Genomic DNA, 54,799 nt, shown 5'->3' with positions numbered 1-54,799 from the left:
CCGCTTCGTGAAGCGAGGCGGATTGAACCCCGACCGCAAAAAGGCCATGCTTTACGCCTTCAAGGTCTCGTCAGTCCGGTTTGCCTGATGCGCCGGACCGAAGGAAGGGAAGCAATGCGGCTGAAGAATCGACGCTGGATCGTGGCTGCCGGGGTGGCCACCTGCATCGCGCTTGGACATGGGCCTGCATTGGCCAGCCAGCCTAATACGACAACCCAGCCCGACACGGTACGCGTCAATTCGCTTTCGGGCGCCTATCTGGCGGCGCGTATAGCCGAGACCGACAACGATCTCGACGCGGCCATCGCCTATTATCGCCGCGCCACCGCCTTCGATCCCGACAACCAGACGCTCCAGCAGAGCCTGCTTCTGGGACTGGTCTCGAAGGGCGATTTCGACGCGGCGCTGCCCTACGCCGAGAAGCTCAAGGACGCCCCGGAGGTCGAGCGGTTCTCGCGCGTGGCGCTGGCGATCGATTCGATCCGCAACGGTCGCTTCGAGGAAGCCGAAGAGTGGCTCAAGCTGTCGCTCGAATCCGACCTCGACCGGCTCATCACCGGGCTGATGATCGCATGGACCAAGCTCGGCGCGGGCGACGGCGAGGGTGCGCTCGCCTTTATCGACAATCTCTCCGGGCCTGACTGGTACGACCTGTTCGTCGGTTATCACCGCGCACTCATCGCTGAGCAGGCCGGCAACGAGCAAGCGGCGCGCGAGGCCTACGAGGCAACCGCTACCAACGTGTCGGGCGGCGGTGCCGCTCCCGAGGCCTATCTGCGCGCTCTGGAGGCCTATGCCGGCTTCCTGTCGCGACAGGGCGAAGACGAAGCCGCGCTTGAGGTGCTGGATCAGGCCGACGAGTTCGCCTCCGGCCGCGTGACGCTGGAAGCGCTGCGCGAACAGATGGACGCGGGCGCCGACGTGGCGCCGCTGGTGCCCGATGCGGCCGCCGGCGCTGCCGAAGCGCTGCTCAACCTCGCCACGGCCCTGAACCGCAGCGGCGGCGAATCCTTCGTGCGGCTTTACCTGCAATACGCAGTGACGCTGCGCCCCGACAGCGATGCCATACTGGTCCAGCTCGCCGGTGTCGCCGAGCAGCAGGGACAGGCGGAGATCGCCATTTCCCACTACGCCAAGGTTCCCGATGCTTCCCCCATGAAGCACATCGCCGAATTGCAGCTCGGCCTGAACCTCGCCGACCTCGAACGCTATGGCGAGGCGATCGAGCATTTGCAGATCGCCCTGGCCGAAGACGAAGACGACATGCGCGCCTATCTAGCGCTTGGCGGCGTCTATGCGCGGCAGGAGAATTTCCGCGCCGCGGCCGACCTCTACGAGAGAGCTGTGGCCCGCATGGGCGAGCCGACGCGGGCCGAGTGGAACATCTTCTACCAGCGCGGCATCGCCTATGAGCGGCTGAAGGAGTGGGACAAGGCCGAACCCAACTTCCACAAGGCGCTCGAACTCTTCCCCGACCAGCCGCAGGTGCTCAACTATCTCGGCTACTCCTGGGTCGACATGAACCGGAACCTCGAAGAAGGTCTGGACATGATCCAGCGCGCGGTGAACCTGCGCCCCAGCGACGGCTATATCGTCGATTCGCTTGGCTGGGCGTTCTACCGGCTGGGACGCTTCGAGGACGCGGTGCGCGAGCTTGAACGCGCCGTCGGCCTGATGCCGGCCGACCCGATCCTCAACGACCATCTGGGCGACGCCTACTGGCGCGTCGGCCGCAAGCTGGAAGCGACCTTCCAGTGGCGTCACGCGCTGGCGCTGGAGCCCGACGACGACGTCAAGGAAGATGCCGAGCGCAAGCTGGCCGAAGGCATGCCGCCCGTCGAGCAGCGGGCCGAGGCCGAGGAGCCGGAAGCCGAGCAGGAGACGCTGCAGGCGGGCATGGTGCCCATGCCGGACGATCCGGCCGGCCGCGCATCGCCGGCGCCCGAGGTGGAGACGGTATCTGCCGGGCAGCCAGCGCAGCCGGCGACGCATCTGGTGCAGCCCGGCCAGTCGCTCTGGTCGATCGCTACCGAGGTGTTGGGCGACGGCAACCGCTATCCCGAATTGCTCGACCTCAACCCCGACCTGCGCGGCGACCCCGGCCGCATCGTTCCGGGCTACCGTCTCAACCTGCCGCCTGCGAATTAGCGCCCGTCCGGGCGCTCTTCCTTGACGCTACCGTGCCGCCGCACTAGGACGTGCCACGTCCCGCCACAGGCCGCGAGTGCACCAAGTGACCGCCCAGCTACCCGACCATATGAACCCCCGCCGCTCGTTTCAGGGGCTGATCCTCACGCTCCATAACTATTGGGCGGAGTACGGTTGCGTCGTTCTGCAACCCTACGACATGGAAGTGGGAGCGGGTACGTTCCATCCGGCCACAACGCTGCGCGCGCTCGGGCCCCGGCCGTGGAACGCCGCCTACGTCCAGCCGTCGCGCCGGCCCAAGGATGGTCGCTACGGCGAGAACCCCAACCGGCTCCAGCACTACTACCAGTATCAGGTGATCCTGAAGCCGAACCCGTCGAACCTGCAGGAGCTTTATCTGGGCTCGCTGGACGCGATCGGCATCGACCCGCTACTGCACGACATCCGCTTCGTCGAGGATGACTGGGAAAGCCCGACGCTGGGTGCCTGGGGCCTGGGCTGGGAGTGCTGGTGTGACGGCATGGAGGTGTCGCAGTTCACCTATTTCCAGCAGGTCTGCGGCATCGAATGCGCGCCGGTCGCCGGCGAGCTGACCTATGGTCTTGAGCGCCTCGCCATGTATGTGCAGGGCGTCGACAACGTCTACGACCTCAATTTCAACGGCCGCGAGGGGGCCGGGAAGGTCACCTATGGCGACGTCTTCCTTCAGGCCGAGCAGGAATATTCGCGGCACAATTTCGAGCACGCCGACACGTCGATCCTGTTCCGGCATTTCGAGGATGCCGAGCGCGAGTGCAAGGCGCTGTTGGCCGCCGGTGCGCCGCAGGACGGTGACAACGCTGCGATGCACAGGATGGTCTTTCCCGCCTATGACCAGTGCATCAAGGCCTCTCACGCGTTCAACCTGCTCGACGCGCGCGGCGTGATCTCGGTCACGGAGCGCCAGAGCTACATCCTGCGCGTTCGCAACCTCGCCAAGGCGTGCGGCGAGGCGTTCCTGCTTACGGAAGCCGGCGGCTTCGCATTCGACACGAAGGCTGCCTGAGATGCCTGATCTTCTGCTTGAACTTCGCAGCGAAGAGATTCCCGCCCGCCCGCGTGCCCGCAGCGGCTATGCCGCGAGGACGCGCAAACTAAAGAAGGCATGCGGGATGGAGCACACCAATGCCTGATCTTCTGCTTGAACTTCGCAGCGAAGAGATTCCGGCCCGCATGCAGCGCAAGGCTGCGGGCGACCTGAAGAAGATGGTCACCGACGGGCTGGTTGATGCCGGGCTGACCTACGAGGCCGCGACCGAATACTGGACGCCGCGCCGGCTGACGCTGGACATTCGCGGCCTCACCGCACGCTCCAAGGACGTGCACGAGGAGATAAAGGGGCCGTCCACCAGCGCGCCGGAACAGGCGGTACAGGGCTTCCTGCGCAAGGCCGGGCTGTCGTCGGTTTCGGAAGCTCATGTCCACACCGACCCGAAGAAGGGCGATTTCTACGTCGCGCATATCTCGCGGCCGGGGCGTGCGGCCGACGAGATCATCGCCGGGCTGATCGCCGCCGTCATTCGCAGTTTTGCGTGGCCGAAATCGATGCGCTGGGGCGCTGCCTCCGCAGAACCCGGCTCGCTGCGCTGGGTGCGCCCGCTGCAATCCATCCTGTGCACCTTCGGTCCGGAGACCGAGGAGCCGGTTGTGGTCGATTTCGAGGTCGACGGCATCCGGTCCGGCAACGTCACCTATGGCCATCGCTTCCACGCGCCGGGCGAGATCGTCGTTCGCCGCTTCGACGACTACGTCTCCAGGCTGGAGGCCGCGAAGGTCGTGCTCGACGCCGAGCGCCGCAAGCGCATCATTCTGGACGACGCCAAGAACCTCGCTTTCGCCGCAGGCCTCGAGCTGGTCGAGGACGAGGGCCTGCTGGACGAGGTGTCCGGCTTGGTCGAATGGCCGGTTGTGCTGATGGGCGAGTTCGAGGAAGCCTTCCTCGACATCCCGCCCGAGGTCATCCGGCTCACCATCCGCGCCAACCAGAAGTGCTTCGTCACCCGACCGCGCGGTGAGGACGAGAAGCTCTCCAACCGCTTCATTCTCACCTCCAACATCGAGGCTAAGGACGGCGGCAGGGAAATCGCCTACGGCAACGGCAAGGTCGTGCGCGCGCGCCTGTCGGACGCGGTGCATTTCTGGAAGACCGACCAGGCCAACCTGCCGGATCTTGCCGCGTTGTCCGACTCGGCTGAAAAATTCGGGCTCGACCTGAACAAGCCGCTCGACCAGCGCATGGCGCGGCTCGACCATTTGGGCGTCACTTTCCATGCAAAGCTGGGCACGCAGGGCGAGCGCGTCCAGCGCATCCGCGCTCTGGCGCGCGAGATCGCACCGCTGGTCGGCGCCGAGCCCGATCTTGCGGACCGCGCCGCCGTGCTGGCCAAGGCCGACCTTCAGACCGAGGTGGTCGGCGAGTTCCCCGAACTGCAGGGTGCGATGGGCCGCAAATACGCGCTGCTGCAAGGCGAGCAGCCATCGGTCGCCGCTGCGCTGGAAGAACACTACCGCCCGCAGGGTCCGTCGGATGTCGTACCGACCGATCCGGTTTCGATAGCCGTGGCGCTCGCCGACAAGCTCGACACGCTGGTCGGCTTCTGGGCCATCGACGAAAAGCCCACCGGCTCGAAAGACCCGTATGCGCTCAGAAGGGCGGCGCTGGGTGTGATCCGCATCGTGGTGGAGAATGGTGTGCGATTAGGCCTGTTAAAGCTCTGCGAGGCGCTGGGGCAAATTCTCCTGTTTGATGGGATGGGGAAGTCTCTCGAAAGGCAGCGCGAGCTCGCCAGCGAACTGGCGCAATTGGGTACCGTGGGCGCTGACACTGTTGCTACTGCAGCTCAAACCGGCAGCTATAAAATAGTCTGGATCGGAGAGAGCATGTATCGAGACTACGTGCTCGACCTCCTCTCGTTCTTTCACGACCGCCTGAAAGTCTACCTCCGCGACAAGGGCGCGCGGCACGATCTCATCGACGCCGTCATCTCGCCGGAGGCCGACGACCTGCTTCTCGTCACCTCGCGCGTGGCGGCGCTCGGCATCTTCCTCGACACCGAGGACGGCAGGAACCTGCTGGCCGGCACCAAGCGTGCGGCCAACATTCTTGCAGCCGAAGAGAAGAAGGGCACGGCCATCGCGGATGCGGTCGATCCCGCGCTCTTCCGTGAGAGCAGCGAGGAAAAGCTGTTCGAAGCGGTGAATCTGGCTGAGAAGAACGCAGCCGAAGCGATTCAGAAACAAGACTTTTCCGCCGCTATGCTTGCACTTAGCGCGTTGCGTGAACCAGTTGATTCATTCTTTGAACAGGTTCTCGTGAACGATGAGGATGCGGCCGTGCGGGCAAACCGTCTGGCGCTGCTTTCGCGCATCCGCAGCGCCACCGGACAGGTCGCCGACTTCTCGAAGATCGCGGGCTAGATAAACACCCACACGCCCAGCGCCATCGCGATCAGCGTCAGGATGGGCGTCGTCATGCCGAGGCTGGGCAGCCATGCGGGCGGCGGCGTGCCGGCTTTCGCGGCGCGCCCGGCGACACGGCCGATGGCGAGGATGACGCCCAGCAACACCAGCGCCACGATCAGCTTGGCGGTGTACGCCGCGCCCAGGTCGGCGAGGTCGTAGCGGAAAAGCCAGAGGCCGATGCCGCTCAGCCAGATGAGCAGGATGCCCGCCAGCCCCATCTTCGAGAAGACCGGCCGCAGCGCCGCGAGGTCCGGCGACGGCGCGCCCGCAATCCCCGCGCGGCGCGAGACGGCCATCACGCCGAAGCCGGCGGCCGCACCCAGCATCAGGCCGAATATGTGCAGGAATTTCAGGACGAAGTTGACGGTCAGCTCTATCACGGCACGCTCCCCAGGCTTGCCGATCGTTAGCCGCAAGGCCCTGCCGAGGCAAGCGCGTAGGATTAGATGCCGGCCGGCTCTTGTCGTCGGTCGTCTGGAAGGCTACGCAATCGGCTCGTTATATGAAAACCGTGTGGAAGACGTCTTGGCCCGCATTCTGCCGTTGGAAGAAGCTTTCGGTCCCGCCCTCGACCTTCTCGAGGCGGGCGATGTCGTGGCGCTCCCGACCGAGACCGTCTACGGCCTCGCCGCCGATGCGACCAATGGCGAGGCGGTGGCGCGCATCTTCGAGGTGAAGGGCAGGCCGCGCTTCAATCCACTCATCGTGCACGTGTCCGATATGGACATGGCGCAGAAGATCGCCGTCTTCGACGCCGCGTCGCTGGCGCTCGCCCATGGCTTCTGGCCGGGGCCGCTGACGCTGGTGCTGCCGCTGCGCGAGGGGCACGGCATCCATCCGCTGGTCACGGCTGGTCTCGACACCGTCGCCATCCGCATGCCGCGCGATTTCGCCCGCGAGCTGATAGACGAACTCGGGAAACCGCTCGCCGCGCCCTCGGCCAATTCGTCCGGCCGGATAACCGCCACCACGGCACAGGCCGTGGAAGACGATCTCGGTGACAGGATCGAGCTGATCGCCGATGGCGGCAGAACCCATGTCGGCGTCGAATCCACCATCATCAAGATCGCCGGCGGCGCTGCGCACATGCTGCGGCCGGGCGGGGTGACGGCGGGCGAGATCAGGAACGCGCTGGGCGTTGAGGTGGTGCGCGGTAGCACTGCCGGCATCGAGGCGCCGGGCATGCTGGCCTCCCACTACGCGCCTGACGCGGGCGTGCGTCTCGACGCGACGGAGGTGCGCGAAGGCGAGGCGCTGCTGGCCTACGGGCCGAAGCGTATCGAGGGCGCCGAAAGGGCCGTCGCAGTTCTCAACCTCTCGGAGAGGGGGCACATGCGCGAGGCGGCAGCTAATCTTTACAGCCACCTCAAGGCGCTCGACGGGTCCGGCGCGGCGACGATCGCGGTGGAGCCGATACCCCATGACGGGCTTTGCGAGGCGATCAACGACCGGCTTCGCCGCGCCGCTGCCCCCCGCGAGCAGGCGACAGCCTAGTCCCGCGCGATGACCCTCCCAGCCTTTCCCGACGCCGCGCTGCTTGACCGTTTCGCCCGGATCGTCGGCGACGCGCACGCCCTGCGCGCGGCCGACGAAATCGCCCCCTATGTCAGCGAGCGGCGCGGGCTTTGGCCCGGCGCGAGCGCACTGGTGCTGCGGCCGGGCAGCGTGGACGAGGTGAGCGCGATCTTGCGGCTGGCCACCTCCACCGGCACGCCGGTCGTGCCACAGGGCGGAAACACCGGTCTCGTAGGCGGCCAGATGCCCGACGCCAGCGGCCGCGAGATCGTGCTCTCCCTGTCGCGGCTCAACCGCATCCGCGAGATCGACCTCGCCTCGAACACCGTCACGGCGGAGGCCGGCGTCGTGCTTCAGACGCTGCGCGACGCGGCCGACGACGGCGACCGGCTGTTTCCGCTCTCGCTCGGCTCGCAGGGCACCGCCCAGATCGGCGGCAACCTGTCGTCCAACGCGGGTGGCACAGGCGTGCTGGCCTACGGCAACGCGCGCGAGCTCTGCCTTGGCGTCGAGGTCGTGCTGCCGACAGGCGAAATTTTCGACGATCTGCGCAAGCTCAAGAAGGACAACACCGGCTACGACCTCAAGAACCTTTTCGTCGGGGCGGAAGGCACTCTGGGGGTGATTACCGCGGCTGTCCTGAAGCTGTTTCCTCGGCCCAAGGGCCGCGAGGTCGCATGGGTGGGCGTCGACACGCCGGCCGATGCGCTTGGCCTGTTCGGCCTCGCCTCGGAGAGGGCGGGCGCCAGCCTCACCGCGTTCGAGCTGATGATCGACTCCTCCCTCGCCTTCGTTCTGAGGCACATTCCCGGCGCAGTCGCCCCGCTCGGCGGCGGGCATCCGTGGTATGTTCTGGTCGAGATTTCCTCGGGCCGCTCGGCGGAAGACGCCCGCGGCCTGATGGAGGAAATCCTCACCGCCGGCTTCGAAGCCGGCCTCGTGACGGATGCCGCGATCGCGGCCAGTCTCGCGCAGGCTGATGCGTTCTGGAAGCTGCGCGAATCGATGTCCGATGCGCAGCGGCCCGAAGGCGCGTCGATCAAGCACGACGTGTCCGTGCCGGTAGCGGCTATCCCGGAGTTCATAGATCGCGCGTGGCAGGCGGTGCTGAAGCGCGAGCCGGCGGCGCGGCTGGTGTGCTTCGGGCACATGGGCGACGGCAATTTGCACTACAACATCTCGCAGCCGCAGGGCGGGGACCCGGCGGCGTTCCTCGCCCTCTACCGCGAGATCAACGATGCCGTGCACGAGGTGGTGCGCGCCTTCGGCGGCTCGATCTCGGCCGAGCACGGCATCGGCCGCATGAAGCGCGACGAGCTGATCGCAACCGCGCCGCCCGTCGCGATAGACCTGATGCGACGGGTCAAGCATGCGTTCGACCCCGCCGGCATCATGAACCCGGGCAAGGTCATTTAGCTTTTCTTGACGCCGGTTTACGAGCCGTTGCACCCGGTTGCAAAGCGATAACCATCACCGCAGGCCACAAAGCCTTAACCCTGCTTATTAAGCCGCCCGGAAGGGACCGGCGCCTACTCTCACACCCATAACGAGACGGGATAACCCGTCCGCGGGAGACCGGAACACCGGCTCTCAGGAGAGACAGGAAGGCGCAACCAATGAACACCCAGCTCAAACCCGTTTGGGCCGGCTGCGATATGCGGCTCGACCCGTTCCGGCTGCCGCAGGCGGTAAGCTACGCGGCCCGTGACGATCTCGGCGACGTGACGTTCACCATCGACCATCGCGGCGTCAGCCTGCGCAGGGTTCTCGAGCACAGCCGCCTGCCTGTGTCCATCGTGCTGCCGGCGCGCGCGTTCCGCGGCGTTGCCGCGCGTGCGATGGAGGACGGCGAAGGCAACGTCACCGTGACGCTGGAACTGCTCCATGCCGACCCGATGCTGTCGGTGCCGCTGCTGGTCGCCCACAATCTGGACGACGTGGCCGCCGACTGGCGCGCCTGGTCGGATGCCTACAATCTTCCCATGTTGCTGATCGAGGCCGACGGCGTTGCCCGCACGCTTGAAGAGTCGCTCGGGCTGGTCAAGAAAGGGCCGACGGTTGAGCGTCGCAAGGGCCGCGTTTCCAACCAGCGCCGCCCGCGGTTCCTCGCCCGCCGCCGCACCGGCAATCTCGGCCTGCGGCTGGTGGTCGACGGCGAGGAGATCATCGCCCGTCGCTGAGCGTCAGAAATTCGGGCTCACCACTGCCCAGACACCGCCGCCGAGCAGGCCGAGAAAGATCAGCCAGCCGACGACGCTGTTGGATTTGAACAGTTGAAGACACTGGTCCGGGTCGTCGATATCGAGGACCCGGATCTGCCGCGCCATATGCGCGCCCGCCGCAACCAGCCCCGCCAGCGCCGGCATCGGCACGGCGGCATTGGCGAAGGCGACGACGAAAAACAGCAGCGCGCCTCCATAGATTGCGATCAACCACTGCTTCGTCCTGTCGCCGAACAGCCGCGCCGTCGAACGCACACCCACCAGAGCATCGTCCTCCTTGTCCTGATGCGCGTAGAGCGTGTCATAGCCGATCACCCACAGGATCGAGCCGAAATAGAGCAGCAGCGGCGCGAGTTCGAGCGAGCCGAAATGCGTCGCCCAGCCCATCAGCGCACCCCACGAAAACGCCAGACCGAGAAACAGCTGCGGCCAGTCGGTAAAGCGCTTCATGAACGGGTAGATCGCGACGGTCGCCAGCGAAGCGATGCCGACGGCAACCGCGAACCAGTTGAACTGCAGCAGTACAGCAAGCCCGACGAGGCATTGGAGCAGAAGGAAGACCCAGGCCTGCCTGCGCGTGACCTTGCCGGCCGGAAGCGGGCGCGAGCGGGTGCGTGCGACCTGCTCGTCTATGTCCTTGTCCACGATGTCGTTGTAGGTGCAGCCGGCGCCCCGCATCGCGATCGCGCCCGCCATGAACAGAAGCAGATGCCACGGTGAGGGCAGAACGTCGCCCAGCGCGGCGCCCGGCTGGGCGTGTGCGGCAGCGGCCATGGCGGCGGACCACCAGCACGGCCACATCAGAAGCCACCAACCGATCGGCCGGTCCCAACGCGCAAGCTGCGCATAGGGCCAGAGCCCGCGCGGCAGCATGCGGTAGACCCAGTGGCCGGAAGGCGCGTCGGCGACGCGGCCCTGAACGTCTTTCGACTGGATGTTTTCCATCGCCGTGGAGTGACAGGGGCGGGCGCAGGCGTCAAGCGCATGCGGTGTCGCGCATGCTTGACCTGACGGCCTTGGCGACCTACCGGGAGGCGCGATCAACGACAAGCAGGGAATCGCCGCCATGAACGTACTCCTGATCGGCTCGGGCGGGCGCGAACATGCGCTGGCATGGAAGATCGCATCGTCGGCGCTGCTGACGAAGCTCTACGCCGCACCGGGCAATCCCGGCATTGCCGAAGAAGCCGAATGCGTCGCCCTCGACGTTACCGATCACGCCGCAGTGGTGACGTTCGCGCGCGAAAACGCGATCGATCTGGTTGTGGTCGGGCCGGAAGCGCCGCTGGTGGCAGGGCTGGCGGATGATCTCGCGGCGGCCGGCATCCGCGTGTTCGGCCCCTCGGCCCAAGCAGCGCAACTGGAGGGCTCCAAAGGGTTCACCAAGGATTTCTGCGCCCGCTATGACATCCCCACGGCCGCCTATGGCCGCTTTAACAACGCGCCCAAGGCCAAGGCCTATGTGCGCGGCGTGGGCGCCCCCATCGTCGTGAAGGCCGATGGCCTCGCGGCCGGCAAGGGCGTGACGGTGGCGATGACCGTGGACGAGGCATTCGAGGCCATCGACGCCTGTTTCGAAGGCGCGTTCGGCGCGGCCGGTGCCGAGGTGGTGGTGGAGGAGTTTCTGGAGGGCGAGGAAGCGAGCTTCTTCTGTATCTGCGACGGGACCACCGCACTGCCTTTCGGTACGGCGCAGGATCACAAGCGGGTAGGCGAGGGCGATACCGGCCCCAACACTGGCGGCATGGGCGCCTATTCGCCTGCTCCCGTCCTGACCGTCGATCTGGTCGAACGCGTCATGGCCGAGATCGTGCGTCCGACGATGAAGGGCATGGCCGAGATGGGCCACCCGTTCAAGGGCGTGCTGTTCGTCGGGCTGATGATGACGGCGGATGGCCCCAAGCTCATCGAATACAACACCCGCTTCGGCGACCCCGAGTGCCAGGTTCTGATGATGCGGCTGAAGGACGATCTGCTCGTGCTGATGAACGCCGCTGTCGACGGCCAGCTTTCGCACATGTCGGTGCGCTGGCGCGACGAGGCGGCGTTGACGGTGGTCTTTGCCGCGCGGGGCTACCCCGCTTCGCCGGAGAAGGGCAGCGTCATAGAAGGCGTTGACGAAGGGACGGGCGACAATGTCAGGATTTTCCACGCCGGTACGAAGCGCGACGCCGATGGCAGGCTGGTCGCTGCCGGCGGCCGTGTGCTGAACGTCACCGCGCTCGGCAGTACGGTGTCGCAGGCCCAGCAGCGCGCCTACGAAGCGCTGGACCGCATCGACTGGCCGGAAGGTTTCTGCCGGCGCGACATCGGCTGGCGCGCCATCGAACGCGAGCGGTAAACAGCTAGCGCAGGTTCAGCAGCTTGATCGCGTTTTCCTTGAGAACCAGCGGCCGCACCTCTTCCTTGATGTCGATGGCCTCGAAGTCCGACAGCCACCGGTCGGGGGTGATCGCGGGCCAGTCCGAGCCGAACAGCATCTTGTGCTTCAAGAGCGAATTGACGTAGCGCACGAGGATCGGAGGGAAGTATTTCGGCGACCAGCCGGACAGGTCGATATAGACGTTCGGCTTGTGGGTGGCGACCGACAGCGCCTCTTCCTGCCACGGGAACGAAGGGTGGGCGAGGATGATCGGCATGTCGGGGAAGTCGACGGCCACGTCGTCCAGATACATCGGGTGCGAATATTTGAGCCGCATGCCCATGCCGCCGCGCATGCCAGATCCGACGCCGGTCTGGCCGGTGTGGAACAGCGATATCGCACCTTCCTCCGCAATCGCCTCGTACAGCACGTAAGCCGAGCGATCGTTGGGATAGAACCCCTGCATCGTCGGGTGGAACTTGAAACCCTTGACGCCGAACTCGCGCACCAGACGCCGCGCCTCGCGCGCGCCGGCCTTGCCCTTTGCCGGGTCGATGGAGGCGAAGGGGATCATGATGTCGCTGTTCTTGGCCGCGATCTCCGCCACTTCCTCGTTCTTGTAGCGGCGAAAGCCGGTCTCGCGCTCGGCATCGACGGGGAAGATAACGCAGGCGATCTTGCGTTCGCGGTAGTACTCCGCCGTTTCCTGAACCGACGGCAGCATGCCCTTGGCCCCGGCCGGGTTCCTGAAATACTTGGCCATGCCGGCCTGAAACTCGTCATAGCCGTCGTCGCGCGGGCCGCAGCACGGCTCTTCAGCATGGGTGTGGATGTCGATGGCGACGAGTTCGTCGAGATTCATGATCGGTCTTCTCCGCCCGGCAAAGCGTCGCCGGTTCGATGAGTTCTGGCGTGTCGTCAGCGCCGAAAGGCGGGATCGACATCGAGCGGGTTGGGTGCCGGCTCGTGGCGCACGGTGCCCTCTGCCATGCGCTTGCGGTGGTGCGTCAGCGAGCACGCTGCAGAGCACAGCAGACCCCGGTCCGACCAATAGGCGGGGCCGTTCTCGATGAGGCCTTCGTAGTAGGCGAAGCCTTCCGTGCCGTAGAGCTTGCTGCATTCGATGCAGCGAAATTTTTCCGGGCGTGCGAGCATGTCGTTCTCCGTTCGCCGGGGAAACTAATTGCCTGAGCGGTCATGTGCAATCGCTGTTGCTGTTTGACGTTTACGTCAAAAGGTCTTAGCTCTCGGAAGAACACTGACCTGGAGGAGAATGGCGGATGTATCGCGCCCCTGTGGAGGAAATCGCCCACACGCTGAAGCACGTCGCGGGCCTGAACGCGGCGCTCGAAGGCGGCCGGCTCGGCGATCTCTCGGAAGACCTCGTGGACGCGATCCTGTCGGAGGCCGGCCGATTCGCAACCGACGAGGTGACGCCGCTGCGCAAGATCGGCGACGAGCACGGCGCCGTGCTGAAGGACGCGGCCGTTACCACGCCGCCCGGCTGGAAAGACCTTTATCGCCGCTGGGTCGAAGGCGGCTGGAACGCACTGACCGGGCCGGAGGAATTCGGTGGGCAGGGCCTGCCGAACATGCTTTCCGTCGCCGCCCTCGAGATGTGGAACTCCGGCTCCATGGCGTTCGCCATCGGCCCGACGCTCACGATGGGTGCGGTGGAGGCGCTGGACAAGCACGGCTCGGACGAGCTGAAGGCGACCTATCTGGAAAAGCTCGTCTCGGGCGAGTGGATGGGCACGATGAACCTGACCGAGCCGCAGGCGGGCTCGGACCTCGCCGCCCTGCGCACTCGCGCCGAACCGGTCGGCGACGGCACCTATCGCATCTTCGGCCAGAAGATTTTCATCACCTATGGCGAGCACGACTTCACCGACAACATCGTCCATCTGGTGCTGGCGCGGCTGCCCGACGCGCCGGCCGGCACGCGCGGCATCTCGTTGTTTCTGGTGCCGAAATTCTTCGTCAACGACGACGGATCGCTCGGCGCGCGCAACGACGCCTTCTGCGCCTCGATCGAGCACAAGATGGGCATCCACGCCTCGCCGACCTGCACCATGATCTATGGCGACGGCTTCGCGAAGGACCGCGAGCCCGGCGCGATCGGATGGCTGATCGGCGAGGAGAACAAGGGCCTTGCCTGCATGTTCACCATGATGAACAACGCGCGTCTGGCCGTTGCCATGCAGGGCGTCGCGATCGCCGAAGCCGCTCGCCAGAAGGCGCTGGCGTACGCGCAGGAGCGCCGGCAGGGCAAGGCCCTCGGCTTCGACGGCGAAGGCATGGCGCCGATCGTCCACCATGCCGACGTCAAGCGTAACCTGTTGACGATGAAGGCTCTGACGCAGGTGGCGCGCGCGATCTCCTATTCCTGCGCCCATGCGCTCGACATGGCGCATGCCTCCGAAGGCGAGGACATGCGGCACTGGCAGGACCGCGCCAACCTGTTGACTCCCATAGCAAAAGCATTCTCCACGGACATCGGGGTCGAGGTCGCTTCCATCGGCGTGCAGGTGCATGGCGGGATGGGCTACATCGAGGAGACCGGGGCGGCGGCGCTGTTGCGCGATGCGCGGATCGCCCCGATCTATGAAGGCACCAACGGCATCCAGGCGATCGATCTGGTGATGCGCAAGCTGCCGCTCGGCGGCGGCGAGCATGTGCGGGGCTATATCGCCGAGCTGCGCGAAGACATTGAAAAGCTGCGCAAATCCAACGCGGACGGCTTCGGCCGCACGGCCGAGAAGTGCGACGCCGCACTGGACGACCTGGCGGAAGCGACCTCCTTCCTGCAGGCCGCGGTGGCGGAGGGACGGCAGGAAGAGGCGCTTGCCGGGGCCACGCCCTACCTTCGACTATTCGCGCTCGCGGCGGGCGGAAGCTACCTCGTCAGGGGGGCGCTTGCAGGGGGCGATCGGGCGAGGTTGGCGCTGGCGCGCTTTTTCGCCGAAAACCTCGTAGACGAGGCCTCCGCGCTCAAAAAACGTGTCGTCGAAGGCGCAAAAAGCCTCGCCGACGCCGATTCCGCTCTCGTTTCGTGAGGAAAATAGCCATGAACGAGCATATTTCGGTCGAGCGGCGCGGTGCCGTGGCTATCATCCGCATGAACCGCCCCGACAAGAAGAATGCAATCTCGCGCGCCATGTATGCCGCGATGGCGTCGGCGCTCGCGGATGGCGACGCGGACCCGCAGATCCGGTGCCATCTGATCCTCGGCGTGCCGGGCGCGTTTTCGTCCGGCAACGACCTTGCGGATTTCATGGCGGTCGCCACCGGCGGCGAGGGCGGCATGGAGGTCTACGATTTCCTGCTGGCGCTGGCCAACGCGCAAAAGCCGATCGTGTCGGGCGTGGACGGCATCGCGGTCGGCATCGGCACGACGATCAACCTGCATTGCGACCTGACGCTGGCCACGCCGCGCACCGAGTTCCGCACGCCCTTCGTCGATCTGGGGCTGGTGCCGGAGGCGGGCTCCAGCCTGCTCGCGCCCGCCGTGCTGGGCCGCCAGCAGGCCTTCGCGCTGCTGGGGCTGGGCGAGGGCTTTTCGGCCGAGCGCGCCAGGGCCGCCGGCCTCATCTACGCCGTGGTGCCGGAGGACGAGCTGGAAAGTGCAGCACTCGAAGCCGCCGAGCGCATCGCCGAAAAGCCGCCCGAGGCGCTGAAGATCGCGCGCGACCTGATGCTGGGCGACCGCAAGGCGCTGGTGGCACGCATCAAGGAAGAGGGCGAGCATTTCCGCGCCCGGCTGAAATCCGAAGAAGCACGCAACGCCTTCGTCGCCTTCATGAGCCGCAAGAAGGCGTAGGCAGGACGAAAAAGGGCGGGACGCGAACCGGCTTGTCACGAAGTGTCGGGCGCGGGGCTGAGATGCGCTGCGCCGAGCGCCACCGCCGCGAGCCTGAGCAGGGAGCCCAGAGCATCGCGCAGCGCCGGCATCCGGACGGACGGCGATGCGGCGGGTTCAAGGCTGGCCAGCCTGCATGATGCGACAAGCAGCCTTGCCTCTCTGTCCAGTTGCCGTGCCAGCGCGCGAAGGCTGGCGGCGAGCCGCATGGCATCCGCCGGGCCCGTGCCCGCAGGCACGACCGGCATCGCGCCGAATGGCGCGTCGCCTTCGACGAAATCGCGCGCCACGGCCTCGGCCCGCCGCAGCAACCACAAAACGAGGCTGCGGACGAGGGGTGACCGCCCGGCGGCGCGCTCGGCCAGAACCGCAAGCGCGCAGAGGAGGGCGACGATGCGGCCGAGCGCTTCAAGCTCCTCCTCCAGTGCATCGTTCCAGTCCATGTCCGTCGCTCCGTTGTCTGGCGGGCATTGTCCGCGAGGTGCGGAGGCAGGTGGACAGGATTTTTGGCCCGCTTCTGGCCGATGCTGAAAATGGGATGTGTCTGGCCACGAGCGGACGCGATGCGGGGGCGGCGATTGTGGGCTGGGAAGCGGAATGGCGGCTTTAAGGCGACGAAGTTTGGAAAGCTGCCCTTGAGGTGGCCGCCGCACCCCCATCGGCAACGCGCCTCCATATCGATCATTGCGCTAGTCGCGGCCCCAGCCCAGAAGCCGACACGAGTGACTCAGGGCTCGTTGGCTCGATGAGCCGCCTTGCGAGCACTGATCTAGGGCTGGGCGTGCCTGCCTTACCACAGCGTCACCCACCGCCACCGCATCGCCGCCGGCGAGCCGTTCTTCGCTGGTGACCTAACCGAGCGCAAATCTGTGCGAAACGTCAGAGTGATCGACAGCGGAAACTATGGCGTGGCGCGCTAGATCATATCTTTGAATGTGACGTAAAACCCCAGCAGTAAGGCGACAATTGTAAGCCCTGCGTAGAGCCAGTGCTCATTGATCCATTCGATCACTGCGACGGGGTGAAACCCATGCTGGTCACCCCAGGTCGCTTTAGTCTTAAGCGAGCCATCAAGCACGCGATCCAGGAGGTTCGCGACCACGTCCACCTTCCGTAGCGTCGACTGATGCAGCTTAACGTATTCTTGCCTTTCGAACGCCTCGGCCTCACCGGCGCCGGTCAGGGCGTCCTTTGCGGTGATGTCGTTCATCTCCATAAGGCTGTGGAGGCGTCCAGAGCCACCATGCGGCGCGTACTTAACTCCAAAAAGAGCCACTAGCTCCCGTGCCAAGTCGATCTTCTTGCCGTCTGCGACAGAAACTGGCTCGCCCTTGAGCACTCGATATCGGTGCTCAATCGCCTGGAAGCCGTAGTTAATGTCCCGCATGTTCCAGTGGATGAAGGAGTGGTCCGGCTTTGTCTTAAGGTAGGCATAGAACTCGGCGAGCATCTCCTTCTCAAGCTCGTCGTACTTCGCCGTTATGTCAGCCAGCGGCACTCCTTTGAGCTCCGCGTTCTTGTGGATCGAGAACGAGGTCGTTTGTCCGCTCTCGAACTCGCGGATCGCAATTGAGGTAACACGAGGCGTCCTGCCGTCCTTGATGTCGTAGAAGGACTCGCAACTGTAATGGATGACGAGACACATATCGCGCCGCGAGTCGATCGCATCTAATCGCTTGCGGACTTCCTTACGGGCTCGCAGCTTCTGAAGTTCTTTCCCCATCCCACCTCCCTGACGATCTAACCGCAGGAACATGGTGGATTTCAGCCTAACTGTCTATTATCGACACTTCGCCGCAGGCCTTCCTTCAAGGACTATTTCAACAATCCTTGGCACTATGTTAGCCTTCCGGCGAAGGTGGGAACCATGGGCGAGCTCGAACTCCGCTTCAAGATCGACAAGTTTCGACCCGAGACGATTCCCATGGAGCGCCTCGGCGAGTATCTGGTCGCGTTGGCGAAGATGTTAGGCGAGAAGGCGGAGGTCCACTTCAAGGAGCTGGCGACCGGCAGCACGGTCGTCGTCCACCGGGTCGAGGAGGAGGCTGCTGCGGACGTCGAGGAGCGCATCGCTCTTGTCGCAAACGGAACGGCTGACGTGGTCCACCTCAACGCGTACAAGGAGGTCAACGCCCTGCTGAAGGCCGACGACGCCACTGGCGTACTGACGCGCGAGCATGGTGGCGGGAAGCTCCTGGCATTTCCTGGTAAGTATACGCCCGAGCCGGCGAAGCCGCAGGTCATTACGCAGGTCGGAACCATCGACGGCGTCGTCATCAAGCTGGGGGGGAGGGACAGCACAGTTCCCGTCACGATCCAAGACGGTGACAAAGTCTACATCTGCAACACCACCCGCGCAATCGCCCGCGCATTGGGAGCGCACCTGTTCGGTCGCGAGCTTCGCCTGAGCGGCAAAGGCGAATGGCATCGGCCCGAGAGCGGCACGTGGGTGCTCAAGAAGTTTGATATCGCTGACTTCATCGAGCTTGACGACACTCCCCTCCAGGATCTGGTCAAGACGCTTCGCCAATCGCCGGGCACGTGGGGCGAAGGTGGTGACGCGTGGGACGAGATCTGGGTATTGCGCGGCGGCGAAGAGGACGAGCTTTGACGGTCGTTTTTGATACCAACCTCGCGATCATGCTCGTCCGTCCCGATGCGATGCTGGCCAAGGACGCGAAAGGCGTGATGATTTCGCACGCGAAGGAACGGGTCGACGGACTCCTAGCTCAACTCGCTGCCGATAGGACCAAGATCGTCATCCCCACGCCGGTGCTGGCCGAGGTGCTTGTTCGCAGCGATGAGGACGAGCGAGCGGCGCTGATCGCACGCTTCACCCGATCCGCATCGTTTCGGGTCGAAGCGTTCGACGAACGTGCAGCCATGGAGCTCGCCGATATTGAGAAGAAGGCTATCGACGGAGGCGACAAGCGTGGCGGCGTTCAAGGGCCGTGGACGAAGATCAGGTTCGACCGACAGATCGTGGCGATCGCCCGCGTCGCAGGTGCCGATACCATCTACACCGACGACGGCGACCTCGCGAAACACGCGTTCAATCGCGGCATCAGGACGGTCGGCATTGGCAGCCTCGATATCCCTGCATCGCTAGCCCAGACGTCGCTCGATCTCGGTTTCCGACCCCGTCGCCACATCAACCTAGACCTTGTCGACACTGAGCCGGTAGATCCCGACGCGCCGGCGGCTTGAAGCGAGAGGCCATTGGAAGAAAGGCAAAACCTAAAGGCAGTTTGAGGCGTCGAAGTCCGCTTCTCGTTCGCAGTGCCAACAGCGGCCTGTCTGCCACCGACCCTGCACGAGCCGGTATCTGACTTCCTTTCGAAGGGCCGTTTCGGGCTGCTGCCAAACCAAGCTGAATGACCGAAACGACGTCGAAAGCCTCGAACCGCTTCTCCCCGTCTCCCCCCTCACGGATAAAGCCGCGTCTTCCTCCACCCATCGCCAGTTGCCTCGAAAAGCACGCGGTCGTGCAGGCGGAAGGGGCGGTCGTGCCAGAATTCGATGGAGGAGGGCCTGATGCGGAAGCCCGACCAGTGGGCCGGGCGGGGTATGTCGCCTATGGCGTAGCGGGCGGTGTATTCGGCGACCGCCTTTTCCAGCGCGAAGCGGGTTTCGAGCGGGCGGGACTGTGCCGAGGCCCATGCGCCGATGCGGCTGCCGCGCGGGCGGGTGGCGAAATAGGCGTCGGCTTCTTCAGGCGTGACCTGCTCCACCGGGCCGCGCACGCGCACCTGCCTGCGCAGGCTCTTCCAGTGGAAGCACATCGCCGCCTTCATCGAGGACAGGATTTCGCGACCCTTGGCGCTCTCGCAATTGGTGTAGAAGACGAAGCCGTGCTCGTCGAAACCCTTGAGCAGCACCATGCGTACATTCGGCAGGCCATCGGGATCGACGGTCGCCAGCGCCAGCGCGGTCGGGTCGTTGGGCTCGGCCGTCGTGGCATCGTTCAGCCAGCGGGCAAACAGCGCATAGGGCTCGGCGCTTTCGGTAAAATCACCGTCCGTTAACCCTGTCTCTGTCATCATGCCGCTCTTTGGTGCTGTGGAACTGACTGGAGATTGCCCATTGGCGCGTCCGGCGCAAGCTTTCTGTGGATGGGGCAGGGCGGGTTTCCGTTGGTTCAGCCGGCGTGAGGCCGCCTGTCTGCTGGCCGTCCTGGCGCTTTCGGGCTGCGGCGCGCGGGGCTTTTCCATCGAGGACGCGGTGCCCGACCGGTCGATCGTGACGGGCTCGGTGTCGCGCCCGCAGCCGCCCGCCGCCAACGACGCGGTCAGGACGTCCGACGAAACCACCATCGGCAATGCGGTGTCGTCGGCAATCGTCGATGAAGTGGGCGAGAGCGGCGTCGGCTGGGCCAATGCGGCGACGGGATCGCGCGGCGCGATCAGCTCCATCCTCGAAACGAAGGATCGCGGCTATCTGTGCCGCCGCTTCACCACCTCGCGCGAGAGCTTCGACGGGGTGAGCCTCTACAGCGGCGAAACCTGCCTCAGCCCGGCCAAGACCTGGGTGATGACGTCGTTCAGCCAGATCGACTGATCGACAAAAAGCGCCTGCTACGCTGGAATTTCTTCCTAACAGTGCGCATATAGTGGACGACAACCCCATTCTTCGGCAGACAGGACATCATGCGCGATCCCTACGACGTATTGGGCGTTGCGAAGAACGCCTCTGCGAAAGACATCAAGTCGGCGTTCCGCAAGCTCGCCAAGAAATATCACCCGGACCAGAACCCGGGCGACCCCAAGGCCAAGGACCGCTTCGCCGAAGCGAACCAGGCCTATGAGGTGGTCGGCGACGAGACGAAGCGCGGCCAGTTCGACCGCGGCGAGATCGACGCCAGCGGCAAGCCGCGCTTCGCCAATTTCGAAGGTGCGGGCGGCGGCGATCCCTTCGGCGCGTTCCGGCGCGCGGGCGGTGCAGGCCCCGGCGGTGCGCGGTTCGAGTTTCGCTCGGCCGGGCCGGGACAGGGCGGCGACCCGTTCGGCGATGCGGGCGACATCTTCAGCGAGCTGTTCGGCCAGTCGTTCCGGCGCGGGCCAGCCGGCGGCGGCGCGGGGCAGGATGCGGCGGGCTCGGACGTCAACGTCACGCTCGACGTGACGGTCGAGGAAATCGCCACCGCCGCCAAGGTGACGGCGTCGTTTTCGGACGGCCGCAAGGTCGGCATCAAGCTGCCGGCCTTCGTCGAGGACGGCCAGACCATCCGCCTCAAGGGGCAGGGCGGCGCAGCGATGCCAGGCGTGAAGCCGGGCGATGCGCTGGTGAAAATTCGCCTGAGGAAGCACCCGCTCTACCGCGTCGAAGGCCGCGACCTGCATGTCGATGTGCCCGTGCCGCTGGCAGATGCCGTGCTGGGCGCGAAGGTTGCGGTGGAGACGCCCTACGGCCGGCTCGCCGTCTCGATACCCGCATGGTCGAGCTCCGACCGCAAGCTGCGGCTGAAGGGCAAGGGCCTGCCGCTGAAGGCAGGCGGCCACGGCGACCTCTACGCCCATGTGCGCATCATGCTGCCCGAGGGCGGCGATCCTGAACTCGAAGCCCTGATACGAAAGACGAAGGCTTCAACTTGAAGCCTTCAACCGCCTGTGCGATAGGGCTCCAAAACATCAAATGATGCGGAGAAACGTCTCATGGCGGCAGGAAACGGCCTTTTGGCAGGCAAGCGTGGCCTCATCATGGGGGTCGCCAACAACAGGTCGATTGCCTGGGGCATAGCCAAGGCGTGCGCCGATGCGGGCGCCGAACTCGCACTGACCTATCAGGGCGAGGCGTTCCGCAAGCGCGTCGAGCCGCTGGCGTCCGAGCTCGGCGCTCACGTGGCGGGCGATTGCGACGTGACCGACATGGACAGCGTCGATGCCGTGTTCGCGGGGCTTGAGCAGAAGTGGGGCAAGCTCGACTTCCTCGTCCACGCCATCGCCTTTTCCGACAAGGAAGAGCTGGACGGCCGCTACGTCGATACCACCCGCGCCAACTTCCAGCGCACCATGGACATCTCGGTCTATTCGTTCACGGCCGTCGCGCAGCGCGCCGAAAAGCTGATGAGCGAAGGCGGCTCGATGCTGACGCTGACCTATTACGGCGCCGAAAAGGTGATGCCGCACTACAACGTCATGGGCGTGGCCAAGGCGGCGCTGGAGGCCAGCGTGCGCTATCTGGCGGTGGATCTCGGCGGCTCGAAGGTGCGCGTCAACGCGATCTCGGCGGGCCCGATCAAGACGCTGGCCGCATCCGGCATCGGCGACTTCCGCTACATCCTCAAGTGGAACGAGTACAACGCGCCGCTGAAGAAGACGGTGTCGATCGAGGAGGTCGGCAATTCGGCCCTCTACCTGCTGTCGGACCTTTCCAACGGCGTCACCGGCGAAGTGCACCACGTCGATGCCGGCTACCACGTCGTGGGCATGAAGGCGGTGGACGCGCCCGACATTTCCGGCGTCAAGGAATGATGGGCAGCATCGTCTATTTCGTCCGCCACGGACAGACCGACTGGAACGCCGAGGGAAGACTTCAGGGGCAGGCCGACACCGACCTGAACGATTTCGGCCGCGCGCAGGCGACCCGCAACGGCGAACTGTTGCGCACGCTGGTCGTGCAGCCTGAGGCCTTCGACTTCGTCGCGAGCCCGATGAGGCGCACGCGCGAGACGATGGAGCGTCTGCGGAGAGCGATGGGGCTTCCCGCCGAGGGCTACCGCACCGACGAGCGGCTGGTGGAGGTGAACTTCGGCGCGTGGCAGGAACGCACCTTCGCGGAGCTCGAAACGGTCGATCCGGGCTGCTTTGCGCGCCGCGAGGAAGACAAGTGGCGCTTCGTGCCGCCGGGCGACGGGGCCGAAAGCTACGAAGCGCTGACGCGGCGCATCCGGCCGTTTCTGGAAGGTATCGCGGGCGACACGGTCTGCGTCACCCATGGCGGCGTGCTGCGCGCCATCTTCAGCCTGACGGATACGCTGCCGCCGGAAGAATGCGCGGCGCTGCAAATCCCGCAGGACCGGGTCCTGCGCCTGCGCGACGGCCGGCTGGAGTGGCTTTCGTAGGCGCTATTCGTAGATGACGAGGTCGGTGACCATGTTCTCGCCGCCGACATTGTCGTAGGCGAGCACGACCTCGGCGCCTTCCTCCAGAGCCTCGACGTCGAACTCACCCGACAGCTTGTAGGTGTTGCCGTTGTCGAGCGTGATCGTCAGCGCCTCGCGATCGACGCTTGCAATCGTGCCCTCGTCGTCTGCGGCCATGGCCGTGCCCGAAAAGAAGGCCACGCTGGCGGCGAAGAAAAGCGCGGGAAGAAGCCCTTTGACAGTACGCATCGTCTTTCCTCATCTGAACGGCTTCGGCGTTTTCGAAGCTGCGTCTCTTTCGATATGTCACGAAAGCAGAAACAGCCCGACTATGTCAAAATTTAGCGTCGGCTGCATGTTTGACGCGTTTGCCAAAGGCCAATAGAAGCGTCGCGGAAACCGTCCACAGGCCCCGCCATGTCGCACAACACATTCGGTCATCTTTTTCGCGTCACGACGTGGGGCGAGAGCCATGGGCCGGCGCTGGGCTGCGTGGTCGACGGGTGCCCGCCCGGCATCAGGTTCACGGTGGCCGACATTCAGGCCGAACTCGACCGGCGTCGGCCGGGCCAGTCGCGTTTCGTCACGCAGCGCCGCGAGCCCGACCAAGTGAAGGTGCTGTCGGGCGTGGTTGCCGACGAGGCCCATCCCGACACGCTGGTGACGACCGGTACGCCCATCTCGATGATGATCGAGAACGTGGACCAGCGCTCGAAGGACTATGGCGAGATCGCGCAGCAATATCGCCCCGGCCATGCCGACTATGCCTATGACGTGAAATACGGCGTCCGCGACTATCGCGGCGGCGGGCGCTCATCCGCGCGCGAAACGGCGGCGCGGGTGGCGGCAGGCGCGTTGGCGCGCAAGGTGGTGCCCGGCCTCGTCGTGCGCGGCGCGCTGGTTGCGATGGGCGAAAAGGAGATCGACCGCGACAACTGGAACTGGGGCTTCGTCGAGAGCGGCGACAACCCGTTCTTCACCCCCGATCCGGCGTCGGTTGCGGTCTTCGCCGACTATCTGGACGAAGTGCGCAAGGCCGGCTCGTCGGTCGGCGCGCTGATAGAGATTGTGGCGGAAGGCGTGCCGGCAGGCCTCGGCGCGCCGGTCTATGCCAAGCTCGACCAGGACATCGCGTCCAACCTGATGTCCATCAATGCCGTGAAGGGCGTTGAGATCGGCGACGGTTTCGCCACCGCGCGCATGACCGGCGAAGAGAACGCCGACGAGATGCGCATCGGCAATGACGGCAAGCCGCTTTTCCTCGCCAACCATGCCGGCGGGATCCTTGGCGGTATCTCGACCGGACAGCCGGTCGTCGCCCGCTTTGCCGTCAAGCCGACATCGTCGATCCTCACCCCGCGCCGCTCGGTGGACGTGGAGGGGAAAGAGGTCGATGTGCGCACCAAGGGCAGGCACGACCCATGTGTCGGCATCCGCGCCGTTCCGATCGGCGAGGCCATGGTTGCCTGCGCGATCGCCGACCACTATCTGCGGCACCGTGGCCAGACGGGGCGGTGAATAGTGAATGGGGCTGGAGATGAGCATGAGAACTGACCATAAGCGGATTCACGCAGCCTCCGGTGTTGCGCCCATTCACCATTCACCCTTCACTATTCACCACCACGGCTGACGCATGGCATACGACCAGAAGAAGATCGTCGAGGCGCTGCGCGCATTCGAAAACGGCGAGATCGTCGTCGTGATGGACGATGACGGGCGCGAGAACGAGGGCGACCTGATCGTCGCGGCGGTGCATTGCACGCCCGAGAAGATGGCCTTCATCGTGCGCCACACGTCCGGCATCGTCTGTGCGCCGATGCCGCGCGACGAGGCCAAGCGGCTGAACCTCCAGCCGATGGTGGCCGACAACGACGCGCCGCATTCGACGGCGTTTACCGTCAGCGTGGATTTCAAGCACGGCACCACGACCGGCATTTCGGCCGAGGACCGTACGCTGACCGTGCGCAACCTGGCCAACGGCAATGTGGGCGCGGCCGATTTCGTGCGTCCGGGCCACATCTTCCCGCTGGTGGCGCGCGAGGGCGGCGTGCTGATGCGCTCCGGCCATACGGAGGCAGCGGTAGACCTTTGCAAGCTGGCCGGCCTGCCGCCGGTCGGCGTCATCTGCGAGCTGGTCAACGACGACGGCACGGTGATGCGCGGGCCGCAGGTGTCTTCATTTGCCGAAACACACGGCCTGAAGCAGGTATCGGTCGCCGACCTGATCGCCTACCGCCAGCGTCAGGAGACGCTGATCGAGCGCATCGACTGCTTCGACGTCGAGACGGTGGCGGGCCCGGCAAAGGCCTATACCTATCGCCTGCCCTGGGATGCCATGCAGCACTTCGTCGTCGTGTTCGGCGATATTCGCGACGGCGTGGACGTGCCGGTTCGCCTGCACCCGGAAAACGTCGTTTCCGACGTGTTCGGGCCCGACAGCCGGCTGGACGAGATCATGCGCCGGATGGGGGAAACGAAGCGCGGGGTGATCGTCTACCTGCGCGAAGGTTCCGTGGGTGTCGGATCGAGCAGCCGCAACCGCCCGCCGCACGGCGGCTCGGAAGCGCATGACGAGGCGCTTCGGCGCGAGAGCGAATGGCGCGAGATCGGGCTCGGCGCGCAAATCCTGCGCGATCTGGGCATTTCGTCGATCCAGCTCATCACGTCGCGCGAGAAGCACTATGTCGGGCTGGAAGGCTTCGGCATCGAGATCAGCTCCACCGAAATCCTCTGAAACGCGAAAAAGCTCCGGCGCGGACGCCGGAGCCTTTCTTGACAGGGCAGGGCCTATTCGGCGGGCTGTGCCAGTGCGCTACCGGTGCGGGCACTTGGCTCTCCACCCAGCACGTGCTGCCCGAGCAGTACCGTCAGCAGGGCGGCGCTGCCCGAGATGACGGATACCCAGAAGCCGTTCTGCGGGCCGAACGTGTCCACGACCCATCCGGCGGCGAACGCGCCGAACGCCATGCCGATGCCGATGCCGGTCATCACCCAGGTGACGCCCTCGGTGAGCATGGATTCGGGCACGCGGCGCTCGATCAGCCCGAACGCGGTGATGAAGGTCGGCGATACGGCTAGCCCGCTGACGAACACGGCAACCACCAGCAGTGCGACCGTATCGGCAAAAAGCAGCGGCACTGTCGTCAGCGCGATGATCGTCACCGCGATGGCAAGCTGGCGCTGAAGCGGCATCTTCAGGTTGAGCGCGCCGAGGACAAGCCCGACGACAAAGGAGCCGGCGGCATAGACGCCGATGACCAGCGTTGCGGCCCCCGGCTGGCCGAGCTCCTTGGTGATCGCCACGGCGCTGACTTCGGCTGTAGCGAAGATGGCCCCGATGAAGATCAGTGCCAGCGTGACGATCTGCACCGGCCTCTGCCGTATCGCCGAACGTCCCGGGCCATCCGTCGAAACGTGCACGGCGGGTTCCGTTGAGCGCTGGAGGAGAAACGCCGTCATGCCCACGGCCAGAAACAGCGTGCTGGCAAGCATGCCCGCTTCCGGGAACAGCGCGACGGCAAGGCCCACGGAAAGCGATGCGCCGGCGATATAGACGAGCTCGTCGGCCACGGATTCGAACGCGAAAGCGGTGTTGATCTGTGGCCTGCCACGGAAGATTTCGGTCCAGCGCGCGCGCACCATCGCGGGCATGGAGGGCATGGCGGCGGCCAGGAAGGCCGAGACGAAAAGGGTCCAGACCGGCCATTCCTGATTGGTCGCGGCGATTAGCACCAGGAATGCGATGACCGAGACGAAGGTGGCGGGCGCAGCGATGACCGATTGGCCCCGCCCGTCGATCAAACGCGATATCTGCGGCGCGACGAACGCGTTTGTGAGAGCGAAGGTGGCCGAGACCGCGCCGGCCAGCCAGTATTCGCCGCGCGCCTGAGACAGCATGGCGACGATGCCGATGGGCGCCATGGCGATGGGCAGGCGGGCGATGAAGCCTGCCGCGGCAAACCCTTTCGCCCCTCTCGCCCGGAAGATTTCTGCATAGGGATTTGCCATAAGAAACTCCTCGATTTTCCCGTGTCGGCGACATACATACGTCGCGTATGACTATCGAGGTAAGTTCATACGCTGCGTATGTCAATTGGCATACGACGCGTATGTGTATTGGTGCAGAGAGAAAATGCCATGGCGCACAGACCGCGCAGCGAGATGATCGCGGAAACGAAATGCAAGCTGCTGGAAAGCGCCCGCCGCGCCTTCGGCACGGTGGGCTATGCGGATGCGTCGATGGACGATTTCACCGCCGAGGCCGGGCTGACGCGTGGCGCGATCTACCACCATTTCGGCGGCAAGAAGGGGCTGCTGGAAGCCGTCATCATGCAGATCGACGCCGAGATGACGGAGCGACTGCACGAGGTTTCCAAACGCGCTTCCAATCCGTGGGATGGGTTCGTGGACGAATGTCTCGCCTATGTGGAAATGGCGCTTGAGCCGGAAATCCAGCGGATCGTGCACCGGGACGGCCCGGCCGTGCTGGGCGACCCGCTGGGCTGGAGCAACCAAGAAGGGTGCCTGGCCGCCATGATGAAGCATGTGCGCACGCTCAAGCAGCAAGGCTACATCCGCCAAGAGCTCGACCCCGAGGCGACGGCGCGTCTCATCAACGGCGTGTCGCTTCACGGTGCGCAGTGGATCGCCAATTCGCACGACCCGAAGCAGGCGTCCGATCGCATAGTAATCGCCTTTCGCGCATTGCTCGAAGGACTGTTGACAACAAGTAACGTGAACTAGTGAGCTGCCCCTGTATTTCGCGCAGGCGAACGATTCGGGGGCTCAGGCAATGTGGGATTTCAATATCGGGCAGACGCTCGGCCTCATGGCGAGGACATGGCCGTTCATCGCGCTGCGGCTCGTCGTGTATTTCGGCATCACAGTCGCCTACATCCTTGCCACCGGCGCGGGGGCGGGGGTGGGCTACGGCGTCGGCCACATCTCCGACAGCCCCGCGACCTTCGCGCTGTGGGGCGGCATATTTGGCTTCGGCCTCGTCTCCGCCGTCGTCTACTGGATCCGCGAATACATCCTCTACGTCGTCAAGGCCGGGCACATCGCCGTCATGGTGCACCTGATCGACGGGCGCGAGGTGCCGGACGGTCAGGGCCAGATCGGCTATGCCACGAGCGTCGTGAAGGCGCGGTTCGCCGAGGCGAACGTGCTGTTCGTGGTGGACCAGCTCATCAAGGGCGTGGTGGCGGTCATCACCGGGCTGATCTCCGGCACGGCCCGCATGATTCCGATCGCCGGCCTCCAGGCGCTCGCCAATTTCTTCAACACCGTCGTGCGCATCTCGCTGACCTATGTCGACGAGATCATCCTGGGCTACAACATACGCACCAACAGCCAGGCGCCTTTCGAGGGCGCGCGGCAGGGCGTGGTGCTCTACGCGCAGAACGGCAGGACGATGGTGAAGAACGCGGTGTGGCTGGCGATCTTCATGTGGGTGCTGGCGCTTGCCGTCTTCCTCGTGATGCTCGCGCCTGCCGCCGCCATCCTCTACATGATGCCCGGACAGCTTGCCGGCTGGTCCTTCGTGCTGGCGCTGGTCTTCGCCTGGGCGATCAAGGCGGCGCTGATCGAGCCCTTCGTCATCGCCGCGCTGATGCAGGTCTATTTCCGCGCCATCGAGGGGCAGACGCCCAATGCCGAGTGGGACCGCAAGCTCACCGAGGCGTCGTCGCATTTCCGCGAACTCAAGGACAAGGCGGCCGATGCTTTTGCCGGCCGGCGCGGCGGCGTGGCGGACCAGCCGGCATAAAGTTTGTTGAACAAGCGGGCGAGCAGGATGCGCGACATGGTCATTTCGCGCATCTGCGCCTATATCGGGGCATGACCACGCGGCTCTACACGCATCCGATCTATCTCGAGCACCTGACGCCGGCAGGCCACCCGGAGCGGCCCGACAGGCTGCGCGCCATCGGGCGCGTGCTGGAAGACGAGGCCTTCGAGGCGCTCGACAGGCAGCAATCGCCCGAAGGCGACGAGGCCACGATACTCTACGCGCACCCGCAGGAGTTCGTGGACAAGGTACGCTCGCGCATTCCGGCCGAAGGGCTGGCGCGCATCGATTCCGACACGACCGCCAGCCCCAAAAGCTGGCAGGCCGCCGTGACTGCCATCGGCGCGGCCAATGCCGCCGTGGACGATGTGTTTTCGGGCGCGGCCGGCAATGTGTTCGTCGCCTCGCGCCCGCCCGGCCACCATGCCGAGAAGGTGACGGCGATGGGCTTCTGCCTGTTCAACAACGCCGCCATCGCCGCGCGCCACGCACAGCGCAAGCACGGCGCGGAGCGGGTGGCGATCGTCGACTGGGACGTGCATCACGGCAACGGCACGCAGGACATCTTCTGGGACGATCCGTCCGTGCTCTACTGTTCGACGCACCAGATGCCGCTTTATCCGGGCACGGGCGAGAAGGACGAGACGGGCGCGGGCAACATCGTCAACGCGCCGCTGTCGGCCGGGTCCGGCACCGATCTTTTCCGCGACGCGTTCCTGTCGCGCGTGCTGCCTGCCATCGACGACTTCCAGCCCGACCTCATCATCATCTCGGCCGGTTTCGATGCGCACCATCGCGACCCGCTGGCCGAGATCAATCTGGACGAAGGCGACTTCGACTGGGCGACCGCCGTATTGATGGAAAAGGCCGACCGCTGGTCGAACGGCAGGCTCGTGAGCCTGCTCGAAGGCGGCTACGACCTGCAGGGTCTGGCCTTTTCGGTCGGCGCGCATGTCCGCCGCCTCATGAAGGGATAGCTCGATGACCGAGACCGCACAGAACGAGGACATCAAGGCGCTGACCTTCGAGCAGGCGCTGGAGGCGCTGGAGCGCATCGTCGACGATCTGGAGCGCGGCGACGTGCCGCTGGACCAGTCGATCCGCATCTACGAGCGCGGCGAGGCGCTGAAGGCGCATTGCGAGAAGCTGCTGAAATCCGCCGAGGACAAGGTCGAGAAAATCCGCCTGTCGCGCGACGGCAAGCCCGTCGGCACGGAGCCGCTGGACGCGGAGTAGCTTTCGCCGCCCGAAAGCGTGATGAACGAAACGAACCGCGAGACCGCGATGCCAGGCCCGCAGACCCCGCTTCTCGACAAGGTGCGTATCCCGGCCGATCTGAGGGATCTGCCAGCCGGCGACCTGCCGCAACTGGCAGCCGAACTGCGCTCCGAACTCATCGATGCGGTATCGCAGACTGGCGGTCATCTCGGCGCGGGCCTTGGCGTCGTGGAACTGACGGTCGCGCTGCACTACGTCTTCGACACGCCCGCAGACCGCATCATCTGGGATGTCGGGCACCAGGCCTATCCGCACAAGATCCTCACGGGACGCCGCGACCGCATCCGCACGCTGAGGCAGGAAGGCGGGCTCTCCGGCTTCACCAAGCGCTCCGAGAGCGAATACGACCCGTTCGGCGCGGCGCATTCGTCAACCTCCATCTCCGCCGGCCTCGGCATGGCGGTGGCGCGCGACCTGAAGGGCGGGCGCAACAACGTCATCGCAGTGATCGGCGACGGCGCGATGTCGGCCGGCATGGCCTATGAGGCGATGAACAATGCAGGCGCGCTGGATGCCCGCCTCATCGTCATCCTCAACGACAACGACATGTCGATCGCGCCGCCTTCGGGCGCGATGAGCCACTATCTGGCGCGGCTCGCCTCGGGCGCGACCTATGCGGGCATCCGCGATTTCGGCAAGAAGCTGACCTCCTATCTGGGCAAGCGCGTCGACCGCGCGGTGACCCGGGCGGTGGAGCATGCGCGTGGCTACGTGACCGGCGGAACGCTGTTCGAGGAACTGGGCTTCTTCCATATCGGCCCCATCGACGGCCACGATCTGGAGCATCTGGTGCCGGTGTTGCGTAACGTGCGCGACAACGGCACGGGGCCGGTGCTGATCCATGTCGTGACCCAGAAGGGCAAGGGCTACGCGCCGGCGGAAGCCGCGGCCGACAAGTATCACGGCGTCAACAAGTTCGACGTCATCTCGGGCACGCAGGCCAAGCCGCCCGCAAACGCGCCGGCCTACACCAAGGTGTTCGCCGAAAGCCTCATCCAGGAGGCGCGCGAGGACGAGCGCATCGTTGCCGTCACCGCCGCGATGCCCAGCGGCACCGGGCTCGACCTGTTCGGCGAGGCATTTCCCACGCGTACGTTCGATGTCGGCATAGCAGAGCAGCATGGCGTGACCTTCGCCGCCGGCCTCGCGACCGAGGGTCTGAAGCCTTTCGTGGCGATCTATTCGACCTTCCTGCAACGCGCCTACGACCAGGTGGTGCACGACGTCGCCATCCAGAAGCTGCCGGTGCGTTTTCCCATCGACCGCGCCGGCTATGTCGGCGCCGACGGCGCAACGCATTGCGGCGCGTTCGACGTGACGTACCTCGCCTCGCTGCCCGATTTCGTGGTGATGGCTGCGGCCGACGAGGCAGAGTTGAAGCACATGGTGCGCACCGCTGCCGAATACGACGAAGGCCCGATCTCGTTCCGCTACCCGCGCGGCAACGGCGTCGGCGTCGAGATGCCGCCGCGCGGCCAGATGCTGGAGATCGGCCGGGGCCGCGTGGTCAAGCAGGGCACGAAGGTCGCGCTGCTTTCCTTCGGCACCCGGTTGGCCGACTGCCTGCTTGCCGCCGAGGAGCTAGACGCCGCCGGCCTTTCGACCACGGTTGCCGATGCGCGCTTCGCCAAGCCTCTGGATGCCGATCTGGTCCGGCGGCTGGCGCGCGAGCACGAGATACTGGTGACGGTGGAGGAGGGCGCGATAGGCGGCTTCGCCACCCACGTATTGCATCTGCTGGCGCATGAGGGGCTGCTGGAAAGCGGCCTCAAGGTGCGCCCGCTTGTGCTGGCGGACTCGTTCACCGACCATGCCAAGCCGGAGAAGATGTACGCCGATGCCGGGCTGGATTCCGCCGGCATCGTGCGCGCCGTATTCGGCGCGCTCGGCCGCTCCGCCAGCGCCGCCGTGCGCGCCTGATGGCTACGTTTCGCTAACCTTTCCACTTGGCGCTTCCTTAGCTTCGCCGCGCTAGAACCGCGCCGAACAAGGAGCGTCAGGAATGCGCGGGCTGGTGTCTGCCGCCTTTGCTGTGATGGTATGCGTGAAGGCGGCGACCGCCGACGAGCGCTATGACCGCACGCTTGCCGAGGCGGCCGCCGACATCGTCGCTGCGCGCATGGACGGCAAGCTGCGCGGCGGCTTCGGACAGGACGCCGAGCCGCTGCTGCAGGCTCCTGCCGAAACGTCGCCGCCGCAACCTGCGAACCCCCCGCGCCCCGGCATATGGCGGGACGGACTGGCGATAGCGGTGGAACGCAAGTCGTCCGTCTCGCCCGAATTGTGAGACGCGGCACCGGTTCGCTTGCGTTGGCGGGGCGCATGCAGCAATGAAGACCCATGAATGCTTCGCAACACGCCCCGCAAAGGCAGCGACTCGACGAACTGCTCGTCCGGCGCGGGCTTTTCCCCAGCCGCTCGCGCGCCCGTGACGCCATCGCGCGCGGCGCGGTGGCGGTTGACGGTGTGACGGCGGCCAAGGCTGGACAGCCGACGGCGGAAACGTGCGGCATCGTCGTCAACGATCCGGCGCAGGCCTACGTCTCGCGTGCCGCCCTCAAGCTGTTGGCTGGTCTTGAGGCGTTCGCTCTGGACCCGAATGGCTGCGAGGCGCTGGATATCGGCGCGTCCACGGGCGGGTTCACGCAGGTGTTGCTGGAACGGGGCGCGGCGCATGTGACCGCTGTCGACGTGGGGCACGGACAACTCGATCCGGCGCTGGCCGCCGATGCGAGGGTAACGTCGCTCGAGAAGCTCAATGCGCGCGACCTGACCGACGCGCACCTGCAAGGCAGCCACCCCGACTTCATCGTCTCCGATGTGAGCTTCATCTCGCTCCGGCTGGCGCTGCCGCCCGCGCTTGCCTTGGCATCAAGCGGCGCGCGTTGCGTGCTGCTGGTCAAGCCGCAATTCGAGGCGGGCAGGGAGGCGATCGGCAAGGGCGGACTGCTGCGCGACCCGGCATCGGCCGATCGCATCGCTGCGGAACTGGCAGGTTGGCTGGACAGCCAGCCGGGCTGGCGCAGCCTCGGCTTCGTGCCGTCGCCTATCGAAGGCGGAGACGGCAATCGTGAATTCCTGCTGGCAGGCGTGAAGGACAGATGAGCAGCATTCTCACCATATCGCGCCTCGGGGCGCAGGGAGACGGCATAGCCGAAACCCCGCGCGGGCAGGTGTTCGTGCCATTCGCGCTGCCGGGAGAGCGCGTCAATGTTTCGCTGGGCGAGAAGAAGGCGGATCTGGTGGCCGTGCTCGACCCCTCGCCGCTGCGGGTTGCGCCGCCGTGCCGTCATTTCGGCGATTGCGGCGGCTGCGCGATGCAGCATCTGGAGGAAGCCGCCTATCGCGAATGGAAGCGCGAGAAGCTGGTGGAGGTGCTGGCGTCGAAGGGTATCGACGTGGCTGTAGACGAGATGGTGTCCTGCGCGCCCTATTCGCGCCGGCGCGCGGCGTTCACGGCGCGCACCACGGAGAAGGGAATCCTGCTTGGCTTCAACGCGGCCCTTTCGCACCGCATCGTCGATCTGGAAGAATGCCACGTCGTGCTGCCGTCGATCATGGAGCGGCTGCAAACGCTGCGCGAGCTGGCGGCGCTGATCGCACGCACGCCAAAGCCGTTTCGGCTGGGCGTGACGCAGACGGCCTCGGGTCTCGACGTGGCTGCCGAAGACAGCGGCAAGCTTGAGGGCAGGGCGCGGCAGGTGGTCGTCGACTTCGTGATGCGCAGCGGGATCGCGCGGCTGTCGATCGACGGCGAGATCGTGGTCGAGCCGAAGAAGCCGGTCGTGATGGTGGATGACGTGGCGGTGCAGCCGCCTCCGGGTGCGTTTTTGCAGGCGGTGGAGGGCGCGGAGAAGGCGATGGCCGACCTCGTCGGCGGACATCTGCGCAAGGCAAAGCGCGTGGCGGACCTGTTTGCCGGCGTCGGCACCTTCGCTCTGCGGCTCGCCCGCGAAAGCGAGGTGCACGCCGTGGAAGGCGACGCCGCCGCCCTTGCCAGCCTCGACCGTGCCTATCGCTTCGGCGCTGGCATGAAGAAGGTGACGGTGGAGAAGCGCGACCTCTTCGTGCGGCCGCTGACCTTCAAGGAAATGGACCTGACCTATGACGGGCTGGTGTTCGATCCGCCGCGCGCCGGGGCGGAGGACCAGTCCAAGCAGATCGCACGCAGCCAGTTGCGCTATGTGGCAGCCGTCTCGTGCAATCCCGTCACGCTGGCGCGAGACCTTCGCATCCTGATCGACGGCGGCTACCAGCTGAAGCGCGTGGTGCCCCTGGACCAGTTCATCTGGTCGCCGCATCTGGAGGCGGTGGCCCTGCTGGAAAAGCCAAAGAAGCGAAGGTGACGGGCGAGGACGCCGTTGCCTCAAGCCAGCAGCCTGTTCACAAATTCCGGCACGGTCTGTGTCGCAGGGCCGCGGATCGTCTCGTCGAACTCGCTCGCGTTTTCTGATTCGTCGATGTTGAACTCGACGGTATGGGCGCCTGCGTGGCGCGCTTCCTCCACGAACTGGGCCGCGGGATAGACGTGGCCCGACGTGCCGATGGCGATGAACAGATCGGCCTCGGCGAGCGCCCGGTAGATACGTTCCATCTGGTAGGGCATCTCACCGAACCAGACCACGTCGGGGCGCAGCCGGCCGACGGTTTCGCAGAAATGGCATTTCGAATCGACCGTCATGTCGCCGCGCCAGCGCGAGCGCATGCCGCACGCCTCGCAAAGCGCGGAGCGGAGTTCGCCGTGCATGTGGAGCAGCTTTCGGCTGCCGGCGGATTCGTGCAGGTCGTCCACGTTCTGCGTCACGAGCAGGAAATCGCCCTTGAACGCGCCCTCCAGCCGCGCCAGCGCGTGATGCGCCTCGTTGGGGTAGACGTTGGCCAGCGCGCGCCGGCGCGTGTTGTAGAAGTCCAGCACCTTGCGCGGATTGCGGGCGTAGCCCTCCGGCGTGGCGTAGTCGCGCCAGTCGTGTTTCGCCCAGATGCCGTTCCGGTCCCGGAAGCTGGCGATGCCGGATTCGACCGAGATGCCCGCGCCGGTCAGGATGACGATGGAAGAGGGGCGCTCCATGAAGCCTGCTTGAAAAGTGCGTTCTCTGAGCGCATATTGAGCATGGATGTGTCAAATTGCGCAAGGAATATGTCATGAGCAGCGTTGCGCTTGAAATTTCGGCCGGAAGGTTCGGCGAGGGCAATACGCCCTTCCTGTCGCCGCGCCGGGTCGCGGACCTGCTGGGCGTGACGATGACCGAGCTGGCCGCATTGGTGGGCGTGGCCCGCAACACGCTTGCCGCGAAGAGCGGCGCGCGCAAGGTGGACGCCGCGCTGAGCCCGGTGGTGCGGGTGCTGGCCATGGCCGGCGAGATGGCCGGCGGCGAGGAGCGCGCCGCGATCTGGTTCAAGCACCAGCCCATCCCCGGCTGGGCGGGCAAGACCGCCTACGACCTGGTGCGCGAAGGCAAGGCCGACAAGGTGCTCGCCTATCTGGAGGCTGTGCGCTCCGGCGTCTATGCCTGACGACACCGCGATCGTCACGCTGTGGCGGGCCTTCGTGCCGCGCTGGGCGCATCTCCCGCTTTCGGGCGAGGGCGCGTCGCGCTTCGGCGGGCGGTGGAACCCCGTCGGCGAGCCGACAATCTATGCCGCGCGCGAGCTATCGACCGCATGGGCGGAATACAATCAGGGTTTCGTGCAGCATCCGGCGCTGATTGCCCGGCTCGAGCTGGAGGACTCGAAGCTGGCCGATCTGACGCAGGCGAGTTTGCTCGACCGGCTTGGCGAGAGCGCCGCCATCCATCGCTGCGAATGGCGCGCCGAAATGGATGCCGGCGCGACGCCGCAAACGCATCTTCTGCGCGAGAGGTTGCTCGGCGAGGGCTTCGACGGCGTGATCTACCCCTCCTTCATGTCGCCCGGCGGCACCTGCGTCGCGCTCTGGCGCTGGAACGGCAAAGGGGAGCCGACGCTGCGCGTGGTCGATCCCGAGGGACGCTTGCCGGAGACGCCGGCTTCGTGGGTTTGACCGGGCCGGCGAGTGACAGGCTAGATCGGTTCAGGTACGCGTGCCGCCGACCGTCATCTGGTTCATGCGCAGGTGCGGCTGGCCGACGCCGACGGGGACGCCCTGTCCGGCCTTGCCGCACATGCCTATACCGGTGTCGAGCTTCATGTCGTTGCCGACCATGCTGACGCGGTGCATCGCATCCGGCCCGTTGCCGATGAGCATGGCGCCCTTGATCGGCCGGGTGACCTTGCCGTCCTCGATCATGTAGGCCTCGGTGCAGCCGAACACGAACTTTCCGGACGTGATGTCCACCTGCCCGCCGCCGAACGATACGGCGTAGATGCCGTTCTTGACCGATGCGATGATCTCTTCGGGCGTGTGGTCGCCGGCGGTCATGTAGGTGTTGGTCATGCGCGGCATCGGGGCGTGCGCGAACGATTCGCGACGGCCGTTGCCGGTGGGCTTCATGCCCATGAGGCGGGCGTTCTGGCGATCCTGCATGTAGCCGACAAGCTTGCCGTCCTCGATAAGCACGGTGCGGTTGGTGGACGTGCCCTCGTCGTCGATGGTCAGCGAGCCGCGCCGCTCGGCGATCGTGCCGTCGTCGACGACCGTGACGCCCTTTGCGGCGACCTGCTGGCCCATGAGCCCGGCGAAGGCGGACGTCTTCTTGCGGTTGAAGTCGCCTTCCAGCCCGTGGCCGACCGCCTCGTGCAGCATCACGCCCGGCCAGCCCGACGACAGCACGATGTCGAACGTACCGGCGGGGGCGGGGATCGCCTCGAGGTTCACCAGCGCCTGCCGAAGGGCTTCCTCGGCCGCGTGCTTCCACGAATCCTCGGCGATGAACTCGCCGAAGCCCTTGCGCCCGCCCATGCCGTAGGAGCCGGTTTCCTGCCGGTCGCCCTCGCCGACGACGACGGCGACGTTGAAGCGCACGAGCGGCCGGATGTCGTGGGCGACACGGCCGTCGGCGCGCAGGATTTCGACCTGCTGCCACGACGCGGCAAGCGAGGCGGTGACCTGGCGCACGCGCGGGTCGCGGGCGCGCACCCACGCGTCGATCTCCTGAAGCAGCTTTGCCTTGTCGCCGAATGCGGGGTCGGCGGTCGGGTTTTCCTCGCCGTAGAGCTTCGCGTTGGTGCCGGCGGGCGCAGCGGCAAGCGTGCCGGAATAGCCGGCCTTCACCGCCGAGACCGCATCGGCCGCACGCAGCAGCGCGGCCTGCGAAAGCTCGCTCGCATGGGCATAGCCGGCAGCTTCGCCTGCCACGGCGCGCAGGCCGAAGCCGCGCTCGGAATTGAACGTGGCCGTCTTCAGCCGCCCGTTGTCGAAGACGAGAGCCTCGCCCTCGCGATACTCGACGAACAGCTCGCCGTCGTCGGCACCGTCGATGGTCTCGGCCACGATCCGGCGAATCGCCTCTTCGGAAACGTCGAACTGTTCGAGAAGTCTGGCTGGCACTTGATAGCTCCGCATTCGTGACTGGTCGTCACGGCTATATAGGCGCGCGAAGCGTGGGATGCACCCGCCGCAGCACTACCGTCCGGGAAGGGCGTCGAAACCGGCCGCGAAACCGTCGAGCTCGACGGGGATGCCGATGCCTTCCTCCGGCGTCTGGAAGACGATGAAGGTGGCGGCGTCGCCGTTGCGCAGCGTGTCGAGCAGCGGCTGCTCCAGGATCACCTCGGCATAGCAGCCGTCCTGGAAGCAGCGCACGAAATAGGCGCGACCGATATCATTGCCGTCGACGTTGAGGCCCAGGCCGTTCGGAAGGAGAACGCCGAGCGGGGCGAGCACGCGCAGGATTTCGGCGCGGTTGTCGGCGGTGCGCAGTACCACGACGGAGAGGCCGACCTCGGGCCGGTCTTCAGCGACGACGTTTTGCATCAGGGCGCACTGCTCGGTGGCAGCCCCTCCGGGCGTGTCGCAGATGATGGACCATGCCCCATGGGTGGAGCGTACCGACCCGGACTGCTGCTGTTGCTGCTGCGCGGCCGCGGGCAGGGACAGGATCATCGCGCCGGCGATGGCCGCAAGCGGCATTTTCCAACGAAACGACATGGGTCCACCCTTTTGCTTCTTACGAATCACGACAATCTAGCGCGCCCGAAGGCACGCGGAAAGAATAGCGTGCGGCAAAGGCGCAGACGCGCCTACGCACGGCAGTTCACGGCATCGCGCCTGTGGGCCGGAACGAGCAGCCGTCTGCGCGCGTGATTTGCCAGAAGTTGAGCGAAATCAAGGCATCGGGCGGATTGGAAGGCTCCGCGCGCGCAAAAATGCCGCACATATCGCGCCACGCCTTCCTTGCGGTTGATATGAGAGTATGGTTTGAACGCGCGATAGCAGCCGGGCGTTCGCGCGCCGGCTCGCATCTGGTTTCGTCGAGACGTTTCGACCGGGGAGATGAAGAGGGTTATGAAGAAGTTCCTTGCGGGCCTGGGCGCCGTTTCGCTGGTTCTTGCCGCTTCGGGCGCAATCGCGGGGCAGCCGACCCCCTGGCAGCTGAGCTTCCAGCAGCCTGCGTCGGACATGATGGAAAGCATCATCTGGTTCGAGCGCTACACGCTGTGGTTCATCGTGCCGATCACCCTTCTCGTGCTGGCGCTGCTGGCCTGGTGCATCGTCAAGTACCGCGCCAGCGCCAATCCGCAGCCTTCGCGCACCAGCCACAACACGCTGATCGAGGTGATCTGGACCGTCGGGCCGGTCATCATCCTGCTGTTCATCGCGGTGCCCTCCTTCCAGCTTCTCACCGCGCAGTACAACCCGCCGGAAGAGCCGACGATGACCATCAAGGCCACCGGCTACCAGTGGAACTGGGAATACGAGTATCAGGACGAGGAGCCGCTGACCTTCTCCTCCTTCATGCTGCAGGAAGGCGAGCGCGAAGCCGCCGGCAAGCAGGACATGGGCGAGTTCCCGCGTCTTCTGGCGGTCGACAACGAGGTCGTCGTTCCGGTGAACACCACCGTGCGCGTTCTGGTGACCGCGGCCGACGTGCTCCACGCGTTTGCGGTGCCGTCCTTCGGCATCAAGGTCGATGCGGTTCCCGGTCGCCTCAACGAGATCTGGTTCAACGCGACCCGCGAAGGCATCTTCTACGGCCAGTGCTCGGAACTGTGCGGCAAGGACCACGCCTTCATGCCCATCGGCGTGCGCGTCGTCAGCCAGGAGCAGTACGACACCTGGCGCGCCGGGGCGCAGGCCAATCTCGGAGACGCGAACCGGGCGCTGATGGCTTCCATTCGCGACCAGGACATGAATGTAGCGGACGCCGGCAACTAAGTCTGCGTGAAAGAACAGGATACGGAGCGGGAAAATGGCAGGCGCTGCAGCTCACGACGCCCATGACGATCACAAGCCGACCGGCTGGACGCGTTGGGTCTACTCGACCAACCACAAGGACATCGGCACTCTCTACCTGATCTTCGCGATCATCGCGGGCATCATCGGCGGCTTCCTGTCGGTGATGATGCGCTGGGAGCTGGCCGAGCCTGGCATCCAGATCTTCCATGGTCTCGCCTCGATCGTCTACGGCTACGAGGGCGACGCCGCCATCGACGGCGGCAAGCACATGTTCAACGTGTTCACCACCGGCCACGCGCTCATCATGATCTTCTTCATGGTCATGCCGGCGCTGATCGGCGGCTTCGCCAACTGGATGGTGCCGATCATGATCGGCGCGCCGGACATGGCGTTCCCGCGCATGAACAACATCTCGTTCTGGCTGCTGCCGCCCGCCTTCATCCTGCTGCTGATCTCGATGTTCATGCCGAGCGCGCCGGGCGCGTACGGCGTGGGCGGCGGCTGGACGATCTACCCGCCGCTGTCGACCTCCGGCCAGCCCGGGCCGGCGATGGATTTCGCGATCCTCTCGCTGCACATCGCGGGCGCATCGTCGATCCTCGGCGCGATCAACTTCATCACCACCATCTTCAACATGCGCGCGCCGGGCATGACGCTGCACAAGATGCCGCTGTTCGCATGGTCGGTGCTCATCACCGCCTTCCTGCTGCTGCTGTCGCTGCCGGTTCTGGCCGGCGCCATCACCATGCTGCTGACGGACCGCAACTTCGGTACCGCGTTCTTCGACCCCGCAGGCGGCGGCGACCCGATCCTGTTCCAGCACCTGTTCTGGTTCTTCGGTCACCCCGAGGTGTACATCCTGATCCTGCCGGGCTTCGGCATCGTCAGCCACATCGTGTCGACCTTCTCGCGCAAGCCCATCTTCGGCTATCTCGGCATGGCCTACGCCATGGTCGCCATCGGCGCGGTCGGCTTCGTCGTGTGGGCGCACCACATGTACACCACCGGCCTGTCGCTCGACACGCAGCGCTACTTCGTGTTCGCAACGATGGTGATCGCGGTTCCGACCGGCGTGAAGATCTTCTCGTGGATCGCTACCATGTGGGGCGGCTCGATCTCCATGCGTACCCCGATGCTGTGGGCGATCGGCTTCATCTTCCTGTTCACCGTGGGTGGCGTGACGGGCGTTCAGCTGGCCAATGCCGGCCTCGACCGCGCGCTCCACGACACCTACTACGTGGTCGCGCACTTCCACTACGTACTGTCGCTGGGCGCCGTGTTCGCCATCTTCGCGGGCTGGTACTACTGGTTCCCCAAGATGTTCGGCTACATGTACTCGCCGTTCATCGCGCGCACCCACTTCTGGGTCACCTTCATCGGCGTGAACCTGATCTTCTTCCCGCAGCACTTCCTGGGTCTGGCCGGCATGCCGCGCCGCTACATCGACTACCCGGATGCCTATGCGGGCTGGAACCTGGTCTCTTCCTACGGATCGTACATCTCGGCCGTCGGCGTGCTGATCTTCCTCTACGGCGTCTTCGAGGCGTTCTCGAAGAAGCGTGAGGCCGGCGCGAACCCGTGGGGTGAGGGTGCGACCACGCTGGAGTGGCAGCTGCCTTCGCCGCCGCCCTACCACCAGTGGGAACAGCTGCCCAAGATCAAGTAGGATCGCAGGCATAACAACGAAGAAACCGCCGGCTCGCCGGCGGTTTCGGCCAGACGGAAAGATCGGACCGCGTACGCATGGCCCTTGTCGAGAAGAACGGATATGACGATGCCGCCTTCCGCGTTTCGGAAGCGCAGGCGGGGGACTATCTCGCGCTGCTGAAGCCGCGGGTGATGTCGCTGGTCGTCTTCACGGCCTTTGTCGGGCTGGTCAGCGCGCAGGCGCCCGTCAACCCGTTCATCGCCGTGGTGTCCATCCTCGCCATCGCCGTAGGTGCGGGCGCGTCGGGCGCGCTCAACATGTGGTACGACGCCGACATCGACGCGGTGATGTCGCGCACCGCCAACCGGCCCGTGCCTTCGGGCCGCGTGCTGCCAGGCGAGGCGCTGGTGTTCGGCCTCATCCTGTCCGCCTTCTCGGTGATGATGCTCGGCCTCGTGGCCAACTGGCTGGCAGCCAGCCTGCTCGCCTTCACCATCTTCTTCTACGCCGTCGTCTACACGATGTGGCTCAAGCGCTGGACGCCGCAGAACATCGTCATCGGCGGTGCCGCGGGGGCTTTCCCGCCCATGATCGGCTGGGCTGCGGTAACCGGCCACATCGGGCTGGAAAGCGTCATCCAGTTCCTCATCATCTTCCTGTGGACCCCGCCGCACTTCTGGGCGCTGGCGCTGTTCAAGTCGGGCGACTACGGCCGCGCCGGCATCCCGATGATGCCGAACGTGGCCGGCGAGGCCTCCACCAAGCGCCAGATATTCGCCTATGCCGTGCTGGTCGCAGCCGTTGGCGTGCTGCCGTCGGTTCTGGGGCAGGCGAGCGTCAGCTTCGGCGTGTTCGCAGCCGCGCTGGGCGCAGGCTTCGTCTGGTATTCGTGGAAGGTGCTGCGCATGCCGGAGGAAGACCGCGTGATGCGGCCGGCCAAGGCGCTGTTCGGCTATTCGCTGCTCTATCTGTTTGCCATCTTCGCGGCGCTGCTGCTCGACGCCGTGGCGGCGCGCGCCGGGATCGCGGTCTGGTGAGTGTGATGGAAGACGACCGCGTAAACCTCACGGAAGCCCAGAAGAAGGCCCGTCGCAACCGCTCGATAGCGCTGGCGGTGGCCCTCGTCGGCTTCGTCGTCATCATGTATTTCGTCACCATCATCAAGCTGGGGCCGTCGATCCTCGACCGGCCGATGTGAGACTGCGATGAGCCAGACCGACCAGACCCGCAACGAACAGACCGACCGCTCCAACCGCCGGGTGGCGGTGGCGTGCGTGGCGTTCTTCGCTAGCATGGTGGGCATGGCCTATGCGGCCGTGCCGCTCTACGAGATGTTCTGCCAGATCACCGGCTATGGCGGCACGACGCAGCGCGTCGAGCAGTATTCGCAGACGGTGCTGGACCGCGACATCAAGGTGCGCTTCGACGCCAACGTTTCGGGCGGCCTGCCGTGGGACTTCAAGCCCGTTTCGCGTGACGTGACGCTCAAGATCGGCGAGACGACGCAGGTCAGCTATTCGGCGAAGAACACGTTCTCGCAGCCGACATCCGGCCGCGCTTCCTTCAACGTCACGCCGCAGATGGCCGGCGCCTATTTCATGAAGGTGGAGTGCTTCTGCTTCACCGACACGGAACTGCAGCCCGGCGAAGACATGGATATGCCGGTGGTGTTCTACGTCGATCCGGAGATCGTCAACGTCCCGGAACTGAAGAACATCGGCACGATCACGCTTTCCTACACGTTCTTCCCGCTCGATCACGCCAAGCCGCTGGAATCGGCAGCCGCGCCGGCGGGCACCAACAGCAATACTGACGCCGACACCGAATTCGGGGGATGACATGGCAGACGCACACGCAAAGAACCACGACTATCATATCATCGACCCGAGCCCGTGGCCGTTCCTGGGTTCCGTCGGCGCGCTGGTCATGGCGATCGGCGGCATCGGCTGGATGCAGGCGCTGAGGGGCAACGACTTCTCGCTGCTGGGCATTCCGCTTGCGTCGCCGTGGCTGTTCTTCATCGGTCTGGCGCTGGTGCTCTACGTCATGTTCGGCTGGTGGTCGGACACGATCCGCGAGGCGCATGAAGGCCATCACACGCGCGTCGTGTCGCTGCACCTGCGCTACGGCATGATCATGTTCATCGCCTCGGAGGTGATGTTCTTCGCAGCGTGGTTCTGGGCGTTCTTCGATGCCAGCCTGTTCCCGAACGAGGCCGCGCAGGTCGATCGCCTCGCCTATACCGGCGGCCAGTGGCCCCCCGCAGGCCTCGAGGTGCTCGATCCCTGGCACCTGCCGCTCTACAACACCATCATCCTGCTGCTCTCCGGCACGACCGTGACCTGGGCGCACCACGCGCTGCTGCACAACGACCGCAAGGGCCTCGTCTGGGGTCTGGCGATCACGGTGGCGCTCGGCCTGCTGTTCAGCTTCGTTCAGGCCTACGAGTACGCGGTCGCCCCGTTCAGCTTCAGCGGCTCGCTCTATGGCGCGACCTTCTTCATGGCCACGGGCTTCCACGGCTTCCACGTCATCATCGGCACCATCTTCCTGCTGGTGTGCCTGCTGCGCGCCATGGCCGGGCACTTCACGCCCAAGCAGCACTTCGGCTTCGAGGCAGCCGCCTGGTACTGGCACTTCGTCGACGTGGTGTGGCTGTTCCTCTTTGCCTGCATCTACATCTGGGCCTCCGCGGGCGCGCCGATCGCGCAGCACTGAGGTCGCACGACAGGACTTTTTGGAAGGCGGCCGTGGCGACACTGCCGCCTTCTTTCTTTGGACGAGATCGGGTGCGATAGCGGTTCCGCGATGAGCGAAGAGCGAAACGATGACAAGGCGATCTGGGCGCCGGTCGATCCCGTGAAGGTCGGCCTTTCCGGCAGATGCCCACGCTGCGGCGAGGGCCGGCTGTTCAACGGGTTTCTGAGGGTGGGGGACCGCTGCGGCAATTGCGGCCTCGACTACTCGTTCGCCGATGCAGGCGACGGCCCGGCCGTCTTCGTCATCCTCATCATCGGCTTCATCGTCGTAGGGCTCGCCTTGGGGATGGAGGTGTCCCACAACCCGCCGCTCTGGGTGCATTTCGCGCCCTGGATACCGCTGACGCTCGTGCTGAGCCTGACGGCGCTTCGCCTCATAAAGGGCCTGCTGATCGTGCTGCAATACCGCAACAAGGCCGCCGAAGGACGGCTGGACAGGCCATGACAACGCAAGCCTCCGCGCATCGCCCCCGCACGGGAATGACGGCGCTTCTCGTCGTGCTTTCGCTCGTCGCGCTGGCGGTGCTGATCGCGCTCGGGACGTGGCAGGTGCAGCGCCTGCAGTGGAAGGAAGACCTGATCGCCACCATCGACGCGCGCACCCACTCCGAGCCGCATTCGCTGAGCGACATCCAGACACGACTGGCCACGACGGGCGATGTGGAATACTGGCCGGTCGAAGCGGGTGGAGAGTTCCGCCACGAGGGCGAACGGCATTTCTTCGCCACGCATAACGGCCAGTCCGGCTACTACATCTACACCCCGCTCGAGCTCGACGACGGGCGCTTCATCCTCGTCAATCGCGGCTTCGTTCCTTTCGAGCTGAAGGACCCCGCCTCGCGTCCGGACAGCCAGGCCGAGGGATGGCAGACGATTACCGGGCTTGCGCGCGGCCGGCTGGACGAAAAGCCGTCCTTCATCGTGCCGGACAACGATCCGCAAAAGAACGTCTTCTACTGGAAGGATCTGGGTGTGATGGCTGCGACGTCGGGCGTCGGCTCGCCGGACGACTATCTGCCGTTCTTCATCGACGCCAACGATGCGCCCAACCCCGGCGGGCTGCCTGTCGGGGGCGTGACGATCATCCAGCAGCCGAACAACCACCTCCAATATGCCGTCACGTGGTACGGGCTGGCCGCCGCGCTGGTTGGCGTGCTGGGCGTATGGTTCTGGCGCCAGCGGCGCGGTGTCTGATCCGCATGCGGGTTGACACGAGGGGCGCACAAACGCCATCTGCGCGTGAACCAGCCTTGGGAACGATGATGAAGCGACCACTGACGATCCGGCTTTGCGGCCCACGCGGTTTCTGCGCAGGCGTCGACCGCGCGATCCAGATCGTGGTGCTGGCGCTGAAGAAATACGGCGCGCCGGTCTATGTGCGCCACGAGATCGTGCACAATAGATATGTCGTCGAGGGGCTTCAGGCGCGGGGCGCGGTGTTTGTCGAGGAACTGGACGAAATTCCGCCCGAGCATCACGCCCAGCCGGTGGTGTTTTCGGCGCATGGCGTGCCGAAATCGGTGCCCGCCGACGCCGAGGCGCGCAACCTTTTCTATCTCGATGCCACATGCCCGCTGGTTTCCAAGGTCCACAAGCAGGCGATGCGCCACCAGCGTCAGGGCCGGCACGTGCTGCTGATCGGCCATGCCGGGCACCCCGAGGTGATCGGGACGATGGGCCAGCTGCCGGAAGGCGCGGTCACGCTGGTCGAGACCGAGGAGGATGCGGCGCGCATTGCGCCCGCCGACCCGCAGGCGCTGGGCTTCGTCACGCAGACGACGCTGTCGGTGGAGGATACGGCCGGCATCATCAAGGTGCTGCAGGGGCGGTTCCCGCAGATGCAGGCGCCGGCTGCCGAATCGATCTGCTACGCCACCACCAACCGGCAGGATGCGGTGAAGGAAGCGGCCGTCGGCGCAGACCTGTTCCTCATCGTCGGCGCGCCGAACTCGTCCAACTCCATGCGTCTCGTGGAGGTCGCAGAGCGGGCAGGGGCCGCGCGCGGGCTTCTGGTACAGCGCGCATCCGAAATCCCTTGGGGCGAGATCGAGGACATCTCGGTGTTGGGCCTTTCGGCCGGCGCATCCGCACCCGAGATCATCGTCGACGAGATCATCGACGCCTTCCGCGAGCGGTTCGACGTGACGGTCGAACTGGCGGTGACGGCGGAGGAAACCGAGAACTTCCCCGTCAATCGCGTGCTGCGCGACATCGAGCTGACCCCGGCCGACATGGCCTTCGTGAACGGAAGCGCCTGACCCGATGGCCGTCTACACCGACATCACCGAGGTCGAACTCGGCGCTTTCCTGCGCGAATACGATCTGGGCGAACTGCTGTCCTACAAGGGCATCGCCGAGGGCACGGAGAACTCCAACTTCATCGTCCACACGGGCAGCGGCTCGTACATTCTCACGCTCTACGAGAAGCGGGTGGAGAAGGCCGATCTGCCGTTCTTCCTGGGGCTGATGGAGCATCTGGCCAAGCGCGGCGTCACATGCCCGCTGCCGGTGCATCGCCGCGACGGCGCGGTGATGGGCGAGCTTGCGGGGCGGCCCGCGGCCGTCATCACCTTTCTGGAAGGCATGTGGCCGCGCAGGCCTACCGCGGCGCACTGCCGCGAGGTGGGCGTCGCACTCGCCAGCATGCACATCGCCGGCGCCGACTTTGCGCTCTCGCGCCCGAACGCCCTGTCGATCGATGGCTGGAAGAAGCTGTGGAGCGGATGCCGCGAGCGGGCCGACGAGGTCGAGCAGGGGCTGGAGGCAGAAGTCGCGGCCGACTTTGCGGCGCTGGAGGCGGGATGGCCGTCCGACCTGCCCGCCGGCGTCATCCATGCGGATCTGTTTCCCGACAACGTGTTCTTCCTTGGAGACCGGCTGTCGGGGCTGATCGACTTCTATTTCGCCTGCAACGACGCGTTCGCCTACGACGTGGCCACCTGCCTGAACGCGTGGTGCTTCGAGCGCGACCATGCCTTCAACCTCACCAAGGGCACCGCGCTGCTGGCTGGCTACCAGAGCGTGCGGCCGCTTTCGCCCGCCGAGGTCGAGGCTTTGCCGCTGCTGTGTCGCGGCTCGGCGCTGCGCTTCATGCTGACGCGGCTTTACGACTGGCTGCACGGACCGGACGGCGCGATGGTCAAGAAGCGCGATCCGCTTGAATATGTCCGCAAGATGCGTTTCCACCGCCAGATCGGCTCTGCCGCAGAATACGGAATCCAGCCCCAATGAAGAACGTCGAGGCTTTCACCGATGGAGCGTGCTCCGGCAATCCCGGGCCGGGCGGGTGGGGCGCGATCCTGCGCTTCAACGGGACGACGAAGGAGCTTTCCGGCGGTGAGGCGGACACGACCAACAACCGCATGGAACTGATGGCTGCGATCTCGGCGCTGAATGCGCTGAAAGAGCCTTGCGCGGTCGATCTCTACACCGATTCCAACTACGTCAAGGACGGCATCTCGGGCTGGATCGAGGGCTGGAAGCGCAACGGCTGGAAGACGGCTGCCAAGAAGCCGGTGAAGAATGCCGAGCTGTGGCAGGCGCTGGACGAGGCACGGCGGCGTCACAAGGTGACGTGGCACTGGGTGAAGGGACATGCGGGCCACATCGAGAACGAGCGCGCCGACGAGCTTGCGCGTCTCGGCATGGCGCCCTTCAAGACGAAACGGAAGCCGGCACGGCCCGCAACCGCAGGCTGACGCGCCGGTAGATAGCTTAAAGGTGCTCGAGGATTTCGTCAAAACGCCCCCTCCGGCGCTTCGCGCCTTCAGGGCGAGCCGCTTGTCTCGCCCGTCCTTCGGACCCCCCGTAAACGGAGGAGGATCCGCGTAGAGGGTGTCCGCGACCCTGGTTCCTCCCCAGCCAAGCGGGGGAGGGGGTGTTCGGCTGCACGGGATGGTCCGTGCAAATGTGAAGGTTCTAAAGCTGCTCCAGGATTTTGGCCGCGCCGGAGTTTGTTGCCTGGCCGGGTACTTCCTCGATATTGAGCGCGGTGACGGTGCCGTCGTCCACGATCATCGAGAAGCGCTGGGAGCGCAGGCCGAGGCCCCGCGCGGACAGGTCGGTGTCGAGGCCGGTCGCCTTGGCGAAGTCGCCGCTGCCGTCGGCGAGAAACAGGATCTTGTCCTCGCCGCCCGTGAACCTTGCCCATGCGCCCATGACGAACACGTCGTTGACGGAAACGACGGCAATCGCATCGACGCCCTTGGCCAGGATCGCGTCGTAGTTTTCCAGATAGCCGGGAAGGTGGTTGTTGGAGCAGGTCGGCGTGAAGGCGCCGGGCACGCCGAACAGCACGACCTTCTTGCCCGCAAACATTTCGGCCGTGGAGAGTTCTTTCGTGCCGTCCTCGGTCTTCGTTCGGAAGGTGACGTCGGGCAGCTTCTGGCCAACGGTGATGGTCATGCGGTTCACCTCTGTGGAGAAAGTTCAGGAAGCGAACGGTTAGCCGGTCACGCGGCGGATGGCAACGCCTACGGAAGCGCGAGCCGGCCGGTAACCGCGCCCTGCGTCGTCACCAGCGTGTAGACCACGTCTTCCTTGGCCTTGCCGTCCGCGCGGCGCAGCACCGGCACTGTAAACCGTGCGCCGCTTTCGCTCTCCGCCTCGCGTTCCGCCACGCCGAGCGCCACCGCCTCGTTGCCGGCCACGAAGAGGTCGACGGCGCGCGCGCCCTCGGGCAGTGCGGCATCGACCACGATGTGCTCGTCCGTCGCATCCTGCGCCTTCGCGCCGAACGCTTCGGTTGCAGCCTCGGGCAGGGCGGCGAAGGCGGCATCCACGACGGCCTTGTGCTCGGGGTGGCTGACATCGCCGCGCGTTTCCAGCGAAAGCTGCGCCTGGACGGGGATGCAGATCGTCTCGCAGATGCCGAGGAACACGTTGGCGACGAAGTCGGTCGGCACGGCCGCCTGCGGCAGCTTGAGCGCGAGCGCAAGCGAAAGCGGCTCGTCGTAGCCGGTCCACAGCGAGTAGCCGTCGTCGAAGCGGCGCGGGGCGGGAAACGAGATGTCCACATTCGTCGCCTGGCCGTCAGCCACGACATCAACGGTGGGCGGCACGCCCGAATCGCCGGGGTCGCGCCAATAGGTCTTCCATCCGGGCGCCAGACGGATTTCCAGCGCGCCGCGCAGCACGCCGTCGGCATCGGCGGTGTCGCTGGTGACGAGGCGGATCGAGCCGCCTTCCATATGGTGCCAGTCGCTCGCCCCGGCATGTGCCTGCGCGGCGGCACATAGGGCAAGGGCAATAGCTGGGAGGGCTGACCGGGCGATTTTCATGCGGGGGAACTTCGTACCAATCGAACTGTTTCGCAACCATGCGCCGTGAGCGCGCCATCATAATTGTGTGAGCGCGACGCTATCGACGAAATGGCGATGAACGACGCCTTTCAAGCAGACCGGAAACACGGTAGCTTTCGATTATGGACATTCTGGGCAGAAAGACGACCGCGCGCCGCGGCTTCCTCGACGACCAGTTCCTCATCGCCATGCCGGGCATGAAGGACGAGCGCTTCGCGCGCTCGGTGATCTATATCTGCGCCCACAGCGAAGAGGGCGCGATGGGCCTCATCATCAATCAGGTTCAGCAGATGCTGTTTCCCGACCTGCTGGTGCAACTGGGCGTGCTGGACGAGAAGCAGGCGATCCGCCTTCCGGCCAATGCACGCGACCTCGTCATCAGGCATGGCGGGCCGGTCGACCGCAGCCGGGGTTTCGTACTGCACAGCGACGACTACATGGTCGAATCCTCGATGCCGGTTTCGGAGGAAATCTGCCTGACCGCGACCGTGGATATCCTGCGCGCCATATCGGCGGGCAAGGGGCCGCGTCACGCACTGATGGCGCTTGGCTACTCCGGCTGGGGCGCGGGCCAACTCGAACACGAGATTGCCGAGAATGGCTGGCTGACCTGCCCGGCGACCGTCGATCTGCTGTTCGACCCGGAGATCGACCGCAAATACGATCGCATCCTCGCCTCGATAGGCATCGATCCTGCGCATCTGAGCATCGAGGCGGGCCACGCCTGAGCGTTCGGGCGCGGCTCGGCCGTCAGACCTGAACCAGCGGGAACTGTTCCTTCAACAGCTTGGCAGCGGCGTCCGCCTGTATCGGCGGGCCGAACATGAAGCTCTGCACATACTCGCAGCCCATCTGGCGAAGCTCCAGCGCGTCGCTCTCGTCCGACACGCCCTCGGCCACCACGGACAGGCCCAGCTCATGCGCCATGTTGACCATCGAGCGCAGCAGCACGGCGCGCTTCGGGCTTGAATCGTCGATGAAGCTCCTGTCGATCTTGATCGTGTCGAAGGGGAAGCGCGTCAGGTAGGACAGCGACGAATAGCCGGTGCCGAAATCGTCCAGCGAAAGGCCGATGCCGAGCTGCTTGAGCTTGCCGAGGATGTGCGCCGACTGCTCGGGATTGTCCATCACCAGCGATTCCGTCAGCTCGAGCCGGAAGCAGCGCGGCTTGAGGTTGGCGCGCGCCACGACCGAGCGCACGTCGCTGACGAGGTCGCGCCGAATGAGCTGCCGGCTCGAAAGGTTGACCGAGACCGACAGCGGCACGTCGCCGATCTGCTTTTGCCACGAGGCCAGATCGTCGGCCGCCTGCTGCATGGCGAACAGGCCGAGCTGGACGATGAGGCCGCAGCTTTCCGCTACGGGGATGAAATCCGCCGGGGGTATCGGCCCACGGCGCGGATGCTCCCAGCGCAAAAGCGCCTCGAAGCCGGCGATGGAACGATCCTCCAGCCTCACGATCGGCTGATAGGCAAGCCGCAGTTCCTGCCGCTCGACGGCGCGGCGCAGGTCGGATTCGAGCTGCAGCCTGTCAGTGCCTACCGAGCGGAACGCCGGCCTGAACGGCTCGATGCGGTCGCCGCCGAAGCGCTTGGCCTGATGCATGGCAAGCTCGGCATCCTTCACCATGTCTTCGGCGCGCGCCTGAGACGAGTTCCACGATGCAAGGCCCACCGATGCGGCCAGCACGATCTCGCGCTTGGCGAAGGTGATGGGCGCGTTGATCGCCTGCTTCACCGCCTCGGCAACGCCGGCGATGCGCGTCGGGTCCTGCTCGGAAAGCAGCAGCAGCGCGAACTGGTCGCCCCCGAAGCGCGACAGCGAGTCGCGCGGCTTGAGCAGCCGGTGCAGGCGGCGCGCGATGGTGAGCAGGATGGTGTCGCCCGCCGAAATGCCCAGCCCGTCATTGATCTGCTTGAACCGGTCGATGTCGATGACCATCACGGTCGGGCGAACGTTTTCCTCCGTCCGGGCGATGGAGATGACAGCCTCCAGCCGGTTGAGGAACAGCTCGCGGCTCGGAAGCCCGGTGAGGTTGTCGTGCACCGCGTCGTGAAGCAGCCGCTCCTCGGCTTTCTTCTGCTCGGTCACGTCCACCAGCGTGCCGACGCAGCGGATGACCTCGCCGTCGGAGCCGATGACGGGCCGCGCGCGCAGCGTGAACCAGTGATAGTGCCCGTCGGCGCCGCGCAGGCGGAAGGATTGCGACACGCGCCCCCGGCGATGTTCGAGGATCATGTCGAGCGTGGTGCGGAAGCTGTCGCGGTCGTCGGCATGAAGGGCGGGCAGCCAGTTGCGGGCGGGGCCGTGAAGGCTGCCCTGCGGCAGGCCCAGTTGCCTGCTCACGTCCGGCTTGGTGACGACGCGTTCGCGCAGCACGTCCCAGTCCCAGACGATGTCGCCGGACCCGGTGACCGCGAGCGCCTGCCGTTCCATGTCGCTGAACAGGCCCTGATGCAGGGCGCCGCCGGCAAAGGCGTGCTGCATGACGGTGAAGCCGATCAGCAGGATGATGAGGATGAGCCCGCCGCCCAGCGCGGGCTGCACGACGTCGTTGTCGAGCGCGCCGGTGACCGCCATCCACGAGCCGACGAGCCAGACGAGGATCATCAGCCAGCTCGGCACCAGCATGATCGCGCGGTCGTAGCCCTGGAACGCCAGATAGGCGATGAGGCCGATGCCGGCGACCGCCGTGAGCGCGAAGGAGAAGCGTGCGAGACCGGCCGCGACGGGCGCATCGAACAGCGCGACGCCCGCCAGCAGCAGCAGTGCCAGCACCCACGCGACGGCGCCGTAGCTGAAATGCAGGTGCCATCGGTTGAGGTTGAGATAGGTGAACAGGAAGACCACGAAGGTGGCGGCAAGCGCGATCTCCGTGCCTGCCCGCCATAACTGCTCGTTGCCCGCCGTGATGTCGAGCACCTGATTGAGAAAGCCGAAATCGATGCAGATATAGGCGAGCACCGCCCATGACAGGGCGGCCGTGGCGGGGAACATCGACGTTCCCTTGACCACGAACAGGATCGTCAGGAACAGCGCCAGCAGGCCGGCGATGCCGATGACGATGCCGCGAAACAGCGTGTAGGAGTTGGTCGTGTCCTTGTACGCCTCGGGCTCCCACAGATAGACCTGCGGCAGGCGCGGCGAGGACAGTTCCGCGATGAAGGTGACGACCGAACCGGGATTGATCGTGACGAGGAAGATGTCGGCGTCGCGGCTGGCCTGCCGGTCGAGCGCGAAGCCTTCGCTGGGGGTGATCGCGGTGATGCGGCTGGAGCCGAGATCCGGCCAGAAAAGACCCGATCCGACGAGCCTGAAATGCGGTGCGACGATCAGCCGGTCGAGCTGCTGGTCGGTGGTGTTGGCCAGCGCGAACACCGCCCAGTCGCCGCTCGAGCGCTCGTCCAGCGCCTCCACCTCGATGCGGCGCACGATGCCGTCGATGCCGGGCGCGGTGGAAACCTGGAAGTTCTCGCCCTGGTCGCGGTAAATCTGCACGGCGCGCGAGAGATCGAGAGCGACGTTCTCGCGCGAGATCGTGATCGGCTCGATGGCGGAGGCCGGAATCGCGAGCAAGCAGAACAGCACCGCCAGAAACGCGCTTGCGAGCCGCTGCCCCGTTCGCACTGTCGCTATCAACCGTTCAGCCTTTTGTTTCAGCCGTCCCGATGCTCGTCCGCTATCAGGCCGTAGATGAAGTGATCCTGCCAGACCCCGTTGATACGCAGGTAGGAACGCAGCAGTCCTTCGCGCCGGAATCCGGCTTTTTCAAGCACGTGGATCGAACGCGCGTTGTCCGGAATACAGGCCGCTTCGATACGGTGCAACCTCATCGCACCGAACGCATGGGAAATCAGCACGCGGATCGCATCCTGCATGTAGCCCTTGCCGGCATAGCGCTCGCCCATCCAGTAGCCGATCTGGGCGGATTGCGAGACGCCGTAGCGGATATTGCCGATGGTGATGCCGCCGATGAGTCTGTCGCTCTCGCTATGAAAAATGAGAAAGGCGATGGCCGTGCCGGCGGCGAACTCTTCGCGATAGCGGCGCACGCGATGCCGCCATCCGGTCCGTTCCAGCTCGTCGCTTGCCCAGCGGGGCTCCCATGGCTCCAGGAACGCGCGGCTCTCGTGGCGAAGGGCGGCCCATTCGTGATAGTCGGACCCCGCCGGTAGCCGCAGCGTTACGCGAGCGCCCTTGAGCGCCAGCGTATCGCGGCGGAAGAACGGCAGCGCCACCATCGTCGGCGAGGCGTCAGACGGCGAGCTTGCGCGCGACGGGTGCCGCACCCGTCAGGCTGTCACTGATCGCATCGAAGGCGGGCAGGCTGCCCACCGGCCCCACCGCCGCCACCGTTGGCCTCGTGGAGAACAGCCGCGACGACAGGTCCGTCAGCCGCTCGATGGTGAGCTTGGAAAGCCTGTCGACCAGCTCTTCGGTGCCGATGGGACGACCGAACAGCAGCATCTGCCGGGCGATCTGCGAAGCGCGTGCGGCGGCACTTTCGTGCGACATCATGAGCCCCGCACGATACTGCGCGCGGGCGCGGTTGAGCTCTTCCTGGCTGATGCTTTCGCCGGCGCGCTGCAGCTCCTGGATGATGACGGGCACCAGCTTCGAGATGTCGCTCTTGCCGGTGGCCGCGTGCACGCCGAAGACGCCGGTATCCGAAAAGCCCCAATGGAACGCGTAGACCGAGTAGCAGAGGCCGCGCTTTTCGCGCACTTCCTGGAACAGGCGGGACGACATGCCGCCGCCGAGGATCATCGACAGCACCTGCGAGGCGTAGAAGTCGCGCACGTGATAGGCGCGCCCCTCGAAGCCGAGCACGATCTGCGCGTCCATCAGGTCGCGCTTTTCACGGTAATCGCCGCCCGTGTAGGTCGCGTTGTGGGGTGCTTCCACCTGCGCGTTCGGGCGGAAGGTTCCCAGACGCTTCTCGACCTCGCGAACGAAATCGTCGTGGCGCACGCCGCCGGCGGCCACCACCACCATGCGGTCGGCGCCATATTGCCGTTCGATGAAGTTGTGCAGTTGCGCCGAGGTGAAGGATTTTACCGTCTCGGGCGTGCCGAGGATGGAGCGGCCGAGCGTCTGGTCGCGAAACGCGGTTTCGGTGAAGCGGTCGAAGACGATGTCGTCGGGCGTATCGTGCGCCGCGCCGATCTCCTGCAGGATGACGTGCTGCTCGCGCTCCAGCTCGTGCGGGTCGAACTTCGAGTCCGTCAGGATGTCGGCGAGAATGTCGACCGCCAGCGGCACGTCGTCCTTCAGCACGCGGGCATAGAACGAGGTCGTCTCGACGCTGGTCGCCGCGTTGATCTCGCCGCCCACATCCTCGATCTCGGATGCGATCTTCCAGGCGTTTCTGCTGCCTGTGCCCTTGAAGGCCATGTGCTCCAGCAGATGCGCCAGCCCGTGCTCATCGTCGCGCTCGTTGCGCGCGCCGGACTTCACCCAGACGCCCAGGGCAACGGACTCGATGTGCGGAAGGGTTTCGGTGGCGACTGTCAGGCCGTTCGACAGACGGCTTACCTCAACACCCATATAGGCTTAACTCCCTGAACGCTCGCGCGCCGCTCTGGACCGGCGGCTGATATGATCTTCCAACATTTTCGGGTCGGATGGAAGCACCGTGTAGTTCTCGCTTCTTTCCATCAGATCGCCCAGCCATGCGGGCAGAGCAGGCGTGATGCCGCTGGCGGCCTCGACCGCCGCGGGAAACTTTGCCGGATGAGCGGTCGAAAGCACGATCATCGGCGTCGACGCGTCCGCCTTCTCGCGCGCGACCTTGATGGCCGTGGCTGTGTGGGGGTCGAGAAGGTAGCCCGAACCCGCCAGAACCGAGCGGATCGTGGCGGCGGTTTCCTCCATCGAGGAACGGCCGGCGTCGAACTCCGCCCGGATCGCCTGCAACGGGCCATGGGCGATGGTGAAGCTGCCCGATTGCCTCAGGCTCTGCATCAGGCGGACCACGCTTTCCGCGTCGCGTCCATAGGCCTCGAACAGCAGCCGCTCGAAGTTG

Annotated in this window: 57 protein-coding genes (1 of these 57 cut by a window edge); 39 read left to right on the top strand and 18 right to left on the bottom strand. The window is 65.5% G+C overall.

Annotated elements, in window-relative coordinates; translation table 11 throughout:
- Window positions 1–114 precede the first annotated feature (114 nt).
- From FY036_RS12515 to glyS, 3 genes are all read left to right on the top strand, one after another.
- A complete protein-coding gene (locus FY036_RS12515) occupies window positions 115–2,148 on the top strand; it encodes a tetratricopeptide repeat protein (RefSeq protein WP_235897655.1) in 2,034 nt (677 codons plus the stop codon).
- Between the two features lie 109 nt (window positions 2,149–2,257).
- A complete protein-coding gene (locus FY036_RS12510) occupies window positions 2,258–3,193 on the top strand; it encodes a glycine--tRNA ligase subunit alpha (RefSeq protein ID WP_201744760.1) in 936 nt (311 codons plus the stop codon).
- 119 nt (window positions 3,194–3,312) lie between these two features.
- Window positions 3,313–5,604, top strand: a complete 2,292-nt coding sequence (glyS, locus tag FY036_RS12505; protein ID WP_148915071.1) for a glycine--tRNA ligase subunit beta — start codon at window positions 3,313–3,315, stop codon at window positions 5,602–5,604.
- Here glyS and FY036_RS12500 read toward each other — a convergent pair.
- Window positions 5,601–6,029: a hypothetical protein gene (locus FY036_RS12500; protein WP_235897654.1), complete on the bottom strand. Its 429-nt coding sequence runs from the start codon at window positions 6,027–6,029 to the stop codon at window positions 5,601–5,603. The genes glyS and FY036_RS12500 overlap by 4 nt on opposite strands.
- Window positions 6,030–6,174: 145 nt before the next feature.
- Here FY036_RS12500 and FY036_RS12495 point away from each other — a divergent pair, with 145 nt between their 5' ends.
- The 3 genes from FY036_RS12495 (at window position 6,175) to FY036_RS12485 (ending at window position 9,344) form a co-directional block, all read left to right on the top strand.
- Window positions 6,175–7,143 (top strand): L-threonylcarbamoyladenylate synthase, encoded by a 969-nt coding sequence (locus tag FY036_RS12495; protein ID WP_235897653.1) that lies wholly within the window; start codon window positions 6,175–6,177, stop codon window positions 7,141–7,143.
- 9 nt (window positions 7,144–7,152) lie between these two features.
- Window positions 7,153–8,580 carry an FAD-binding oxidoreductase gene (locus FY036_RS12490; RefSeq protein WP_148915069.1) on the top strand — a complete coding sequence of 476 codons (1,428 nt, stop codon included), beginning with the start codon at window positions 7,153–7,155 and terminating at the stop codon, window positions 8,578–8,580.
- 200 nt (window positions 8,581–8,780) lie between these two features.
- Window positions 8,781–9,344 carry a DUF6101 family protein gene (locus FY036_RS12485; protein ID WP_148915068.1) on the top strand — a complete coding sequence of 188 codons (564 nt, stop codon included), beginning with the start codon at window positions 8,781–8,783 and terminating at the stop codon, window positions 9,342–9,344.
- A gap of 3 nt (window positions 9,345–9,347) precedes the next feature.
- On the opposite strand, the gene ubiA is transcribed toward FY036_RS12485, so the two are convergent.
- Window positions 9,348–10,331: a 4-hydroxybenzoate octaprenyltransferase gene (gene ubiA / locus FY036_RS12480; RefSeq protein WP_148915067.1), complete on the bottom strand. Its 984-nt coding sequence runs from the start codon at window positions 10,329–10,331 to the stop codon at window positions 9,348–9,350.
- Between the two features lie 121 nt (window positions 10,332–10,452).
- Here ubiA and purD point away from each other — a divergent pair, with 121 nt between their 5' ends.
- A complete protein-coding gene (gene purD, locus FY036_RS12475; RefSeq protein ID WP_148915066.1) occupies window positions 10,453–11,727 on the top strand; it encodes a phosphoribosylamine--glycine ligase in 1,275 nt (424 codons plus the stop codon).
- Window positions 11,728–11,731: 4 nt separating this feature from the next.
- Here the strand turns inward: purD and FY036_RS12470 are convergent, their stop codons facing one another.
- A complete protein-coding gene (locus tag FY036_RS12470) occupies window positions 11,732–12,610 on the bottom strand; it encodes an amidohydrolase family protein (RefSeq protein ID WP_148915065.1) in 879 nt (292 codons plus the stop codon).
- Between the two features lie 56 nt (window positions 12,611–12,666).
- Window positions 12,667–12,903: a hypothetical protein gene (locus FY036_RS12465; RefSeq protein WP_148915064.1), complete on the bottom strand. Its 237-nt coding sequence runs from the start codon at window positions 12,901–12,903 to the stop codon at window positions 12,667–12,669.
- 125 nt (window positions 12,904–13,028) lie between these two features.
- Here FY036_RS12465 and FY036_RS12460 point away from each other — a divergent pair, with 125 nt between their 5' ends.
- Both FY036_RS12460 and FY036_RS12455 read left to right on the top strand, forming a co-directional pair.
- Window positions 13,029–14,804, top strand: a complete 1,776-nt coding sequence (locus tag FY036_RS12460; protein ID WP_148915063.1) for an acyl-CoA dehydrogenase — start codon at window positions 13,029–13,031, stop codon at window positions 14,802–14,804.
- 11 nt (window positions 14,805–14,815) lie between these two features.
- On the top strand, window positions 14,816–15,568 hold the full coding sequence (locus FY036_RS12455) for a crotonase/enoyl-CoA hydratase family protein (RefSeq protein WP_148915062.1): 753 nt from the start codon (window positions 14,816–14,818) through the stop codon (window positions 15,566–15,568).
- Between the two features lie 35 nt (window positions 15,569–15,603).
- Here FY036_RS12455 and FY036_RS12450 read toward each other — a convergent pair whose 3' ends face one another.
- Both FY036_RS12450 and FY036_RS12445 read right to left on the bottom strand, forming a co-directional pair.
- The gene (locus tag FY036_RS12450; protein WP_148915061.1) at window positions 15,604–16,050 is read right to left on the bottom strand and encodes a hypothetical protein; all 447 of its coding nucleotides are present in this window, start codon (window positions 16,048–16,050) and stop codon (window positions 15,604–15,606) included.
- Window positions 16,051–16,523: 473 nt separating this feature from the next.
- Window positions 16,524–17,330: a hypothetical protein gene (locus FY036_RS12445; protein ID WP_148915060.1), complete on the bottom strand. Its 807-nt coding sequence runs from the start codon at window positions 17,328–17,330 to the stop codon at window positions 16,524–16,526.
- Window positions 17,331–17,474: 144 nt separating this feature from the next.
- On the opposite strand from FY036_RS12445, the gene FY036_RS12440 reads away from it, so the two are divergent.
- Both FY036_RS12440 and FY036_RS12435 read left to right on the top strand, forming a co-directional pair.
- Entirely contained in the window at window positions 17,475–18,218 is a 744-nt protein-coding gene (locus tag FY036_RS12440; protein ID WP_148915059.1) for a hypothetical protein, read from the top strand.
- Window positions 18,215–18,814 (top strand): PIN domain-containing protein, encoded by a 600-nt coding sequence (locus FY036_RS12435; protein ID WP_148915058.1) that lies wholly within the window; start codon window positions 18,215–18,217, stop codon window positions 18,812–18,814. The genes FY036_RS12440 and FY036_RS12435 overlap by 4 nt, the downstream gene beginning before the upstream one ends.
- A gap of 218 nt (window positions 18,815–19,032) precedes the next feature.
- Here the strand turns inward: FY036_RS12435 and pdxH are convergent, their stop codons facing one another.
- Window positions 19,033–19,647 (bottom strand): pyridoxamine 5'-phosphate oxidase, encoded by a 615-nt coding sequence (pdxH, locus tag FY036_RS12430; RefSeq protein WP_148915264.1) that lies wholly within the window; start codon window positions 19,645–19,647, stop codon window positions 19,033–19,035.
- A 43-nt stretch (window positions 19,648–19,690) separates the two neighbouring features.
- Between pdxH and FY036_RS12425 the strand changes: the two genes are divergently transcribed.
- The 4 genes from FY036_RS12425 (at window position 19,691) to FY036_RS12410 (ending at window position 22,667) form a co-directional block, all read left to right on the top strand.
- Complete coding sequence (locus FY036_RS12425) at window positions 19,691–20,164, top strand: RT0821/Lpp0805 family surface protein (protein WP_235897652.1); 474 nt, start codon at window positions 19,691–19,693, stop codon at window positions 20,162–20,164.
- 89 nt (window positions 20,165–20,253) lie between these two features.
- Window positions 20,254–21,198 carry a DnaJ C-terminal domain-containing protein gene (locus FY036_RS12420; protein ID WP_148915056.1) on the top strand — a complete coding sequence of 315 codons (945 nt, stop codon included), beginning with the start codon at window positions 20,254–20,256 and terminating at the stop codon, window positions 21,196–21,198.
- Between the two features lie 60 nt (window positions 21,199–21,258).
- Window positions 21,259–22,077 carry an enoyl-ACP reductase FabI gene (fabI, locus tag FY036_RS12415; RefSeq protein ID WP_148915055.1) on the top strand — a complete coding sequence of 273 codons (819 nt, stop codon included), beginning with the start codon at window positions 21,259–21,261 and terminating at the stop codon, window positions 22,075–22,077.
- Entirely contained in the window at window positions 22,077–22,667 is a 591-nt protein-coding gene (locus FY036_RS12410; RefSeq protein WP_148915263.1) for a histidine phosphatase family protein, read from the top strand. Before fabI ends, FY036_RS12410 begins: the two co-directional genes overlap by 1 nt.
- 3 nt (window positions 22,668–22,670) lie before the next feature.
- On the opposite strand, the gene FY036_RS12405 is transcribed toward FY036_RS12410, so the two are convergent.
- Window positions 22,671–22,937 carry a DUF1344 domain-containing protein gene (locus FY036_RS12405; RefSeq protein ID WP_148915054.1) on the bottom strand — a complete coding sequence of 89 codons (267 nt, stop codon included), beginning with the start codon at window positions 22,935–22,937 and terminating at the stop codon, window positions 22,671–22,673.
- Window positions 22,938–23,105: 168 nt separating this feature from the next.
- On the opposite strand from FY036_RS12405, the gene aroC reads away from it, so the two are divergent.
- Both aroC and ribB read left to right on the top strand, forming a co-directional pair.
- Entirely contained in the window at window positions 23,106–24,206 is a 1,101-nt protein-coding gene (gene aroC, locus FY036_RS12400; protein WP_148915053.1) for a chorismate synthase, read from the top strand.
- Between the two features lie 115 nt (window positions 24,207–24,321).
- A complete protein-coding gene (gene ribB, locus FY036_RS12395) occupies window positions 24,322–25,422 on the top strand; it encodes a 3,4-dihydroxy-2-butanone-4-phosphate synthase (RefSeq protein WP_148915052.1) in 1,101 nt (366 codons plus the stop codon).
- Window positions 25,423–25,475: 53 nt separating this feature from the next.
- Here ribB and FY036_RS12390 read toward each other — a convergent pair whose 3' ends face one another.
- Window positions 25,476–26,696 (bottom strand): MFS transporter, encoded by a 1,221-nt coding sequence (locus FY036_RS12390; protein WP_148915051.1) that lies wholly within the window; start codon window positions 26,694–26,696, stop codon window positions 25,476–25,478.
- 129 nt (window positions 26,697–26,825) lie between these two features.
- Here FY036_RS12390 and FY036_RS12385 point away from each other — a divergent pair, with 129 nt between their 5' ends.
- From FY036_RS12385 to FY036_RS12350, 8 genes are all read left to right on the top strand, one after another.
- Window positions 26,826–27,431 (top strand): TetR/AcrR family transcriptional regulator, encoded by a 606-nt coding sequence (locus FY036_RS12385; protein ID WP_148915050.1) that lies wholly within the window; start codon window positions 26,826–26,828, stop codon window positions 27,429–27,431.
- Window positions 27,432–27,480: 49 nt separating this feature from the next.
- A complete protein-coding gene (locus tag FY036_RS12380) occupies window positions 27,481–28,455 on the top strand; it encodes a hypothetical protein (protein WP_148915049.1) in 975 nt (324 codons plus the stop codon).
- A 71-nt stretch (window positions 28,456–28,526) separates the two neighbouring features.
- Window positions 28,527–29,453, top strand: a complete 927-nt coding sequence (locus FY036_RS12375) for a histone deacetylase family protein (RefSeq protein ID WP_148915048.1) — start codon at window positions 28,527–28,529, stop codon at window positions 29,451–29,453.
- 4 nt (window positions 29,454–29,457) lie between these two features.
- Complete coding sequence (locus FY036_RS12370) at window positions 29,458–29,712, top strand: exodeoxyribonuclease VII small subunit (protein WP_148915047.1); 255 nt, start codon at window positions 29,458–29,460, stop codon at window positions 29,710–29,712.
- Window positions 29,713–29,733: 21 nt separating this feature from the next.
- On the top strand, window positions 29,734–31,674 hold the full coding sequence (gene dxs / locus FY036_RS12365; protein ID WP_235897651.1) for a 1-deoxy-D-xylulose-5-phosphate synthase: 1,941 nt from the start codon (window positions 29,734–29,736) through the stop codon (window positions 31,672–31,674).
- Between the two features lie 82 nt (window positions 31,675–31,756).
- Entirely contained in the window at window positions 31,757–32,041 is a 285-nt protein-coding gene (locus tag FY036_RS12360; RefSeq protein WP_148915046.1) for a hypothetical protein, read from the top strand.
- A 53-nt stretch (window positions 32,042–32,094) separates the two neighbouring features.
- Window positions 32,095–32,859, top strand: a complete 765-nt coding sequence (locus FY036_RS12355; protein ID WP_148915045.1) for a TlyA family RNA methyltransferase — start codon at window positions 32,095–32,097, stop codon at window positions 32,857–32,859.
- Window positions 32,856–34,100 carry a class I SAM-dependent RNA methyltransferase gene (locus FY036_RS12350; RefSeq protein WP_148915044.1) on the top strand — a complete coding sequence of 415 codons (1,245 nt, stop codon included), beginning with the start codon at window positions 32,856–32,858 and terminating at the stop codon, window positions 34,098–34,100. The genes FY036_RS12355 and FY036_RS12350 overlap by 4 nt, the downstream gene beginning before the upstream one ends.
- Window positions 34,101–34,120: 20 nt before the next feature.
- On the opposite strand, the gene FY036_RS12345 is transcribed toward FY036_RS12350, so the two are convergent.
- Window positions 34,121–34,822: an NAD-dependent deacylase gene (locus FY036_RS12345; RefSeq protein WP_148915043.1), complete on the bottom strand. Its 702-nt coding sequence runs from the start codon at window positions 34,820–34,822 to the stop codon at window positions 34,121–34,123.
- Window positions 34,823–34,896: 74 nt separating this feature from the next.
- On the opposite strand from FY036_RS12345, the gene FY036_RS12340 reads away from it, so the two are divergent.
- Complete coding sequence (locus FY036_RS12340; RefSeq protein WP_148915042.1) at window positions 34,897–35,268, top strand: MbcA/ParS/Xre antitoxin family protein; 372 nt, start codon at window positions 34,897–34,899, stop codon at window positions 35,266–35,268.
- Window positions 35,261–35,773, top strand: coding sequence for an RES family NAD+ phosphorylase (locus FY036_RS12335; RefSeq protein ID WP_148915041.1), 513 nt, complete (start codon window positions 35,261–35,263; stop codon window positions 35,771–35,773). Before FY036_RS12340 ends, FY036_RS12335 begins: the two co-directional genes overlap by 8 nt.
- A 30-nt stretch (window positions 35,774–35,803) precedes the next feature.
- On the opposite strand, the gene tldD is transcribed toward FY036_RS12335, so the two are convergent.
- Complete coding sequence (gene tldD, locus FY036_RS12330; protein WP_235897650.1) at window positions 35,804–37,219, bottom strand: metalloprotease TldD; 1,416 nt, start codon at window positions 37,217–37,219, stop codon at window positions 35,804–35,806.
- Between the two features lie 75 nt (window positions 37,220–37,294).
- Complete coding sequence (locus FY036_RS12325; RefSeq protein ID WP_235897669.1) at window positions 37,295–37,774, bottom strand: invasion associated locus B family protein; 480 nt, start codon at window positions 37,772–37,774, stop codon at window positions 37,295–37,297.
- A 402-nt stretch (window positions 37,775–38,176) separates the two neighbouring features.
- Between FY036_RS12325 and coxB the strand changes: the two genes are divergently transcribed.
- The 11 genes from coxB to rnhA all read left to right on the top strand — a co-directional run bounded on the left by coxB (window position 38,177) and on the right by rnhA (window position 47,172).
- Complete coding sequence (gene coxB, locus FY036_RS12320; RefSeq protein ID WP_148915038.1) at window positions 38,177–39,046, top strand: cytochrome c oxidase subunit II; 870 nt, start codon at window positions 38,177–38,179, stop codon at window positions 39,044–39,046.
- 34 nt (window positions 39,047–39,080) lie between these two features.
- Window positions 39,081–40,733, top strand: coding sequence for a cytochrome c oxidase subunit I (gene ctaD, locus FY036_RS12315; protein ID WP_148915037.1), 1,653 nt, complete (start codon window positions 39,081–39,083; stop codon window positions 40,731–40,733).
- 77 nt (window positions 40,734–40,810) lie between these two features.
- On the top strand, window positions 40,811–41,752 hold the full coding sequence (locus tag FY036_RS12310; RefSeq protein ID WP_148915036.1) for a heme o synthase: 942 nt from the start codon (window positions 40,811–40,813) through the stop codon (window positions 41,750–41,752).
- 5 nt (window positions 41,753–41,757) lie between these two features.
- On the top strand, window positions 41,758–41,913 hold the full coding sequence (locus FY036_RS23930; protein WP_201744751.1) for a hypothetical protein: 156 nt from the start codon (window positions 41,758–41,760) through the stop codon (window positions 41,911–41,913).
- A gap of 7 nt (window positions 41,914–41,920) precedes the next feature.
- Window positions 41,921–42,553, top strand: coding sequence for a cytochrome c oxidase assembly protein (locus FY036_RS12305; RefSeq protein ID WP_148915035.1), 633 nt, complete (start codon window positions 41,921–41,923; stop codon window positions 42,551–42,553).
- A 1-nt stretch (window position 42,554) separates the two neighbouring features.
- A complete protein-coding gene (locus FY036_RS12300) occupies window positions 42,555–43,433 on the top strand; it encodes a cytochrome c oxidase subunit 3 (protein ID WP_148915034.1) in 879 nt (292 codons plus the stop codon).
- A gap of 90 nt (window positions 43,434–43,523) precedes the next feature.
- Window positions 43,524–43,919 (top strand): DUF983 domain-containing protein, encoded by a 396-nt coding sequence (locus tag FY036_RS12295; protein ID WP_148915033.1) that lies wholly within the window; start codon window positions 43,524–43,526, stop codon window positions 43,917–43,919.
- Window positions 43,916–44,668: an SURF1 family protein gene (locus FY036_RS12290; RefSeq protein ID WP_148915032.1), complete on the top strand. Its 753-nt coding sequence runs from the start codon at window positions 43,916–43,918 to the stop codon at window positions 44,666–44,668. The genes FY036_RS12295 and FY036_RS12290 overlap by 4 nt, the downstream gene beginning before the upstream one ends.
- Before the next feature lie 65 nt (window positions 44,669–44,733).
- On the top strand, window positions 44,734–45,732 hold the full coding sequence (gene ispH / locus FY036_RS12285; protein ID WP_148915031.1) for a 4-hydroxy-3-methylbut-2-enyl diphosphate reductase: 999 nt from the start codon (window positions 44,734–44,736) through the stop codon (window positions 45,730–45,732).
- Window positions 45,733–45,736: 4 nt separating this feature from the next.
- The gene (locus tag FY036_RS12280; protein WP_148915030.1) at window positions 45,737–46,705 is read left to right on the top strand and encodes a homoserine kinase; all 969 of its coding nucleotides are present in this window, start codon (window positions 45,737–45,739) and stop codon (window positions 46,703–46,705) included.
- Window positions 46,702–47,172 carry a ribonuclease HI gene (gene rnhA / locus FY036_RS12275; RefSeq protein ID WP_148915029.1) on the top strand — a complete coding sequence of 157 codons (471 nt, stop codon included), beginning with the start codon at window positions 46,702–46,704 and terminating at the stop codon, window positions 47,170–47,172. Before FY036_RS12280 ends, rnhA begins: the two co-directional genes overlap by 4 nt.
- Window positions 47,173–47,392: 220 nt before the next feature.
- On the opposite strand, the gene FY036_RS12270 is transcribed toward rnhA, so the two are convergent.
- A complete protein-coding gene (locus FY036_RS12270; protein ID WP_148915028.1) occupies window positions 47,393–47,878 on the bottom strand; it encodes a peroxiredoxin in 486 nt (161 codons plus the stop codon).
- A gap of 68 nt (window positions 47,879–47,946) precedes the next feature.
- A complete protein-coding gene (locus tag FY036_RS12265; RefSeq protein WP_148915027.1) occupies window positions 47,947–48,753 on the bottom strand; it encodes a protein-disulfide reductase DsbD domain-containing protein in 807 nt (268 codons plus the stop codon).
- Window positions 48,754–48,896: 143 nt separating this feature from the next.
- Here FY036_RS12265 and FY036_RS12260 point away from each other — a divergent pair, with 143 nt between their 5' ends.
- A complete protein-coding gene (locus FY036_RS12260; protein WP_148915026.1) occupies window positions 48,897–49,502 on the top strand; it encodes a YqgE/AlgH family protein in 606 nt (201 codons plus the stop codon).
- A gap of 22 nt (window positions 49,503–49,524) precedes the next feature.
- Here FY036_RS12260 and FY036_RS12255 read toward each other — a convergent pair whose 3' ends face one another.
- The 4 genes in view from FY036_RS12255 to thrC are tightly spaced (at most 17 nt apart) and all read right to left on the bottom strand, a layout consistent with a single transcriptional unit that may run on beyond the window.
- Complete coding sequence (locus FY036_RS12255) at window positions 49,525–52,413, bottom strand: EAL domain-containing protein (protein ID WP_148915025.1); 2,889 nt, start codon at window positions 52,411–52,413, stop codon at window positions 49,525–49,527.
- A 17-nt stretch (window positions 52,414–52,430) separates the two neighbouring features.
- On the bottom strand, window positions 52,431–53,015 hold the full coding sequence (locus FY036_RS12250; RefSeq protein WP_148915024.1) for a GNAT family N-acetyltransferase: 585 nt from the start codon (window positions 53,013–53,015) through the stop codon (window positions 52,431–52,433).
- Between the two features lie 13 nt (window positions 53,016–53,028).
- Window positions 53,029–54,321 (bottom strand): M16 family metallopeptidase, encoded by a 1,293-nt coding sequence (locus FY036_RS12245; protein WP_148915023.1) that lies wholly within the window; start codon window positions 54,319–54,321, stop codon window positions 53,029–53,031.
- 6 nt (window positions 54,322–54,327) lie between these two features.
- Window positions 54,328–54,799: the end of a threonine synthase gene (thrC, locus tag FY036_RS12240; protein WP_148915022.1), read on the bottom strand. Its footprint extends 941 nt past the window's final position; only the last 472 of its 1,413 coding nucleotides appear in the window; the start codon falls outside the window, past its right edge; the stop codon is at window positions 54,328–54,330.

The sequence above is a fragment of the Neoaquamicrobium microcysteis genome (genome assembly GCF_008180155.1).
Classification (GTDB): Bacteria; Pseudomonadota; Alphaproteobacteria; order Rhizobiales; family Rhizobiaceae; genus Aerobium; species Aerobium microcysteis.
Note: the sequence above shows the minus strand (reverse complement) of the source record. Positions and strands in the feature narration are given on the sequence as shown.

Excerpts from the sequence above, each read along its gene's own strand:
- FY036_RS12350 (WP_148915044.1), top strand. The coding sequence starts at position 32,856 with ATGAGCAGCATTCTCACCATATCGCGCCTCGGGGCGCAGGGAGACGGC.
- purD (WP_148915066.1), top strand. The coding sequence starts at position 10,453 with ATGAACGTACTCCTGATCGGCTCGGGCGGGCGCGAACATGCGCTGGCA.
- FY036_RS12375 (WP_148915048.1), top strand. The coding sequence starts at position 28,527 with ATGACCACGCGGCTCTACACGCATCCGATCTATCTCGAGCACCTGACG.
- coxB (WP_148915038.1), top strand. The coding sequence starts at position 38,177 with ATGAAGAAGTTCCTTGCGGGCCTGGGCGCCGTTTCGCTGGTTCTTGCC.
- FY036_RS12470 (WP_148915065.1), bottom strand. The coding sequence starts at position 12,610 with ATGAATCTCGACGAACTCGTCGCCATCGACATCCACACCCATGCTGAA.
- ribB (WP_148915052.1), top strand. The coding sequence starts at position 24,322 with ATGGCATACGACCAGAAGAAGATCGTCGAGGCGCTGCGCGCATTCGAA.
- ubiA (WP_148915067.1), bottom strand. The coding sequence starts at position 10,331 with ATGGAAAACATCCAGTCGAAAGACGTTCAGGGCCGCGTCGCCGACGCG.
- FY036_RS12380 (WP_148915049.1), top strand. The coding sequence starts at position 27,481 with ATGTGGGATTTCAATATCGGGCAGACGCTCGGCCTCATGGCGAGGACA.
- fabI (WP_148915055.1), top strand. The coding sequence starts at position 21,259 with ATGGCGGCAGGAAACGGCCTTTTGGCAGGCAAGCGTGGCCTCATCATG.
- FY036_RS12270 (WP_148915028.1), bottom strand. The coding sequence starts at position 47,878 with ATGACCATCACCGTTGGCCAGAAGCTGCCCGACGTCACCTTCCGAACG.
- FY036_RS12245 (WP_148915023.1), bottom strand. The coding sequence starts at position 54,321 with ATGGGTGTTGAGGTAAGCCGTCTGTCGAACGGCCTGACAGTCGCCACC.
- FY036_RS12345 (WP_148915043.1), bottom strand. The coding sequence starts at position 34,822 with ATGGAGCGCCCCTCTTCCATCGTCATCCTGACCGGCGCGGGCATCTCG.
- FY036_RS12460 (WP_148915063.1), top strand. The coding sequence starts at position 13,029 with ATGTATCGCGCCCCTGTGGAGGAAATCGCCCACACGCTGAAGCACGTC.
- aroC (WP_148915053.1), top strand. The coding sequence starts at position 23,106 with ATGTCGCACAACACATTCGGTCATCTTTTTCGCGTCACGACGTGGGGC.
- FY036_RS12405 (WP_148915054.1), bottom strand. The coding sequence starts at position 22,937 with ATGCGTACTGTCAAAGGGCTTCTTCCCGCGCTTTTCTTCGCCGCCAGC.
- ispH (WP_148915031.1), top strand. The coding sequence starts at position 44,734 with ATGATGAAGCGACCACTGACGATCCGGCTTTGCGGCCCACGCGGTTTC.
- FY036_RS12335 (WP_148915041.1), top strand. The coding sequence starts at position 35,261 with ATGCCTGACGACACCGCGATCGTCACGCTGTGGCGGGCCTTCGTGCCG.
- FY036_RS12490 (WP_148915069.1), top strand. The coding sequence starts at position 7,153 with ATGACCCTCCCAGCCTTTCCCGACGCCGCGCTGCTTGACCGTTTCGCC.
- FY036_RS12385 (WP_148915050.1), top strand. The coding sequence starts at position 26,826 with ATGGCGCACAGACCGCGCAGCGAGATGATCGCGGAAACGAAATGCAAG.
- pdxH (WP_148915264.1), bottom strand. The coding sequence starts at position 19,647 with ATGACAGAGACAGGGTTAACGGACGGTGATTTTACCGAAAGCGCCGAG.
- FY036_RS12410 (WP_148915263.1), top strand. The coding sequence starts at position 22,077 with ATGGGCAGCATCGTCTATTTCGTCCGCCACGGACAGACCGACTGGAAC.
- FY036_RS12465 (WP_148915064.1), bottom strand. The coding sequence starts at position 12,903 with ATGCTCGCACGCCCGGAAAAATTTCGCTGCATCGAATGCAGCAAGCTC.
- ctaD (WP_148915037.1), top strand. The coding sequence starts at position 39,081 with ATGGCAGGCGCTGCAGCTCACGACGCCCATGACGATCACAAGCCGACC.
- FY036_RS12440 (WP_148915059.1), top strand. The coding sequence starts at position 17,475 with ATGGGCGAGCTCGAACTCCGCTTCAAGATCGACAAGTTTCGACCCGAG.
- FY036_RS12420 (WP_148915056.1), top strand. The coding sequence starts at position 20,254 with ATGCGCGATCCCTACGACGTATTGGGCGTTGCGAAGAACGCCTCTGCG.
- FY036_RS12485 (WP_148915068.1), top strand. The coding sequence starts at position 8,781 with ATGAACACCCAGCTCAAACCCGTTTGGGCCGGCTGCGATATGCGGCTC.
- FY036_RS12300 (WP_148915034.1), top strand. The coding sequence starts at position 42,555 with ATGGCAGACGCACACGCAAAGAACCACGACTATCATATCATCGACCCG.
- FY036_RS12325 (WP_235897669.1), bottom strand. The coding sequence starts at position 37,774 with ATGATCCTGTCCCTGCCCGCGGCCGCGCAGCAGCAACAGCAGCAGTCC.
- glyS (WP_148915071.1), top strand. The coding sequence starts at position 3,313 with ATGCCTGATCTTCTGCTTGAACTTCGCAGCGAAGAGATTCCGGCCCGC.
- FY036_RS12510 (WP_201744760.1), top strand. The coding sequence starts at position 2,258 with ATGAACCCCCGCCGCTCGTTTCAGGGGCTGATCCTCACGCTCCATAAC.
- FY036_RS23930 (WP_201744751.1), top strand. The coding sequence starts at position 41,758 with ATGGAAGACGACCGCGTAAACCTCACGGAAGCCCAGAAGAAGGCCCGT.
- FY036_RS12390 (WP_148915051.1), bottom strand. The coding sequence starts at position 26,696 with ATGGCAAATCCCTATGCAGAAATCTTCCGGGCGAGAGGGGCGAAAGGG.
- FY036_RS12310 (WP_148915036.1), top strand. The coding sequence starts at position 40,811 with ATGGCCCTTGTCGAGAAGAACGGATATGACGATGCCGCCTTCCGCGTT.
- FY036_RS12515 (WP_235897655.1), top strand. The coding sequence starts at position 115 with ATGCGGCTGAAGAATCGACGCTGGATCGTGGCTGCCGGGGTGGCCACC.
- FY036_RS12305 (WP_148915035.1), top strand. The coding sequence starts at position 41,921 with ATGAGCCAGACCGACCAGACCCGCAACGAACAGACCGACCGCTCCAAC.
- FY036_RS12360 (WP_148915046.1), top strand. The coding sequence starts at position 31,757 with ATGCGCGGGCTGGTGTCTGCCGCCTTTGCTGTGATGGTATGCGTGAAG.
- FY036_RS12295 (WP_148915033.1), top strand. The coding sequence starts at position 43,524 with ATGAGCGAAGAGCGAAACGATGACAAGGCGATCTGGGCGCCGGTCGAT.
- FY036_RS12260 (WP_148915026.1), top strand. The coding sequence starts at position 48,897 with ATGGACATTCTGGGCAGAAAGACGACCGCGCGCCGCGGCTTCCTCGAC.
- FY036_RS12445 (WP_148915060.1), bottom strand. The coding sequence starts at position 17,330 with ATGGGGAAAGAACTTCAGAAGCTGCGAGCCCGTAAGGAAGTCCGCAAG.
- FY036_RS12370 (WP_148915047.1), top strand. The coding sequence starts at position 29,458 with ATGACCGAGACCGCACAGAACGAGGACATCAAGGCGCTGACCTTCGAG.
- FY036_RS12265 (WP_148915027.1), bottom strand. The coding sequence starts at position 48,753 with ATGAAAATCGCCCGGTCAGCCCTCCCAGCTATTGCCCTTGCCCTATGT.
- FY036_RS12290 (WP_148915032.1), top strand. The coding sequence starts at position 43,916 with ATGACAACGCAAGCCTCCGCGCATCGCCCCCGCACGGGAATGACGGCG.
- FY036_RS12280 (WP_148915030.1), top strand. The coding sequence starts at position 45,737 with ATGGCCGTCTACACCGACATCACCGAGGTCGAACTCGGCGCTTTCCTG.
- FY036_RS12250 (WP_148915024.1), bottom strand. The coding sequence starts at position 53,015 with ATGGTGGCGCTGCCGTTCTTCCGCCGCGATACGCTGGCGCTCAAGGGC.
- FY036_RS12340 (WP_148915042.1), top strand. The coding sequence starts at position 34,897 with ATGAGCAGCGTTGCGCTTGAAATTTCGGCCGGAAGGTTCGGCGAGGGC.
- FY036_RS12355 (WP_148915045.1), top strand. The coding sequence starts at position 32,095 with ATGAATGCTTCGCAACACGCCCCGCAAAGGCAGCGACTCGACGAACTG.
- FY036_RS12455 (WP_148915062.1), top strand. The coding sequence starts at position 14,816 with ATGAACGAGCATATTTCGGTCGAGCGGCGCGGTGCCGTGGCTATCATC.
- dxs (WP_235897651.1), top strand. The coding sequence starts at position 29,734 with ATGAACGAAACGAACCGCGAGACCGCGATGCCAGGCCCGCAGACCCCG.
- rnhA (WP_148915029.1), top strand. The coding sequence starts at position 46,702 with ATGAAGAACGTCGAGGCTTTCACCGATGGAGCGTGCTCCGGCAATCCC.
- FY036_RS12450 (WP_148915061.1), bottom strand. The coding sequence starts at position 16,050 with ATGGACTGGAACGATGCACTGGAGGAGGAGCTTGAAGCGCTCGGCCGC.